The 52336-nt window shown below is 70.8% G+C and carries 44 protein-coding genes; 15 read left to right on the top strand and 29 right to left on the bottom strand.

The features are described 5' to 3' along the window. Positions 1-125 precede the first annotated feature (125 nt). From ABT004_RS10020 to ABT004_RS10005, 4 genes are all read right to left on the bottom strand, one after another. Positions 126-1214, bottom strand: a complete 1089-nt coding sequence (locus tag ABT004_RS10020; RefSeq protein ID WP_351333583.1) for a YlbL family protein — start codon at positions 1212-1214, stop codon at positions 126-128. A 51-nt stretch (positions 1215-1265) separates the two neighbouring features. Beyond that, positions 1266-1430 (bottom strand): hypothetical protein, encoded by a 165-nt coding sequence (locus tag ABT004_RS10015; protein WP_351333580.1) that lies wholly within the window; start codon positions 1428-1430, stop codon positions 1266-1268. Between the two features lie 103 nt (positions 1431-1533). After that, positions 1534-1998 (bottom strand): molybdenum cofactor biosynthesis protein MoaE, encoded by a 465-nt coding sequence (locus tag ABT004_RS10010; RefSeq protein WP_351333577.1) that lies wholly within the window; start codon positions 1996-1998, stop codon positions 1534-1536. A gap of 97 nt (positions 1999-2095) precedes the next feature. Further along, entirely contained in the window at positions 2096-3208 is a 1113-nt protein-coding gene (locus tag ABT004_RS10005) for an SDR family oxidoreductase (protein ID WP_351333575.1), read from the bottom strand. Between the two features lie 192 nt (positions 3209-3400). Between ABT004_RS10005 and ABT004_RS10000 the strand changes: the two genes are divergently transcribed. Both ABT004_RS10000 and ABT004_RS09995 read left to right on the top strand, forming a co-directional pair. Then, positions 3401-4873, top strand: coding sequence for a zinc-dependent metalloprotease (locus ABT004_RS10000; protein WP_351333572.1), 1473 nt, complete (start codon positions 3401-3403; stop codon positions 4871-4873). Then, a complete protein-coding gene (locus ABT004_RS09995; RefSeq protein WP_351333569.1) occupies positions 4870-5394 on the top strand; it encodes an NUDIX hydrolase in 525 nt (174 codons plus the stop codon). Before ABT004_RS10000 ends, ABT004_RS09995 begins: the two co-directional genes overlap by 4 nt. Before the next feature lie 54 nt (positions 5395-5448). Here the strand turns inward: ABT004_RS09995 and ABT004_RS09990 are convergent, their stop codons facing one another. From ABT004_RS09990 to ABT004_RS09975, 4 genes are all read right to left on the bottom strand, one after another. After that, positions 5449-6204 carry an AIM24 family protein gene (locus ABT004_RS09990; RefSeq protein WP_351333567.1) on the bottom strand — a complete coding sequence of 252 codons (756 nt, stop codon included), beginning with the start codon at positions 6202-6204 and terminating at the stop codon, positions 5449-5451. A 17-nt stretch (positions 6205-6221) separates the two neighbouring features. Further along, entirely contained in the window at positions 6222-6902 is a 681-nt protein-coding gene (locus ABT004_RS09985; protein WP_351333564.1) for an AIM24 family protein, read from the bottom strand. 11 nt (positions 6903-6913) lie between these two features. Further along, a complete protein-coding gene (locus ABT004_RS09980) occupies positions 6914-8611 on the bottom strand; it encodes a TerD family protein (RefSeq protein ID WP_351333561.1) in 1698 nt (565 codons plus the stop codon). A gap of 114 nt (positions 8612-8725) precedes the next feature. Next, complete coding sequence (locus tag ABT004_RS09975; RefSeq protein WP_351333559.1) at positions 8726-9322, bottom strand: M48 metallopeptidase family protein; 597 nt, start codon at positions 9320-9322, stop codon at positions 8726-8728. Positions 9323-9517: 195 nt separating this feature from the next. Between ABT004_RS09975 and ABT004_RS09970 the strand changes: the two genes are divergently transcribed. After that, positions 9518-10684 (top strand): ThiF family adenylyltransferase, encoded by a 1167-nt coding sequence (locus ABT004_RS09970; protein ID WP_351333556.1) that lies wholly within the window; start codon positions 9518-9520, stop codon positions 10682-10684. A gap of 67 nt (positions 10685-10751) precedes the next feature. Continuing rightward, positions 10752-12116 (top strand): ABC1 kinase family protein, encoded by a 1365-nt coding sequence (locus ABT004_RS09965; RefSeq protein ID WP_351333554.1) that lies wholly within the window; start codon positions 10752-10754, stop codon positions 12114-12116. Here the strand turns inward: ABT004_RS09965 and ABT004_RS09960 are convergent, their stop codons facing one another. The 5 genes from ABT004_RS09960 to ABT004_RS09940 all read right to left on the bottom strand — a co-directional run bounded on the left by ABT004_RS09960 (position 12117) and on the right by ABT004_RS09940 (position 16073). Next, positions 12117-12320 carry a hypothetical protein gene (locus ABT004_RS09960; RefSeq protein WP_351333551.1) on the bottom strand — a complete coding sequence of 68 codons (204 nt, stop codon included), beginning with the start codon at positions 12318-12320 and terminating at the stop codon, positions 12117-12119. 147 nt (positions 12321-12467) lie between these two features. Further along, entirely contained in the window at positions 12468-12791 is a 324-nt protein-coding gene (locus ABT004_RS09955) for a putative WhiB-interacting protein (RefSeq protein WP_351333548.1), read from the bottom strand. Beyond that, on the bottom strand, positions 12788-13156 hold the full coding sequence (locus ABT004_RS09950; protein ID WP_351333546.1) for a WhiB family transcriptional regulator: 369 nt from the start codon (positions 13154-13156) through the stop codon (positions 12788-12790). The genes ABT004_RS09955 and ABT004_RS09950 overlap by 4 nt, the downstream gene beginning before the upstream one ends. A gap of 186 nt (positions 13157-13342) precedes the next feature. After that, on the bottom strand, positions 13343-13666 hold the full coding sequence (locus tag ABT004_RS09945) for a hypothetical protein (RefSeq protein ID WP_351333543.1): 324 nt from the start codon (positions 13664-13666) through the stop codon (positions 13343-13345). A 163-nt stretch (positions 13667-13829) separates the two neighbouring features. After that, complete coding sequence (locus ABT004_RS09940; protein ID WP_351333541.1) at positions 13830-16073, bottom strand: ATP-dependent DNA helicase UvrD2; 2244 nt, start codon at positions 16071-16073, stop codon at positions 13830-13832. A 163-nt stretch (positions 16074-16236) separates the two neighbouring features. Here ABT004_RS09940 and ABT004_RS09935 point away from each other — a divergent pair, with 163 nt between their 5' ends. After that, positions 16237-16491 (top strand): glutaredoxin domain-containing protein, encoded by a 255-nt coding sequence (locus ABT004_RS09935; RefSeq protein ID WP_351333538.1) that lies wholly within the window; start codon positions 16237-16239, stop codon positions 16489-16491. Between the two features lie 75 nt (positions 16492-16566). Here ABT004_RS09935 and nudC read toward each other — a convergent pair whose 3' ends face one another. The 5 genes from nudC to ABT004_RS09910 form a co-directional block, all read right to left on the bottom strand. Beyond that, complete coding sequence (gene nudC / locus ABT004_RS09930) at positions 16567-17526, bottom strand: NAD(+) diphosphatase (protein ID WP_351333536.1); 960 nt, start codon at positions 17524-17526, stop codon at positions 16567-16569. A 74-nt stretch (positions 17527-17600) separates the two neighbouring features. Then, a complete protein-coding gene (locus tag ABT004_RS09925) occupies positions 17601-19013 on the bottom strand; it encodes a dipeptidase (protein WP_351333533.1) in 1413 nt (470 codons plus the stop codon). A 10-nt stretch (positions 19014-19023) separates the two neighbouring features. Beyond that, positions 19024-22515 carry an ATP-dependent DNA helicase gene (locus ABT004_RS09920; protein WP_351333530.1) on the bottom strand — a complete coding sequence of 1164 codons (3492 nt, stop codon included), beginning with the start codon at positions 22513-22515 and terminating at the stop codon, positions 19024-19026. Between the two features lie 63 nt (positions 22516-22578). Beyond that, positions 22579-25902: an ATP-dependent helicase gene (locus ABT004_RS09915; protein ID WP_351333527.1), complete on the bottom strand. Its 3324-nt coding sequence runs from the start codon at positions 25900-25902 to the stop codon at positions 22579-22581. Between the two features lie 278 nt (positions 25903-26180). Beyond that, the gene (locus ABT004_RS09910; protein WP_351333524.1) at positions 26181-26546 is read right to left on the bottom strand and encodes an MGMT family protein; all 366 of its coding nucleotides are present in this window, start codon (positions 26544-26546) and stop codon (positions 26181-26183) included. 164 nt (positions 26547-26710) lie between these two features. Between ABT004_RS09910 and ABT004_RS09905 the strand changes: the two genes are divergently transcribed. The 3 genes from ABT004_RS09905 to ABT004_RS09895 all read left to right on the top strand — a co-directional run bounded on the left by ABT004_RS09905 (position 26711) and on the right by ABT004_RS09895 (position 32839). Continuing rightward, positions 26711-29479 (top strand): lysylphosphatidylglycerol synthase domain-containing protein, encoded by a 2769-nt coding sequence (locus tag ABT004_RS09905; RefSeq protein ID WP_351333521.1) that lies wholly within the window; start codon positions 26711-26713, stop codon positions 29477-29479. A 96-nt stretch (positions 29480-29575) separates the two neighbouring features. Continuing rightward, positions 29576-31120, top strand: a complete 1545-nt coding sequence (locus ABT004_RS09900; protein WP_351333518.1) for an alpha/beta hydrolase — start codon at positions 29576-29578, stop codon at positions 31118-31120. A 96-nt stretch (positions 31121-31216) separates the two neighbouring features. Next, positions 31217-32839, top strand: a complete 1623-nt coding sequence (locus ABT004_RS09895) for an alpha/beta hydrolase (RefSeq protein ID WP_351333516.1) — start codon at positions 31217-31219, stop codon at positions 32837-32839. A gap of 88 nt (positions 32840-32927) precedes the next feature. On the opposite strand, the gene moeZ is transcribed toward ABT004_RS09895, so the two are convergent. The 7 genes from moeZ to ABT004_RS09860 form a co-directional block, all read right to left on the bottom strand. Beyond that, positions 32928-34106: an adenylyltransferase/sulfurtransferase MoeZ gene (moeZ, locus tag ABT004_RS09890; protein ID WP_351333514.1), complete on the bottom strand. Its 1179-nt coding sequence runs from the start codon at positions 34104-34106 to the stop codon at positions 32928-32930. Between the two features lie 63 nt (positions 34107-34169). Continuing rightward, positions 34170-34919, bottom strand: a complete 750-nt coding sequence (locus ABT004_RS09885; protein ID WP_351333511.1) for a spherulation-specific family 4 protein — start codon at positions 34917-34919, stop codon at positions 34170-34172. Then, positions 34907-35875 carry an NAD-dependent epimerase/dehydratase family protein gene (locus tag ABT004_RS09880; protein WP_351333509.1) on the bottom strand — a complete coding sequence of 323 codons (969 nt, stop codon included), beginning with the start codon at positions 35873-35875 and terminating at the stop codon, positions 34907-34909. The genes ABT004_RS09885 and ABT004_RS09880 overlap by 13 nt, the downstream gene beginning before the upstream one ends. A 310-nt stretch (positions 35876-36185) precedes the next feature. Continuing rightward, positions 36186-37838, bottom strand: a complete 1653-nt coding sequence (locus ABT004_RS09875; RefSeq protein WP_351333506.1) for a hypothetical protein — start codon at positions 37836-37838, stop codon at positions 36186-36188. Then, positions 37835-39943 carry a DUF3492 domain-containing protein gene (locus tag ABT004_RS09870; RefSeq protein WP_351333503.1) on the bottom strand — a complete coding sequence of 703 codons (2109 nt, stop codon included), beginning with the start codon at positions 39941-39943 and terminating at the stop codon, positions 37835-37837. Before ABT004_RS09870 ends, ABT004_RS09875 begins: the two co-directional genes overlap by 4 nt. A 200-nt stretch (positions 39944-40143) precedes the next feature. After that, a complete protein-coding gene (locus ABT004_RS09865; RefSeq protein WP_451190554.1) occupies positions 40144-41478 on the bottom strand; it encodes a DUF3152 domain-containing protein in 1335 nt (444 codons plus the stop codon). Positions 41479-41702: 224 nt separating this feature from the next. After that, a complete protein-coding gene (locus tag ABT004_RS09860; RefSeq protein WP_351333497.1) occupies positions 41703-42752 on the bottom strand; it encodes an alpha/beta fold hydrolase in 1050 nt (349 codons plus the stop codon). Positions 42753-42959: 207 nt separating this feature from the next. Between ABT004_RS09860 and ABT004_RS09855 the strand changes: the two genes are divergently transcribed. From ABT004_RS09855 to ABT004_RS09840, 4 genes are all read left to right on the top strand, one after another. Beyond that, positions 42960-43178, top strand: a complete 219-nt coding sequence (locus ABT004_RS09855; RefSeq protein WP_351333494.1) for an Rv3202a family protein — start codon at positions 42960-42962, stop codon at positions 43176-43178. Between the two features lie 177 nt (positions 43179-43355). Further along, on the top strand, positions 43356-43997 hold the full coding sequence (locus ABT004_RS09850; protein WP_351333492.1) for a TetR/AcrR family transcriptional regulator: 642 nt from the start codon (positions 43356-43358) through the stop codon (positions 43995-43997). A 164-nt stretch (positions 43998-44161) separates the two neighbouring features. Next, positions 44162-44389, top strand: a complete 228-nt coding sequence (locus ABT004_RS09845) for a DUF3107 domain-containing protein (RefSeq protein ID WP_327661699.1) — start codon at positions 44162-44164, stop codon at positions 44387-44389. 185 nt (positions 44390-44574) lie between these two features. Next, on the top strand, positions 44575-44856 hold the full coding sequence (locus ABT004_RS09840) for a hypothetical protein (protein ID WP_351333489.1): 282 nt from the start codon (positions 44575-44577) through the stop codon (positions 44854-44856). Positions 44857-44899: 43 nt separating this feature from the next. Here the strand turns inward: ABT004_RS09840 and ABT004_RS09835 are convergent, their stop codons facing one another. Beyond that, positions 44900-45655, bottom strand: a complete 756-nt coding sequence (locus ABT004_RS09835; protein WP_351333487.1) for a ferritin-like fold-containing protein — start codon at positions 45653-45655, stop codon at positions 44900-44902. 514 nt (positions 45656-46169) lie between these two features. Between ABT004_RS09835 and ABT004_RS09830 the strand changes: the two genes are divergently transcribed. The 3 genes from ABT004_RS09830 to ABT004_RS09820 all read left to right on the top strand — a co-directional run bounded on the left by ABT004_RS09830 (position 46170) and on the right by ABT004_RS09820 (position 49914). After that, on the top strand, positions 46170-48545 hold the full coding sequence (locus ABT004_RS09830) for a DEAD/DEAH box helicase (RefSeq protein ID WP_351333484.1): 2376 nt from the start codon (positions 46170-46172) through the stop codon (positions 48543-48545). Between the two features lie 81 nt (positions 48546-48626). Then, the gene (locus tag ABT004_RS09825) at positions 48627-49502 is read left to right on the top strand and encodes an alpha/beta fold hydrolase (protein ID WP_351333482.1); all 876 of its coding nucleotides are present in this window, start codon (positions 48627-48629) and stop codon (positions 49500-49502) included. A gap of 259 nt (positions 49503-49761) precedes the next feature. Continuing rightward, the gene (locus tag ABT004_RS09820; protein ID WP_306317966.1) at positions 49762-49914 is read left to right on the top strand and encodes a DUF8834 family protein; all 153 of its coding nucleotides are present in this window, start codon (positions 49762-49764) and stop codon (positions 49912-49914) included. Positions 49915-50005: 91 nt separating this feature from the next. Here ABT004_RS09820 and ABT004_RS09815 read toward each other — a convergent pair whose 3' ends face one another. From ABT004_RS09815 to ABT004_RS09805, 3 genes are all read right to left on the bottom strand, one after another. Next, the gene (locus ABT004_RS09815) at positions 50006-50611 is read right to left on the bottom strand and encodes a MarC family protein (protein ID WP_351333479.1); all 606 of its coding nucleotides are present in this window, start codon (positions 50609-50611) and stop codon (positions 50006-50008) included. Positions 50612-50693: 82 nt separating this feature from the next. After that, positions 50694-51557 carry a PHP domain-containing protein gene (locus tag ABT004_RS09810; RefSeq protein WP_351333476.1) on the bottom strand — a complete coding sequence of 288 codons (864 nt, stop codon included), beginning with the start codon at positions 51555-51557 and terminating at the stop codon, positions 50694-50696. Positions 51558-51680: 123 nt separating this feature from the next. After that, on the bottom strand, positions 51681-52319 hold the full coding sequence (locus tag ABT004_RS09805; RefSeq protein ID WP_351333473.1) for a DUF6758 family protein: 639 nt from the start codon (positions 52317-52319) through the stop codon (positions 51681-51683). Between the last annotated feature and the right edge of the window lie 17 nt (positions 52320-52336).

The raw sequence follows: 52336 nt of genomic DNA, 5'->3' as shown, positions 1-52336 counted from the left end.
TCCGCGCTCCCCCGCCTCGCCGGGGGGTTTCGTTCCGCCCTCAACCCACACCCTCTAACTCGTAGGGGGGCCCCACTTTTTAATCGGGGGCCCGCCCCTCTACGTAGTGCGGTGTTTGCGCCTGTTCAGCCCTTGGCCGTGCACGTGGACAGGTCCGCCGTGTCGCCGCTGCGGATGTCCTTCAGGGCGTCCATCGCGTCGTCCATGGTGCCCACCTTGACGAGCGTCAGTCCGTCCGGGGTGTCCTTGGCCGCGGTGGCGCAGTTGTCCTTCGGCGTCAGGAAGTACTGGGCGCCCTTGTCGCGCGCCGCGACGGTCTTCATACCGATGCCGCCGATCGGGCCGACCTTGCCGTCGTCATCGATGGTGCCGGTGCCGGCCACGAACTTGCCGCCGGTCAGATCGTCCGTGGTGAGCTTGTCGACGATGCCGAGGGAGAACATCAGGCCAGCGCTCGGGCCGCCCACGTCGGCCAGCTTGATGTCGATCTCGAACGGGAAGGTGTGGTCGGTCCCCGCCTGGATGCCGACGATCGCGCGGTCGTCCTCGGCCTTCTCCGTCTTGATCGTCACGTTCTCCGTACGGGTCGCCTCCTTGCCGGCCTTCTCGGCGGCGGCCGCCTCCTTGACGGGCACGACCTTGAAGACGACGTTCTCGCCCGGCTTGTGCTTGGTGACGAGCTTGGCGACGTCGGTGGGCTTGGTGACCTTGGTGCCGTCGACGGACTTGATGACGTCTCCGGCGTGCAGCCTGCCCTGGGCGGGGCTGCCCTTGACGACACTGGAGACGATCACCCAGGACTTCACGGGGATGCCCAACTCGTTCAGCGCCGACACCTTGGCGCTCTCCTGGGACTGGCTGAACTCCTCGGCGTTCTGCTGCGAGGACTGCTGCTCGGTCTGCCCGTCCGGGTAGAGCGTCTCGTGCGGCACCACGATGCTGTCGTGGGCGAGCCACCCGTAGACGGCCGAAGCCAGGTTCATGTTGTAGTCGGCGCTGGTGACGCGGACCGTCGTCATGTTCAGGTGGCCGGACGCGTCGTACGTCTTGTGGCCGGAGATCTGGATCACGGGTTCGCCGCCGTGGTCCCCGAGCGTGTTCACCGTCGGTCCCGGCGACATCTCCGCGTAGGGCACTTTGATGAGCACCCCCGCGCACAAGAGCGCGATCAGCATCAGGGTCGAGGCGAGCATCGTCGCAGTGCGGCGTGGCATGGAACGACAGTACGGGACGACTCTGTCGACGCACCTGTGGGGCCGGGCCCGTCAGGTGCCTTGGTGCGACTTCTCCATCGCCTCACGGAAACGCGCGTAACCACTGAGTTCCGTGACGTCCCCGGTCTTGTGCCGCTGCCGACCGGCCCAGGTGCCCCAGAGCCCGGCGGCCACCGCGGCGACAACGGGAATGAGCAGCCACAGGAGCGCTGCCATGCCGACCTCCCGACCCCATGAGCGACTGCCACTGACGTATCAGCAGATTAACCATCCGCAGTCCCAACGCTCGCCGCAGGGGGGCGGTTACGCAACCGGAGCCTCAGCAGGCCCCAACCCACTCCTCTGTCCCATCGGAGAACGTCTGGTGCTTCCAGATCGGCACTTCGTGCTTCAGGTCGTCGATGAGCTTGCGGCAGGCTTCGAAGGCCTCGCCCCGGTGCGGGCAGGAGACGGCGACGACGACCGCGAGATCGCCCACCGTCAGATCGCCGACTCGGTGCACCGCCGCCAGGGCCCGCACGGGGTACTCGGCGACGACCTTCTCGGCGACGCGCCGCATCTCCGCCTCTGCGGTCGGGTGGCAGGAGTAGCCCAGCTTGTCCACGTCGGCCCCGCCGTCGTGATTGCGCACGGTCCCCACGAAGAGCGCGGTGCCGCCCGCCGCGTCGTCGCCGACGGCCCGGAAGACCTCGTCGACGGTGAGCGGCGTCTCTCGGACGGCGAGCAGCTTGATCGGGTCCTGTGCCCTCAGCTCACCGGGGTGGTCGTGCTCAGTGGGTGCCATGCCCTCATCGTGCCGCACGCCGCCGACAACCGTGAATAGCGTTTTCGACCGGCACGCACGCGTACCGGCTTGGAGCCTCCTACAGGTCGGGCGGTGGTCAGATGCGCCGTCGCGCCTTGCGGACCCGCCGCACCACGGCCGCCGTGCCCAGAAGGGCGACGGTCGCGCCCGCGGCACCGGCCGCCGTCGCGTCCTTGCGGCCCAGGCGTCGGCCCGCGACCGTGCGCCGGCCCGCGACCTCCTCGAGCAGTTCCGCGAGGACCTCCTCGTTGGTCCACTGGGGTCGCCATCCGGAATCGTGCAGCCGGCTCCCACTGACCACCCACGGGTACATCGTGTAGGCGAGGTCGCCCGCCGGGGACGGCGTCAGGCCGATCCGGTGCAGCCGGGCCGCCGCGCCCAGAGCGACGGCGGAGGGCAGCTCCATGCGCCGGATGCCGCTGAGCTCCTCGACCTCCTCCTGCTCCAGCCAGCCGTCGCAGCCGACCGCGAGCTCTCCGTCGACCTTTTCCAGGGCCGCGTGCTCCAGAGCGCTGCACAGGTCGTCCACGTGACAGAACTGCCAGGCGGGCCGCGAACCGGCCACTACAAGGAGGCGCGGCGACTCGAAGTACCGGGTGAGCGCCGTGTCCATGCCGCCGACGAGCACCGCCGGGCGCACCACCGTGACGTTCAGGCCGGGATGCGCGCGCGGGGCGCGGCGGGCGAGCCGCTCGACCTCCAGGAGGTCGCCGACTCCGGTCGCCTCGGCGGTGGCGCGCAGCTCCGCGTCCTCGGCGAGCGGAAGCTCGTTGTCCTCGAGGGCTCCGTAGACCATCGTCGAGGTGCACAGCACGACGCGGTGCACTCCTGCCGCGGCCGCGGCGGTGAGCACCGTCTGGGTGCCCCGCACGTTGTACGCGGTGCGGGCCGCGGGGTCGGACTCCAGGTCGAGGTCGAGGGCCAGGTGCACGACGACATCGGCGCCGCGCAGCTTCTCGGCGATGGCCGGGTCCCGCACATCCAGGACGTGCCAGGTCGCGGACGTGCACTCGCCGCGCCGCTCGTCGATGGCAAGGACCTGCTTGATCTCGTCCGACGCGGCGAGCCGCTCGGTGAGCAGGGCGCCGATGCCGGACGCGGCACCGGTGACCGCGACGACGGGGCCGCGGACGGCTGGACGGGGTGCAGGGTTTCGCGCTGCGCGAACCTGCGGATCTGGGGAACTCACCGGGCGTCTCCAGCGGTTGTCTTCAGTACGTACCCGTATGACACGTACGTACCAGGAGGCATCCATCCTGCCGCAGGCCATTCGTCGGCGAAGCACTGAGGCCCGATCCGGTCATGGTGTCTACGCTGGGTGTGTAGTCGGGCAGTCGCCGCCGGGCCCAGAAACCGGCGGCCCAACCAGCCGAGGAATCCCGTGAGTGACACCCCATTCGGTTTCGGCCTTCCGCCGGAGGAGCCGGAAGACGGCGACGAGGGCAAGAAGAAGGACCAGCAGGGCGGTGGCGGTCAGGGACCGGCCGGCCCGTTCGGATTCGGGTTCCCGGGCCTGCCCGGCGCGGGCGGCCCGGGAGGCGAGGGCGGGGACAACCCGTTCGCAGCCATGTTCGGCTCGATGAATCCGAACGATCTGGGAGCGGCCTTCCAGCAGCTCGGTCAGATGCTCTCCTACGAGGGCGGGCCGGTGAACTGGGACATGGCCAAGGACATCGCCCGCCAGACCGTCTCGCAGGGCACACAGGACGGCGTCAAGGACGCCAGCGTGGGTCCCGCCGAGCGCACCGCGGTCGAGGAGGCCGTGCGCCTGGCCGACCTGTGGCTGGACGACGCGACGTCGCTGCCTTCGGGCGCGCACTCGGCAGTGGCCTGGAGCCGCGCCGAGTGGGTCGAGGCGACCCTCCCGGTGTGGAAGGAGCTCGTCGATCCGGTCGCCGAGCGCGTCGGCATGGCCATGGGCGATGTGCTGCCCGAGGAGATGCAGGCCATGGCGGGCCCGCTGATCGGCATGATGCGCTCCATGGGCGGCGCCATGTTCGGCCAGCAGATCGGGCAGGCCATCGGCGTGCTCGCGGGCGAGGTCGTCGGTTCCACGGACATCGGCCTGCCGCTGGCCCCGGCCGGCAAGGCCGCACTGCTGCCGCTGAACGTCGAGGCCTTCGGCAAGGACCTCGGGGTCACGCAGGAGGAGGTCCGCCTCTACCTGGCGCTGCGCGAGGCCGCTCACCAGCGGCTGTTCTCGCACGTGCCGTGGCTGCGCTCGCACCTGTTCGGTGCGGTCGAGGGGTACGCGCGCGGGATCAAGGTCGACACCTCGAAGCTGGAGGACGTGGTCGGCCAGTTCGACCCGCAGAACCCCGAGCAAATCCAGGAAGCACTCCAGCAGGGCATGTTCCAGCCGGAGGACTCCCCGGAGCAGAAGGCCGCTCTGGCTCGCCTGGAGACGGCTCTCGCGCTCGTCGAGGGCTGGGTCGACGCGGTGGTCCACGCGGCCGCGAAGCCGCGCCTGTCGTCCGCCGACGCGCTGCGCGAGACGCTGCGCCGCCGCCGTGCGACCGGTGGCCCGGCGGAGCAGACGTTCGCGACGCTGATCGGTCTGGAGCTGCGTCCGCGGCGCCTGCGTGACGCCTCGCGCCTGTGGGCCTCGCTCACGGACGCGCGCGGTGTGGACGGGCGGGACGGCCTGTGGGCGCACCCGGACATGCTGCCGACGGCGTCCGACCTGGACGATCCGGACGGCTTCGTGCACCGCGACGAGCAGCTGGACTTCTCCGAGATCGACAAGATGCTCGGCGAGGCGGCGAGCGGCGGCTCCACCGAGAAGCCTGACCTGAAGAAGGGCGAGGACGACAAGGGCGAAGGCGACCAGGGCGAGGGCGACTCCGACAAGTGAGCCTGTACGACGACACGGTCCTCGTGCTCAAGAGCTACGAGGACCAGCCAGAACTGCGCCAGGTCTACCTGGACCATCTGTCGGAGCACGGCGCCGAAGGCCTGTGGAAGCCCTGCATCGCAGGGCACATCACGGCGAGCGCGCTTGTCGTCGACCCCACGCGCGGGCGCGTGCTGCTCACACTCCACAAGAAGCTGCAGATGTGGCTTCAGATGGGGGGACACTGCGAGCAGGGCGACCCGACCCTGCGGGCCGCGGCCCTGCGCGAGGCGACGGAGGAGTCGGGCATCCCCGGCCTCACGTTCCTCGGGGGCGGGCCGGTCCGCCTGGACCGGCACCCGATTCCGGGGCCGTGCACCCAGCACCTGGACGTGCAGTACGCGGCGCTCGCCCCGGCGGACGCCACGGAAGCCATCAGCGACGAGTCCCTGGACCTGCGCTGGTTCCCGTACTCCGAGGTCGCAGAGGTCGCCGACACCTCTGTCGTCCGTCTGGTGGAAGCCACCCGAGCACGGCTCTAGAAGGACATGGGTAAGGGGCGGCCACCATGGTGGCCGCCCCTTACCCATACCTGCCTAGCTCCAGACGTTCCCCTGGTTCTGGCCGCGGGCGCCCTGCTGCCCCATCCCGTACTGCGCGGCGAGGCCTCCGCCGGTCGCCGCGTGCTGCGGCGGCAGCAGCTCGCTGGGCTGGACCAGCGCGTAACCGCTGCCCATGAAGCTGAGCTCCCAGCCCTCGCCGGTGTTGCCCCGACGCCGCCAGACGCCGGAGGAATGCGTCTGCGCCTGCATCTGCACCCGGAGCCCGGTGGACCAGGCGACGATGGCGTCCGCGTCGGCGTTGACGTACCGGTCGGGCGTGACCTGGAGCATCAGCGGCTGACCGGATGTCATCAGCGCGACCTTGCCGTGCCCCGTGATGTTGAGCTGATACTTGCCGGAGCCGGAGATGCCGAACTGGCTGTCCACGGCGACGACTTCGTGGTGCAGCGAGGAGTCCATCGCCAGCACGTAGCTGCTGTCGACGGTCAGGCCGTCCTGTTCGACATCCACGACGTGGATGTACTGGGCGAGGTTCGCCAGGTAGACGGTGCCCTGCCCGTGGCAGCGCATCAGGCTGAGACCCTCGCCGGTGTGCGCGCGGGCGCGCTGCTGTCCGGACGTCTGGTACTCGCCGTCGAACTCCATCAGCCCCTGGTAGGCGACCATCGCGCCCTTACGGGCGAGGATGTCGTCGTGACCTTCCAGGGCAACCCGCAGCATCTGCGGGTTCTGCACCGTGTAGCGCTCCTGGGTCTGCTGCTCGGTGTACGCGAAAAGCGGGCTCTGCATGGTGTTTTCGCTCCCCCTCAGCCCCGGGCTCGGAGGCGGTCGGTGCTGTCTTCACTGGGCTGTACGACGACGATGCCTTCCCCGGAGAAGCCCATCTGGTAGGCCTCGCCGCTGCCGCGCCCGATGAGCGAGCCGGCCCTGAAGCTGCGCTTGCCCTTCACCTTCAGGCTCGGCGACCAGGCGATGAGCGCGTCGGGGTCCACGTAGGTCTCGTCCTCGCCGCGGCCGCAGTCGACCACGATGGGGGTGCCACGGGAGGTCAGCGCGACGTGCCCCTGGCCGCCGACCGTGATGTTCCACAGGCCCTGACCAGTGAACTTGGCGAGGCCCTTGACGCGCTCGACGCCCCACTGGAGGTGCGCGTCGAAGGCCAGGAGGTTGGTGCCGTTGACGGAGATCGACTCGCCACCGAGGTTGATGACGACGACGTCGGCGCCGTAGTCGGCGAGGTAGAGCAGGCCGTCACCGGAGCACTTCATGAGAGGTGCGCCCTCGCCGGTGATCCAGTCACGGGCGATCTGACGGACGGCGGGCGGGTTGGGCTCGTACTGGACGAAGCCTTCGTAGGCGACCATCGAGCCCACGCGCGCGAAGAGGTCGTTTCCGGTCTGCATGGCGACCTTCAGCATGTTGCTGCCGTGGTTCTCCATGCGGGCGGCTACCGGGGTCGGGGCGAAGCCCGCGAGCGGTTGGTTCATGACGGGCTCCCTCAGACCTCGTACGGCTGGACGACGATGAAGTTGCCGGGAGCGCCCCGGAACTGCAGGTTGACGCCTTCGCCGCTGTCGCCCGGATAGGCGTTGCGGCGCATGCGCACCTGGTTGGAGACGATCGCCTGCGCGGCCGCGGACCAGGCCACGACGGCGTTGGAGTCGGCGAACGTGGTGGGCGTGACCGGCAGCACGACGGGCGTGCCGTGGGTCTTCACGACGACCGTTCCGGTGCCCTGGAACTGCATCACGAACAGGGCGCCTCCAGGGATGCCGTGCCCTTCGATCCTGCGCACTTCGTGCTGCAGGCTCTCGTCGAACGCGAGGACGTTCTCCGCGGAGACGCAGATCGCGTCGCCCTGGAGCTCGATGGGGTGCACGTGGGTGGCCTCTTCCGCGAAGAAGACCTGGCCGCGGCCGGTGCAGCGCATCAGCTGCATCTCCTGACCGGTGGCGTTGCCCACGATGCGGCCCGCGAACCCGGCGCCCTTGTAGCTGAACTCGACCTTGCCCTGGTAGAGCACCATGCTGCCCTGGCGGGCGAGGACGGGCTGGTCGCCGCCGGCCCCGAGGTCGACCCGGATCAGCTTCTTGTTCTGGAGCGTCCAGCGCTGCCCCGTGGGAGCCTCGCGGAACTTCTCCAGGGCTGCGGCCACGCCCGGCGCGGCTGCCTGCTGCGGGATGCCCTGCGGCGCCCCCTGCGGGGAGGGGGCGGCCGGGGGCTGGCCGAAGACGTGCTGGGCCGGAGGCGTCTGGGGCTGCTGACCGAAGCCCTGCGGAGCGGGCGGCGCCGGCGGTTGCTGGTCGTAGCCGGGAGGCAGTGATGCGCCGCCCTGGCCGGGGACCTGGCCGAACTGCGGCTGCTGCTGGCCGTACGGGTTCGGAGCGCTCGGCGCCGGGGGCGGCGGCGGGACCGTGCCGGGCGGCGTGGCGAGCGGCGCGGCGATGGTGGGCGCCGCGTGCACCGAAGGCGCGGGGGGCGGCGGGGGCGTGGGGGCCTGCGCCGGTGCGACGTTCTGCGGCATCGGCTCGGGCGCCGGGGCGGGCGGGGCAGGCGCGGGTGCTGGAGCAGGCGCTGCCGGGGCCGCGAAGGACGGCGGCGCGGTGGCCTGGGCGGGAGGCGCGAAGCTTGGTGCCGCGGACTGCTGTGGCGCGGCGGCGGGCTCCTCCTCTGCGACCTCACCACCGAAGTTCTTCAGCAGCGCGTCCAGGCCCCCGTCGAAGCCCTGCCCGACGGCGGCGAACCGCCACACGTCCTTCAGATAGAAATCGCCGAGCATTACGGCACGCTCGGTGGAGAACTCACCACCTTGGAAGGAATACCGCGCGACTTCCTCACCACCGGCGACGATCCGGATGTACCCGGGAGCGACCTGCGACATCTGCCCCGCACCGTCGATGGTCGCGGTGAAAGAAAGCTTCTGGATGTTCGCGGGGATCTGCTCGAGTGTGACGCGGAAGGACTCCGTGTCACCGGCCTGCGCGCCGAGCAGCTGGACGGATTCCTCGGGCGTTTTCGGCTGGTTGAAGAAGACGAAGTACCGGTCGTCGGACAACCGCTCCTCGGCGTCGAGGCCGAAGCAGCTGATGTCGAAGCTCAGTCCGGGGCCGGTGATCTGTACACCCACGTACAGATCCGTGCCTGCGGTGAGGTCACTGATCTTGGCCTTGTGGCCGCGTTGGAATTCCCTGGCCATGCGTAACGACCGTCCCCCATCCCGATGGTGATTGCGTCGCGCCAGGCTATCCGCAAAGACCGACAGCGGGAGATGTCGGTACACCCCTGGTACAGAACTCGCGTTGAGGGGTGATCAGTCGCCGCGCGCGGGGGGCAGATGCGGGAGCCGGTCGGCCGCGACCACTCCTTCGAGGTACCCGCGCGCCCGCTCCGTGCGCGGGTACGCGTCCAGGAGACTCCAGAACCGCGGTCCGTGACCGGGGACCAGCAGGTGCGCGAGTTCATGGATGAGTACGTAGTCGACGACGTACTCGGGCATGCCCTGCAGTCGGTGGGAGAGCCGGATGCTGCCTTCCGCCGGAGTGCACGAACCCCACCGGGTGTTCTGGTTCGTGACCCACCGCACCGAAGCGGGGCGGGCCTTCCCCTCGAGGTACTGGTCCGACAGACGCTCGGCGCGGTCCGCCAGCTCGGTGTCGCCGAGCACCCGCTTGCTCTCCTGCGCGGCGAGCTTGTCGAGCATGACGCCCACCCAACGCTTCTCCTCGGCCTCCGACATGCGCGCCGGGATGAGCACCACGGTGCGATCGCCCTCGCGATACGCGGAGACAGTCCTGCGACGCCGGGAGCTTCTGCGCACCTCGACCGCGCTCGCCCCCAGGCCGCCTGAGGGCGGGCTGGTCATGCTGCGCTGCGTGTTCGTGGCACGGTGCAGTGGGTCGGCGGACACGCCCCGACGTTACCCGCTGGAGCGGGCGGAAGTCCCGCCTCCGGAAGTCTTCGGTGCGGCCCCGCAACCCGCCCCTCGATTAGTACGACTATCACCCACAGCCTGTGGACAACTTTCCGCACGGCTCCGGCCGTGCGGGCATGCTGGCGGTCGATCGACGGGAACGACACCGTCGGCACAGTACGGGGGACAGTCATGCATCCGATCCTGAAGCCGGCCCTGCGGCGCGGCTGGCACGACCTGAGCACGGTGCAGTTCGGGCTCACACCGGCGCACGCGGTGGTACTCGGCCCGGTCGACACGGCCACCGGCAGCTTTCTGACACTGCTCGACGGCACCCGCGGGGTCCCGCTCCTGCGCGAAGAGGCCCAGAAGATGGGCCTTCCGGACGGTCATGTGGACGCGCTCCTGGAGCGGCTGAGCGGAGCGGGACTCCTCGACGACGCGACCGGCGGCGGCAGAACCGGCGCTGAACTGCGCAAACAGAAGCGCGCAATGGATCGGCTCCGCCCCGACCACGCCGCCTTGACAGTCACGACATCGGAACCGGCCGAAGCGATAATGAAGTTGACTGCCCGGCGCGCGATGCGGGTCCAGGTGAGAGGCGTCGGGCGGGTGGGCGCGGTCATCGCCTCGGTGCTCGCCTCCGCGGGTGTCGGCCATGTCGACGTGCGGGACGGCGGGTGCGTCGAGCCTTGGGACGTGGCACCGGGCGGGCATCCGATGGAGGCGACGGGCGAGCGCAGGGACGTGTCCGCACGCCGGGTGGTGCGTTCGATGGCACCGGCCAGACCTCCGCGCCCCGATCGGCGCAGGTCGGCCCCCGAGCGCCTTGCGGAGCCGGATCCCGAAGAGCCCCCGCTCTCCCTCGTGATCATTGCTCCGCGTGACGGACTCGCGGTCCACTCCCCGGACCCGGCCGCGGTCGAGGACCTGCTGGAGACCGGCATTCCACACCTGTATGCGGGCGTCGTCGAGGCCACCGGAGTGGTCGGGCCGCTGGTACTGCCCGGCGGGACGGGCTGCGCGCACTGCCTGCTCCTCGGGCGCACGGACCGTGATCCGACCTGGCCCCGGCTGCTCGTCCAGTGGAGTTCGGGGCCGACCGGCCGTCAGGTGCAGGCCTGTGACCTCGGCCTTGCCACCGCTGTCGCGGGCCTCGCGGCGGCCCATGGACTGGCCTTCCTCGACGGGGAGTTGCCGTCGAGCACAGGGGCACGCTGGGAGGCTGCCGCGCCGGGCCTGGACTGGCACGCCCGACCGGTGTGGCCACATCCGCAGTGCCCATGCGGTGCGGGTGAGAGAGGTAACGGGCAGGAGGTCTCCGTGGACCCCGTGCCGCACGACACAATGGCGGGGTAGGCAATGGCTGTCGGCACCACGGCACCCGGGCATGCACGGCATGACTGTTCGGCACTTGGAGGGGTGTATGTCTGATCTTCCCCGGAAGGCGGTTACCCGTACCGCCAAGCTGGCAGCGCTGCCGATCGGCTTCGCGGGGCGCGCGACCTGGGGCATCGGCAGACGCATCGGTGGTAAGTCCGCCGAGCTGGTCGGGCGGGAACTGCAGCAGCGCACGGCGGAGCAGCTGTTCAAGGTGCTCGGTGAGCTCAAGGGTGGGGCCATGAAGGTCGGGCAGGCGCTGTCCGTCTTCGAGTCCGCGCTTCCGGAGGACGTCGCCGGCCCGTACCGGGCCGCCCTGACCAAGCTCCAGGAAGCCGCACCTCCGATGCCTACCCGGACCGTGCACGCGGTTCTCGGTGAGCGGCTCGGCGAGCAATGGCGCGAACTGTTCATCGAGTTCGAGGACAAGCCCTCGGCCGCCGCGTCGATCGGACAGGTGCATCGCGCTGTGTGGCACGACGGGCGCGAGGTCGCCGTGAAGGTGCAGTACCCGGGCGCGGGTGAGGCACTGCTGTCGGACCTCGGACAACTGAGCCGCTTCGCACGCTTGTTGGGCCCGCTGGTCCCGGGCATGGACATCAAGCCACTCATCGCCGAGCTGCGCGACCGGGTCTCCGAGGAGCTGGACTACGCGCTGGAGGCGCAGGCCCAGGAGACGCACGCGGAAGAGTTCGACGACGACGCCGATGTCGTGGTGCCGCACGTGGTGCACCAGTGCGATCAGGTGCTGGTGACGGAGTGGATCGACGGGACACCGCTCGCCGAGATCATCGACAAGGGCAGTGCGGACGAGCGCGACCGCGCGGGTCAGCTACTGGCCCACTTCCTGTTCTCGGGGCCCGCGCGCACAGGCCTGCTGCACGCGGATCCCCACCCGGGCAATTTCCGGCTGCTGCCGGACGAGAAGGGAGGCTGGCGCCTCGGAGTCCTCGACTTCGGCACGGTCGACCGACTGCCCGGCGGCCTGCCCGAGCCGATCGGCGCCTCTCTGCGCAGGACGCTCGACGGCGAGGCGGAGGCGGTCTACGAGCTGCTCTGCGAGGAGGGCTTCGTCAAGGAGTCGATCGCGCTCGAACCGGACGCGGTGCTCGACTACTTGCTGCCGATCATCGAGCCGGCCCGCGTCGAGGCCTTCACGTTCACCCGCTCCTGGATGCGCAATCAGGCGGCCCGGATAGCCGATCCCCGCTCCCCCGCCCATCAGCTGGGCAAGCAGCTCAACCTGCCGCCGTCGTACCTGCTGATACATCGGGTGACGCTCAGCACGATCGGGGTGCTGTGCCAGCTCGGGGCCACCGTGCGGCTGCGGGACGAACTGGAGGCCTGGGTGCCGGGCTTTGCCGCCGGGGATGCGGCGGACGTCGAGGACTGGCCGGCGGCGGAGGCCTGATCACCACCAGTCGGAGTCGAGCCGTCCCTCGATGGCCCTGATGTTCTCGCGGGCGCATCCGTCGCAGAAGTACCGCCGGGTGCCGCCCTCGACGGAACACGTCCAGGTCAACGGCAGTTCCGGGACTGTCATGCCGCACCGCGCGCACGCGAGGGCCTGGTGGTCGGGCTGTGTCGCGGAGTCCCCGCCAGGAAGAGACGTCACCCGGCGACGATAACTCGATGAGCCGATGAATGCCGGGCGCCACACGCCTTGGGGGCCGGTCCGAAGCGGACCGGCCCCCAAGGAAGCAGCCGCACGCAGCGGCGTATATCGACGAGCCCCGTCGACGGTTCGGTTACTGCATGACGGTTACTGCATGACGGCCATGGCGAGCGCACGCCGGGCGCGCAGCGACGCGCGCTCGGCACGGCGCTGCATCCGGCGGGCGGTGGCCAGGCGCATGGCCCGGCGTTCGCTCTCGGCCTCCCGCAGCTGCTCGTGCATATGCGCACGAGCCAGGGCTTCTGGGATGAGTTGCATCTGATGGGTCCTGTTCTGGCGCGACTCGTTCGCGCCGGCGGTGGTGAAGTCTGGGATCGCGGAACCTGCGGGCTCGCTCGGGGACGTCTTCATCGGGGCCTGCTTCTTGGGGTCGTGCGTCAGAGGGCGGTCGATCGTTCCGGGGGTGTTCATGCCACGACCGGGTTCTTGCGCGGGCGGCCACGCGGCCGCTTCCGGGCGACGACAACGCCCTGGACGAACAGCTCGCCACCCCAGACGCCCCAGGGCTCACGCCGCTCCTTGGCGCCGGCGAGGCAGGCCTCCATCAGCGGGCAGGTACGGCAGAGGGACTTGGCGTACTCGACATCCGCCGGCGACTCCGCGAAGAAGAACTCGGGGTCGTAGGCGCGGCAGGGGACGGGCACGTCGAGGTTCTCGATGGCGTCATCGAGCGCGGTGAGCGCGGTCAGCGGGTTCAAGGTGGAGTCCTCCGTGGACACGGGCTGGGAAAGAGGGTCTGAAGGCGGTACGGACGGGGCGTGCGCTTCGAGTTGCACGGTGTCTTCTTCCTCGTCTGGTCGTCCGGCCGGTGGGCCGGGTGGCGGTGGTACCGGGTTCTTTTCTTGTCCCGAGGCCCCTTCGCTCTGGTTCCTCGGAAGATCGCTGGGTCTTCCGGGAAAACAGAAGGGCCGCGGATCCCGGGTGGGGTTCCGCGGCCCTGAAGGCGCCGGCCTGATCGTTGATCAGGCTGGATCGCTCCAGGGGTCAGGCCCACGGAAGGCCCACATCGTGTGGTGCTGCTTCGTCTGCTTCCGGAATCCGGCACCGGCCGCTGCAAAGGCATAGGCCTGAGCCTGTGCCGTCGCTACTGCTTCCGGTGCCTTGGTCGGTCGCTCATTGCGCTCGCGAATGGGAAGACCCGCGAGGGACATGCCGGACTCCGGACGCGTGGCGGAGACGCCAGACAGGCCGGTGCCCAGGTTCGAGAAGCCGAGCAGGCAGGAAGCGACGACCGAGCGATCGGTCATTTTGACGGTGCTGATGGAGCTGGCGTTGATGCTGATCACTGGAATCGCCTCCTCTCGGCGTATCGGGGACCGGTGCGAACCGGTCCGACGGCATTCAAGTACAACACGGAACCAGGGCCTCCGAGAAGGCCGCTGTTTTCGTGCTTATGAACCTATGGGGATTGTCGGGGCATGCGCAAACTATTTTTTCGACGAGTTTGCATCAGGCGTCCCCCGCCTCCCCGTCGGGCTGATCACCAATCGTCTGACCTGCACAAATGGCGAGAACATCGGATCCGTACGTCCGAAACTTCCGGCGGCCGACACCCGGGATGCGGGACAGTTCGGCCGCGTCCTCGGGGGCGGTCTCGGCGATGGCGATCAAGGTCTTGTCGGTGAAGACGCAGAACGCGGGCTGACCGAGGCCCGCCGCCGTGCGACCGCGCCACTCGATCAGTCGCTCGTACAGCCCCTCGTCCATGTCCGACGGGCAGTCCTCACAGCGCATCAGCTTCATCTCTGCGGCTTCGAGGGTGCGCCCGCACACATGGCACCGGGCCACCTTCCTGTCGCCCCTGCGGGGTGTGGGGCCGAGCGGCTCGCGGGTGCCCGCACGGGTGCCGAACTCGATGCCTCCACGCCCCGCACTCGCGCCGCGCCCCGCCGATCCCGTCGACCCCGGCCGCAGCCCGTCGAGGAACCGGCTCGGCCTGCGGTTCGGGCGGCCGCCCGGCGAGCGGGACAGCGCCCAGGAAAGACCGAGATGGCGACGCGCGCGGGTCACGCCGACGTACAGGAGCCGCCGCTCCTCCTCGATCTGCGCGTCGGTCTTGGCGTAGGTGATCGGCATCATGCCCTCCGCGAGGCCGACCAGGAACACCGCGTCCCACTCGAGGCCCTTCGCCGCGTGCAGCGAGGCGAGGGTGACGCCTTCCACGGTCGGGGCGTGCTGTGCGCTCGCCCGCGCGTCGAGTTCCGCCACGAACGCGCTCAGCGTCGCGGTGGGCTCGGCTCTCGCGAAGTCCCCCGCGAGCCGGGCGATGGCGGCGAGCGACTCCCAGCGGTCGCGTACGGCCCCCGAACCCGCCGGCGGCTCGGTGGTCCAGCCCGCGCCGGACAGCACGGCTCTGACCTGGGAAGGCAGATCGACGGCCTCGTCGAGCCCCGCGTCGTTGTCACCGAAGCGGGCCGCCGCTCGCAGCTCATGGTGTGCCTTGCGCACCTCGGCCCGCTCGAAGAAGCGCTCGGCGCCACGCAGCTGGTAGGGCACGCCCGCGTCGGCGAGTGCCTGTTCGTAGATCTCCGACTGCCCGTTCGTCCGGAACAGGATCGCGACCTCGCCGGCCGACACCCCGGAGTCGATCAGCTCCCGGATGCGGCCCGCGGCGCCTTCGGCCTCGGCGGGCTCGTCGGCGTACTCGACGTAGGCCGGCTCGGGGCCCGCCTCGCGCTGCGAGATCAGTTCCAGGCGGTGCTCGGCGGCGCGACCGCTCGCTCGGGTCAGCACCCCGTTGGCAAGGTGCACGACCTGGGGCGTGGAGCGGTAGTCGCGGACCAGCTTGACGACGGTGGCACTGGGGTGGCGCGTGCGGAAGCCCAGCAGGTGGTCAGGGGTGGCCCCGGTGAAGGAGTAGATCGTCTGGCTGGCGTCCCCGACGACGCAGAGGCTGTCGCGCTCGCCGAGCCACAGGTCGAGCAGGCGCTGCTGGAGCGGGCTGACGTCCTGGTACTCGTCGACGACGAAGTGCTGGTACTGGGCGCGGACCTGCTCGGCGATGTCCTGCCGGTCCTGAAGGATGCCCACGGTGAGCAGCAGGACGTCCTCGAAGTCGATGACGGAGCGGTCCCGCTTGAGGGTTTCGTACGCGGAGTAGATCTGGGCGATCTCCGCGGGCTGCCGGGGCGCTTCACGTCCCGCCTTGTGCACCGCCGCGGCGTAGTCACCGGGGACGGTCTGTGTGACCTTGCACCACTCGATCTCCGCGGTCACGTCGCGCAGCTCACCGCGGTCCAGGCGCAGGCGCGAGGCGGCCGCGGCGTCGGCGACCAGCTGGATCTTGCGGTCGACGATCCGGGGCAGCTCGCCGCCGACCGCCTTGGGCCAGAAGAACTGGAGCTGGCGCAGGGCGGCGGAGTGGAAGGTGCGGGCCTGCACCCCTTCGGCGCCGAGCTGCCTGAGCCGGCCGCGCATCTCACCGGCGGCACGGTTGGTGAAGGTGACGGCGAGGACGGTATTGGGCTGGAGGATCCCCGCGTGGATGCCGTATGCGATGCGATGGGTAATCGCTCGTGTCTTGCCCGTGCCCGCGCCCGCGAGCACACACACCGGACCGTGCAGGGCCGTCGCCACGGCGCGCTGCTCGGGGTCGAGCCCCTCGAGCACCGCGTCGGCGCCGCTCGGCGGAGCCGAGTACTGGGCGCGGTCGGGGTCCTGCGGGAACAGGGTGGAGTGCGTTGCTGCTGTCACCCCGCCATGCTGCCAGGTCCGCGGGGACGGATGCGTCGCGTTGTCCACAGGTACCGACCGTTAGTCGTACCAATGCGTTCGACGTGCGGGAATGGTCGCCGCTCCGCGTACGTTCGACTCATTGCGAACACGCACCCCCCAGCCACCGAAGGAGCACGAGGAAATGCCGGGCACTGTGACGATGTACAGCACCACGTGGTGCGGCTACTGCCAGCGGCTGAAGAAGCAGATGGACCGTGAGGGCATCGGGTACAACGAGGTCAACATCGAGCACGACCCGGATTCCGCGGCCTTCGTCCAGAAGGCGAACGGCGGGAACCAGACGGTCCCCACGCTCCTCGTGGTGTCCGACAGCGGCACCGAGTCGGTCATGACGAACCCCTCGCTGGCCCAGGTCAAGCAGGCCATGGCCGCCTGAGCCGCCCGGATCTGAGCGAAAGGCCCCCGCCCGAACCCGGGTACGGGGGCTTTCCGCTGTCCACGACCGGAGCACTCACAGTGCGTCGCTGGGCTTCGGCAGGGGCTTGCCGTACCACAGCTCGATCAGCCGGGCCGCGATCGAGATCCCGTAGGGAGGCATGACCTCACCGGAGTCGAAGGCGGTCCGCAGGTCCTCGCGGGAGAACCAGCGCGCCTCGTGAATCTCGTCACCGTCCACGTTGATCTCGAAGGACGTGGCGTGCGCCATGAAGCCGAGCATCAGGCTGGACGGGAACGGCCAGGGCTGGCTGGCGACGTACTCGACGTCACCGACGACGACACCCGCCTCCTCGAAGACCTCGCGCCGCACCGACTGTTCGATGGACTCGCCGGGCTCGACGAAACCGGCGAGTGTCGAGAAACGCCCTTCGGGCCAGTGCACCTGGCGGCCGAGCAGGATGCGGTCCTGATCGTCCGTGACGGCCATGATCACGGCCGGGTCGGTGCGCGGGTAGTGCTCGGCTCCGCAGGCCTGGCAGCGGCGGATGTGGCCCGCGGCGGCGATGACGGTGCGCTCGCCGCAGCGGGAGCAGAAACGGTGCAGGCGCTGCCAGTTCTCCAGGGCGACGGCGTGCACCATGAGGCCCGCGTCCCGCTGCGAGAGGAGCATCCCCGCCTCGCGCAGTCCGGCCGGGCGGGCGGACTGGTCCATGCGTCCGGGAAGCGTGTCCTTCTGGAGCGCGAAGTAGCTCACGCCGTCCTCGTCGGTGCCCAGGAAGTAGCGATGCGCCTCCGTGAGAGGCGCTTCAAAGGCCGGGGTCATGACCAGTTCCGTCGTGCCGTCCGAGGTCTCGTCGATGAGCGCCTGACCACCCGAGACCACGAAGACGCGGGTCGTGGGGTGGCTCCACGCGGCGGCGAGCCACGCCTCGTCGAGACGGTGGTGGGCAGCGCGGTCGATTCCGCTCGGCGCGGAGAGCGAGAGGGGTCGCGTTGCGGCGAGGTCGGCGGTTCGGTCGGTCCAGGTGGTCACGAGTGCTTCCAACTCCCCCGGTGGATTGGGTGGTTCGGCGGGCGGTTCGGCGAGGTGGGTGCGCGGGGCCTCAATCAGTGTGCATCTGCCCAGCTCTCCGCGAGATCGCCCCACAGGTGGGCGGTTGTTTCGACACCCTTCATAAGGAGGTCGAGTTCGACCTTCTCGTTGGGGGCGTGCCAGCCGTCGGAGGGCACGGAGATGCCCAGGAAGAGCACCGGGGCGTCGAGGACGTCCTGGAGGTCGGCCGCGGGACCCGAGCCACCCTCTCGGGTGAAGCGGATCTTCTTCTCGAAGGCCATTCCCATGGCGCGTACGACGGACTTCAACGCCGGGTGGTCGAGGGGTGTGAGGCAGGGGCGGGTGGCGGCCCCGAACGTGATCGTGTGGCGAATCCCCGCGGGCAGTTGCTCGGCGACCCAGTCGGTGACGGCCTTCTCGATGTGGTCCGGGTCCTGCCCGGCGACCAGCCGGAAGGAGAGCTTGAGCATCGCGGAGGACGGCACGATCGTCTTGCCGCCGGGGCCCTGATAGCCACCGCCGATGCCGTTGACCTCGGCGGTGGGGCGGGCCCAGATGCGCTCCAGGGTGCTGTGCCCGGCCTCTCCGTAGGCGGCCCGGGACTTCGCCGTGCGCAGCCACTGCTCCTCGTCGAACGGGAGCTCCGCGAACAGCTCGCGCTCCCGGTCGGTGAGTTCCACGATGCCGTCGTAGAAGCCGGGGACGGCCACGCGCGCGTGCTCGTCGTGCAGCGCGGACACGAGGCGGGCGGCCGCGGTCGCCGGGTTCGGGACGGCGCCGCCGAACGAACCGGAGTGGATGTCCTGGTCGGGGCCGTACAGCTCGATCTCGCAGTCGGCGAGGCCGCGCATGCCGGTGCACACCGTGGGGGTGTCCTCGGACCACATACCGGTGTCGGAGACGATCACGGCGTCCGCCGCCAGGCGCTCCTTGCGCTCTTCCACGAGGGCACGGAAGTGCGGGGAGCCCGATTCCTCCTCGCCTTCGATGAGGAACTTGAGGTTGACCGCGGGTGCGGTGCGGCCGGTCGCGGTCAGGTGGGCACGCACGCCAAGGGTGTGGAAGAACACCTGTCCCTTGTCGTCGGCCGCCCCGCGCGCGTGGAGGCGGTTTCCGACGACGACCGGCTCGAAGGGGTCGGTCTCCCAGCCGTCCTCGCGCGCCGCGGGCTGCACGTCGTGATGCCCGTAGACGAGGATCGTGGGGGCCCCGGGGTCGCCCGAGGGCCACTCGGCGAACACGGCGGGGGCGCCGGGCGTCTCCCACACCTCCGATGTCGGGAAGCCCGTCCCGGCAAGTTTCGCGGCAAGCCAGTCGGCGCTGCGCCGCACGTCCGGTGCGTGGTCGGGCTGGGCGGACACGGAGGGGATCCGCAGCCAGGCGGCGAGGTCGTCGAGGAACGCCTCGCGGTGGTTCTCGACATACGCACGGACTGTGCTGACGGCAGTGTCAACGGGCTTGCTCATGGTCACGAGCCTATCCGCCCGCCCGAACGTGTTCGTCCGGCGGTTCCTCCACGGGCTCCGCCGGCTGCTGCGGGTCCTCCAGGAGGAGCCGCTCCAGCTCCTCCCGGCCGGGCAGCCGTCGCGGCCGGACCGTCTCCCCGGTGCGTACGTACAGGAAGGCGGCGCTCACCGCTTCCAGGGGAACGCCCTGCTGCTCGGCCCAGGCAAGCCGGTAGACAGCCAGCTGGAGGGGGTCGGCGGACTTCCGGTGGGCCGTCTTCCAGTCCACGATCTCGTACGTCGCCTCGTCGCCGTCGCCCTCCTTGTAGACGGCGTCGATACGGCCCCGGACGATACGTCCCGCGATGGCCAGCTGGAACGACGTCTCGACCCGGTAGGGAGAGCGATGGGCGTACGGGGTGCGCTCGAAGGCCTCCTTGAGTGCCTCCAGGTCGCGCTCGTCCGCGATCTCGGCATCGCTGCCGGGAAGCTCCTCGGGGTCGAGCATGGGCAGCCGCAGCTCTTCGAACCGTGCCTCGATCCAGGCGTGGAACCGGGTGCCCCTGCGGGCCGCCGGCTGCGGTGGCTGGGGCATGGGGCGGGCGAGTTCCTGGGCGAAGGCGTCCGGGTCGGCGGCCATCCGCAGCAGCTGGGACGCGGTGAGCGTGTGCGGGACGGGGACATCGCGCACGGCGGCGCGGGCGCGCAACAGCTCGCCTGTCAGCGAGTCGAGGTCGCGGTCCCAGGAGGCGATGGTGCGTGCCTCCTCCGGGGTGAGCTCCGCCTCCGGCGCGGGAGCGGGATGCGGTACGACCGGGGCCGCTCGCTCGTGCTCGGCCACGCGCGCGTAGGTGTCGGCCGGGGGTGCGGCGTCCTCGTACGGGTCGTGGTCGTCCTCGTAGGGGTCGTAGGGCGGTTCGTCATCCTCGGGCGGGGGCGGCCAGTCGGGGTCCTCGAAGGGCGGCTCGTCGAGGGTGGCGGGGTGCGACTCCGTGTGGGCGTACGCGGCCTCGGGTCCCGCGGCGCGCTCCAAGTGGGCGAGGACAGTGTGGGCGGCGGCCCGGCGGCGCGCCCGCGCCTCCTCGTCCAGCGGCAGCGGCCAGGCGTGCTCGGCCGAGTTCTCTTGGAGGGCCGGGTTCTCCTCGTCCTCCGCCGGTTCGTCCGCCCACACCTCGATCTCGCCGTAACCGGCCGCGCAGTGCTCGTACAGCGTCTGGAGGAAGTCCGACGGGCCGCGCCTGCGCTTCTGGGACGGCCCCCACCAGTGCCCTGAGCCGAGCAGCAGAGAGCGCGGACGCGTGAACGTGACGTATCCCAGGCGCAGTTCTTCCGTGTGCTGGTGGTCCTTCATATCGGCGTGGAAGGCCTTCATGCCCTTGGAGTCCCACGTCTCGATCTCGGGCAACGTGGCGCCGTCACCGCGCAGTTCGTGGGGCAGGACCTTGGCCTGCGCCGTCCACTTCTCACGGCCTTGGGTGCTCGGGAACGTGCCGTTGACGAGGCCGGGAACGGCGACGACGTCCCATTCGAGGCCCTTGGACTTGTGAGCGGTGAGCACCTTCACGGTGTCCTCGCCACCGGGCAGCGCATTGTCGAGGCCCTTCTCGTACTGCGCCGCGGTGCGCAGGAATCCGAGGAAGGCGAGCAGCGTCGCGGAGCCGTCGTTGGCCGCGAAGGAGGCGGCGATGTCGAGAAAGTTCGACAGCGTCTCGCGCCGCCGGGCCGCCAACGCGTGCGGGGACGCGGAGAGTTCGACCTCCAGGCCGGTGACCGCCAGGACACGGTGCAGCACGTCCATGAGGGGGTCGGACAACGAGCGGCGCAGCTCGCGCAGTTCGGTGGCGAGCCGGGCGAAGCGCACGCGCGCGTCCGGCGAGAACGGCAGCCCGTCGTCGTCCTCTTCGGTGCCGGTCGAGGTCTCCAGGAACGTGTCGAGCGCGTCCGCCAGCGATATCACCTCGGAGGGGTCTACCCCCTCGACGGCCGCGGCCAGGCGCCGGTCCGGGTCGTCGTCCTCACCCCCGCGCGCGTGGGAGACCAAAAAGCGGGCCCTGCGCCCGAGGAGGGCGAGGTCGCGCGGGCCGATGCGCCAGCGCGGGCCGGTCAGCAGTCGCACGAGGGAGGCGTTCGCACCGGGGTCCTGGAGGACCTCGCACATGGCGACCAGGTCGGCGATCTCCGGGAGGTGCAACAGGCCGGAGAGGCCGACGACTTCGACCGGGATGTCGCGGGCGACCAGCGCGCCCTGGATCTCGGCGAAGTCGGTCGCGGTGCGGCACAGGACGGCGATCTCTCCGGGTGCCGTTCCCGTAGCGACGAGGTGGCCGATGGAGTCGGCGAGCCAGTCGATCTCCTCGCTGTGCGTGCTCAGCAGGGCGCAGCGCACGACTCCGTCCCCCTCGGCCCCGGGGGCGGGCCGCAGGGCCTCCACGCCCGCGTGCATCGCCCGGAGCGGCTCGGCGAGCCCGTTGGCCAGGTCGAGCAGGCGGCCGCCGCTGCGCCGGTTCTCCCTGAGCGCGAAGCGGGTGGCCGGGCGCCCGTCCCCGTACGCGAAGTGGCGCGGGAAGTCGTCGAGGTTGGCGACGGAAGCGCCGCGCCACCCGTAGATCGCCTGGCAGGGGTCGCCGACCGCGGTCACCGCGTGGCCCGTCCCCCCGCCGAAGAGGCCTGCGAGCAGGATCCGCTGGGCCACGGACGTGTCCTGGTACTCGTCGAGCAGGACGACGCGGAATTCGTCGCGCAGGATCTCGCCCACCTCGGGCCGGGTGTCGGCCAGCGTCGCCGACAGGGCGATCTGGTCGCCGAAGTCGAGGAGGTCGCGCGTGCGCTTGGCCTCCCTGTAGTGCCCCACCAGCTCGGCCAGCTCCAGGCGCGCGGTGGCCGCCTCGGGCACCTTCCGCAGGTCTGCGTTGCTGAGTTTGACGCCTTCGAGGGCGCGCAGCAGCTCATGGTCGTACGCACGCAGCTTGCCGGGCTGTACGAGGTGTTCCGCCAGCTCGCCGTCCAACGTGAGCAGGTCGCTGACCAGGTCGGCGAAGGAGCGCGTGAGGGCGGGGTAGGGGCCGGGCGCTTCGCGCAGCACGCGCGCGGCGAGCTGGAAGCGCGTGGCGTCGGCGAGCAGTCGCGTCGTGGGTTCGAGCCCGATGCGCAGGCCGTGGTCGGTCAGGAGCCGGCCCGCGAAGGAGTGGTAGGTGGAGATCACGGGCTCGCCCGGGGGGTTGTCCGGATCGATGGCATCGGGGTCGGTGACGCCCGCCTTGATCAATGCCTTGCGGACACGCTCGGTCAGTTCCCCGGCCGCCTTGTTGGTGAACGTGAGGCCCAGGACCTGCTCGGGGGCGACCTGACCGGTGCCGACCAGCCAGACCACGCGGGCGGCCATCACCGTCGTCTTTCCGGAGCCCGCTCCGGCCACGATCACCTGCGGGGCGGGCGGCGCGGTGATGCAGGCCGTCTGCTCCGGGGTGAACGGGATGCCGAGCAGCTCTTTGAGCTGCTCGGGGTCGGTGAGGCGCGTGGTCACCTCATCGAGGCTAACCGGCACCACTGACAGCGCCGTCCTGTTCCTGCCCAGTGGAGGCGCACGTCACTCGACCACGTGTTTGCCCTCCGGGCGCGCGCTGCACGAGGCACGGAAGGCGCAGTGCGTGCAGTGCTGCCCGGTGGTCGGTACGAAGCGCTCGTCGAGGACCTTGCCGGCCGCGGTGGCGAGGAGGTCGCCGACCCACTCCCCTTCGAGGGGCTCTTGCGCCTGCACCTTCGGCAGGGTCTCGCCGCCGTCCTTCTTGGCGGCGCCCTGCCGAAGCTGCACGAGTTCCGCTCCCCCGGAGTGCGGACGAACTCCTTCGAAGATCTCGTCGACCACGCCTTCGTTCACGGCGAGCTGGTACACGGCGAGCTGTGGATGGTGGGCGACGTCCGCGGCGCTCGGTGTCTGCTTGCCGGTTTTGAAGTCGACCACGTAGGCGCGGCCCTCGGCGTCCCGCTCCACACGGTCCATGGAGCCGCGAATGCGCACTTCGTAGGGACCCGTTTCGAGCGTCACGTCGAAGTCGTGCTCGCTGGCGACGGGGGTGCGGCCCGTACGGTCCATGACGTGCCACTGAAGGAATCGTTCGAGCGCGGCGCGGGCGTTCTCCTTCTCCTGGGCCGACTTCCAGGGCGCGTCGAAGGCGAGGGAGTCCCACACGGAATCCAGGCGCTCCATGAGGACGGCGAGGTCGGCGGGTGTCCGCCCGGAGGCGACCTCGTCGGCCAGGACGTGCACGACGTTGCCGAAGCCCTGGGCCGCGGTGGCTGGGGCGTCGGCCTTCACCTCGCGGCCGAGGAACCACTGCAGGGCACAGGTGTTGGCCAGCTGGTCGAGGGCGCTTCCGGAGAGGACGACGGGCTTGTCCCGGTCGCGCAGCGGGACCTTGCTCTCGGTCGGCTCGTACATGCCCCACCAGCGGTACGGGTGGGCGGACGGCACGAGCGGTCTTCCGTCGTCGCTGAGCGCCGCGAGCTGGGCGAGGCGGCGTGCGGCGGCCTCGCGCAGCCCTTCGGAGACGCGCGGGTCGACCGTCGTGGCGCGCAGTTCGGCGACGAGGGCGGCCACTGCCAGGGGGCGGCGTGGGCGCCCGCTGACGTCCTTGGGTTCCACGCCCAACTCGGTCAGGAACCGGGACGGCTGGTCGCCGTCGTCGGCGGGCGCCTTCACGGCGGTGACGACGAGCCGCTCCCGCGCGCGCGTGGCGGCGACGTAGAACAGACGTCGTTCCTCTGTGAGCAGCGCCCCGGGGGTGAGGGGTTCGGCGAGGCCGTCGCGTCCGATGCGGTCGGCCTCCAGGAGCGAACCGCGGCGCCGCAGGTCGGGCCAGAGTCCTTCCTGGACGCCGGCGACGACGACGAGCCGCCACTCCAGGCCCTTGGAGCGGTGCGCGGTCATCAGGCGGACGGCGTCCGGGCGCACGGCCCGTCCCGCGAGGGTGTCGGCCGCGATGTCCTGGGCCTCGAGCTCCTCGAGGAAGTTGCGGGCGCCACGGCCTCCGGTGCGCTCCTCCGCGCGCGCGGCGACGGCGAACAGGGCGCAGACGGCGTCCAGGTCACGGTCCGCGTTGCGCCCGGCCGCGCCGCCTCGGCGGGCGGCACGTTCGAGCCGGCTCGGCCAGGGGGTGCCGTTCCACAGCTCCCAGAGGGCCTCTTCGGCGGTGCCGCCGTCGGCGAGCTTCTGGCGGGCGGTCGCGAGGAGCGCGCCGAGACGCTGCGCACCTCGGGCGTACGCCGGGTCGTGCAGCGCGAGCCGTTCGGGCTCGACGAGGGCACGCGCGAGCAACTCGTCCGAGGGCGGCGGCAGCGCGTTCCCTGACGCGCGCTCCTCCTCGCGCAGCGCACGCCCCAGGCGGCGCAGATCGGCCGTGTCCATCCCGGCGAGCGGCGAGGCCAGGAGTTCCAGGGCGGTCTCGGTGTCGAGCCGGTACGCGCCTTCCGAGGCGTCCGGGGCCTCCGAGGAGTCGGGCGCGTCCGGGGTGTCCGGGGTGTCCGCGCGTGCCACCACCTTCAGAGCCGTCAGCAGCGGCGTGACCGCCGGTTCGTGGCGCAGCGGCAGATCGTCACCGTCGATGTCGAGAGGGACGCCTGCCGCCGTGAGGGCGCGCCGCACTCCCGGAATGCCGCGCGAGCCGGCGCGCACCAGGACGGCCATGTCGCTCCACGGAATGCCGTCCTCCAGGTGGGCACGCCGCAGGATGTCCGCGATGTTGTCGAGCTCCGTACCGGACGTCGGATACGTGTAGACCTCGGCCCTGCCTCCGTCTCGCACGGCTGACAGCTCGCGGTGGGCACGCACCTTGTGCGCGGGCAGCCGGGTCAGGGGCATCCGCTGGGTGATGCGGCGCGTCGCCTCCAGGAGACCGGCGCCGGAACGCCGGGATGTGGTGAGCACCTCGACCGGGGCGGGGGCGCCGTCCGCCTGCGGGAAGTCACCGGGGAACTCCAGGATGCCGTTCACGTCCGCGCCCCGGAACGCGTAGATCGACTGGTCCGGATCGCCGAAGGCGACGAGCGTGCGCCCCCCGCCCGCGAGCGCGTGCAGCAGCCGCACCTGGGCGGGGTCGGTGTCCTGGTACTCGTCGACGAACACGGCGTCGTACTGCGTGGCGAGCCGGTCCGCGACCTCCGTGCGGCGCGCGAGGAGCACGGCGCGATGCACCAGTTCCGCGTAGTCGAGCACGCCCTGTGCGTCGAGGACGTCCAGGTACTCGGCGAGGAAGGTGGCGGCCGCCCGCCAGTCAGGGCGGCCGATGCGGCGCGCGAAGGCGTCCAGGGCGGCCGGCCCGAGACCCAGCTCCCGGCTTCGGGCGAGGACCGCGCGCACCTCGTCGGCGAAGCCCCGCGTGGTCAGGCACGCGCGCAGGTCGTCCGGCCAGCGCACATGCGCGAGCCCCGCCTTCTCCAGGCCGATCTGCCCCGCGAGCAGCTCCCGTACGGCGACGTCCTGCTCGGGCCCCGACAACAGCCGCAAGGGATCCACGAAGAGGTCCGCGTCCTGGTGGGCGCGGACCAGGGCGTAGCAGAACGAGTGGAATGTCGTCGCTTGTGGGGCGTGCGCGGCACCGATGCGCTGCGCCATGCGGTCGCGCAGTTCGACCGCGGCCTTCCGGCTGAACGTGAGCACCAGGATGCGTTCGGGGTCGGTGCCCTTGGCGATACGCGCCGAGACGGCTTCCACGAGCGTCGTGGACTTGCCCGTTCCAGGACCGGCCAGGACGAGGAGCGGCCCGTGGGCATGGTCAACCACCGCACGCTGATGTGCGTCCAGACGAGGGGGGCCCACCTGAATCGGCGGGGTACGCACCAGCCGGTACGCACCGGGGGTCCCCTGTCGAACCTGGTGCTGCGACAGGTGCCGGGTGGACGAGGAAGAGCTCACGTGGATCGCTGGTCCTGGTGGGTGTGCTGGTGGTCGAAGAGGCTTCCGCGCGAAGCGGTGGCCATGGGGTGAAGGAGGTGTCTGCCATCGACGGTGCCGTCGACGCTACGCCGTCGAGTGTGGCGGAAGCCGGGCTTCCGGCGCCTCTCCCGCACTCCTCCGGGCGCGGATGTGCCCGGTCTCACCAACGGACACAGGGCCGCCGAAGTGCCCCGCATGCCCCGTTTCCCCCATACGGGCCACCGGCACCCCACCCGCGCGCGGGATGGCCGAAGCTGTCAATTGTGAGCTTCCGTACCCGCCCGGCCGTCCCACCGCGCGCGCTTCATGTCGAGGCGTGGCAGGTGCCCTTCGGCGGCCCGGGATGCCTGACGCAAGGGCGTGCTCTCCTCTCTGTAGTGGTCGAGCGCGCGCAGCTCGTTCCCGGGCAGGAACTGCCCGTCCGCTCGCACCACGCGCCACCACGGAACCGCGCCTCCGTAGAGAGCCATCACCCGCCCCACCTGACGGGGCCCGCCCTCCTCGAGCCATTCGGCCACGTCCCCGTACGTCATGACCCGACCGCTCGGGATCAGCTCCGCGACGTCCAGGACGCGCTCCGCGTACGCGGGAAGCTCTCCCGCCGGTTCGCTCTCCTTGCTCATCCGACCCATCCTGCCGCACGGCACCGACAGCGCGGAGGGATGTACGAGAGGCGGCCGGCACAGACGCGGACGGCCAAGCCTGTCGAGTACTGCCGCTTTCTCGAATGCACCCTGATGCCCCCCTATGGCGGTGCGGCATGCCACCATCGTGCGGACGGTGACTGGTGATACGAGATCAAGAAGAGACCACGGAGCAGCAGAGCGTGCACCCCGACAAGGCGGAGGGCACCTCTGTGGCACCGGCGCGCCCTGACGAAGCGGCCGACCAGGCCCCCGAAACGAAGCACGAGCAACCGTTGCACGACCCCGACTGTGCGGAGGGCGGCGCACACGCCGAGCAGGTCGACGGGGACGAACCACTGCTCCCCGCGCGCGTGCACCGCCCCTCCGATCTCATGCGGCTCCTCGTCGGCCTGCTCGCCGTCGTCGTGATCCTGGCGATCGCGGCGTTCGCGCACGGCACGACCTCGGGCTTCGCCCAGGACATCGACAAGGGCACAGGACAGGCACCCGACCTGCTGACCAAGTTCGCGGGTCTCGCGTCGAGCATCGCCATCCTGTTGGTACCGGTCGCGTTCGCCATCGAGCGGCTCATCAAGCGCGACGGCCTACGGATCGCCGACGGAGTGCTCGCCGCGGTCCTCGCGCACGGGGTGACGCTCGCTACGGACCTCTGGGTCGCCAAGGCCGCCCCGCGGTCCATCCAGGAAGCGCTCACCACGGTGTCGCCCGGCGACATCCACGCGCTGACCGACCCGGTGCACGGTTACTTGGCGCCCGTCATCGCCTACATGACGGCCGTCGGCATGTCCCGGCGACCACGGTGGCGCGTCGTGCTGTGGGTGGTGCTGCTGCTCGACGCCTTCGCGATGCTCGTCACCGGCTACACGACACCGTTCTCGATCATCCTGACGGTCCTCATCGGCTGGACCGTCGCCTACGGAACGCTGTACGCCGTCGGCTCCCCGAACGTGCGCCCCACAGGGCAGACGCTCCTCGCCGGACTGCGCCACGTCGGCTTCCACCCGGTCAGCGCCTCCCGCGAGGAAGCCCATGAGGGCGCCACGGAGAACGGCGACCGGGGGCGGCGCTACTTCGTCACCCTGGAGGACGGCCCACCGCTCGACGTCACCGTGGTGGACCGGGAGCAGCAGGCGCAGGGCTTCTTCTACCGCGTGTGGCGACGACTGACGCTGCGCGGCATCACGCAGCGCCGCAGCCTCCAATCGCTGCGCCAGGCCCTGGAGCAGGAGGCGCTGCTCGCCTATGCGGCGATCGCCGCCGGGGCGAACGCGCCGAAGCTGATCGCGACGTCCGAGCTCGGCCCCGATGCGGTCATGCTCGTCTACGAGCACGTCGGCGGCCGGTCCTTGGACTCGCTGCCGGACGAGGAGATCACCGATGAGCTGATGCGCGACACGTGGCATCAGGTCCAGGCGCTCCAGTCACGGCGGATCGCGCATCGCCGACTGGCCGGCGACGCCATTCTGGTGGATCGTTCCGGCACCGTCGTCCTGACGGACCTGCGCGGTGGCGAGATCGCCGCTGGCGACCTGGTGCTCCGCATGGACATCGCCCAGCTTCTGACGACGCTCGGACTTCGGGCGGGCGCCGAGCGCACCGTCGCGTCCGCCGTAGGAGTCCTCGGCCCGGACACCATCGCCGACTGTCTGCCGCTGCTGCAGCCGATCGCGCTCACCCGCTCCACCAGGGCGACGCTGCGCAAGCTCGGACGTGAGCGTGCCCAGCGTGAGCGTGAGGCCGTCCTGGAGGCGTCCAGCAAGGCCAAGCAGGCGCGCATCGAGGAGACCACCCCCAGCGACGCCGCCAAGGTGTCCGTACGCGACGAGAAGAAGTCCGAGAAGGCGGAGCGACAGGCCGAGAAGCGGGCCCTCGACGAGGCCCTGGAAGAGGCCCGCGAGGAGGATCTGCTGACCCAGATCCGCCACCAGGTGCTGCGCATCCGGCCCCAGGCTCCCGTCGAACCGGCGCGCCTGGAGCGCATCAGGCCGCGCACGCTGATCAGTTTCATCGCCGGTGCGATCGGCGCGTACTTCCTGCTGTCACAGCTCACCCACATCGACTTCAGCGCGATCGTGCGCGAGGCCGAGTGGGGCTGGGTCGGCCTCGCGGTGCTGTTCTCCGCGCTCAGCTACGTAGCCGCCGCGATGAGCCTGCTCGGCTTCGTGCCGGAACGCGTCCCCTTCATGCGAGCCGTCGCGGCCCAGGTCGCCGGTTCCTTCGTGAAGATCGTGGCGCCGGCGGCAGTCGGTGGAGTGGCGCTCAACACGCGTTTCCTGCAGCGCTCCGGGGTGCGTCCGGGGCTCGCCGTGGCGAGTGTGGGCGCCTCGCAGCTGTTCGGCATGGGCAGCCACATCCTGCTGCTGCTGACCTTCGGTTACCTGACGGGGACGGAGAAGACGCCCTCCTTGTCGCCGTCCCGCACGGTCATCGCGGGCCTGTTGACCGTCGCGGTGCTCGTCCTTGTCATGACGTCGATCCCGTTCCTGCGGAAATTCGTGTCCACGCGCGTGCGCTCACTTTTCGCCGGGGTCGTGCCACGCATGCTCGACGTGTTGCAGCGGCCGCGGAAGCTGCTCACGGGCATCGGCGGCATGCTGCTGCTGACCGCCTGCTTCGTGATGTGCCTCGACGCCTCGATCCGTGCCTTCGGGGACGAGACCCAGACCACGATCAGCCTGGCCAGCGTCGCGGTGGTCTTCCTCGCCGGTAACGCGCTCGGCTCGGCTGCCCCGACACCGGGTGGCGTGGGCGCCGTCGAGGCGACCCTGACGGTGGGTCTGATCGCGGTCGGCCTCCCCAAGGAGGTGGCGGCGCCCGCGGTGCTGCTGTACCGGCTGCTCACCTTGTGGCTCCCCGTGCTGCCCGGATGGCTGTTCTTCAACCACCTCACAAGGAAGGGCGCCCTCTAGGCGACTTGGGCGACTTGGGCCTCCCGGGCGGCGAGAACCTCACTCGCACAGCCCGCAGCCCGAGCGCCCCGCACCCTGCCGCCGCAGGATGGACGCATGCCCAATCCGTCCTGGTCCCGTACCGCTGCCCTGACCGCCGCCACCCTGCTGTCCGTATCGCTCGCGGCGTGCAGCAGCGACACAAAGGACGACGTGGATCTTCCTTCCCAGTCGTTGAGCTGGAAGGACTGCCCCGCACCCGCGGAATCCCAGGGAGGTGGCGACGCGCCTTCTCCGCTTCCCGGTGGCGCCGAGTGGCAGTGCGCCACCATGAAGGCGCCACTCGACTGGGACAAGCCCAAGGGCGAGACGATCGACCTGGCGTTGATCCGCGCCAAGGCGAGCGGGGACAAGGACAAGCGGATCGGCTCGCTGATCTTCAACTTCGGCGGCCCCGGCGGCTCTGGTGTCACCACTCTGCCGGCCTTCGGATCCGAGTACGCGAAGCTGCGCACCCGCTACGACCTCGTCAGCTTCGACCCGCGTGGGGTGGGTCGCAGCGCGGGCGTCAGGTGCGAGGACGACAAACAGCTCGACGACTACTTCCAACAGGACTCGACGCCGGACGACACCGCGGAACAGAAGAAGCTCGTCGACAGCATCAAGACGTTCAACGACACGTGCGAGAAGAACTCCGACGACGTCCTCCCCCACGTACGCACCACGGACGCGGCTCGCGACATGAATCTCATGCGCCAGGTCCTGGGCGACGACAAACTGCACTACTTCGGCATCTCCTACGGCACCGAACTGGGCGGCGTCTATGCCCACTTGTTCCCCAAGAAGATGGGCCGTGCCGTGTTCGACGGCGTCGTCGACCCCACCCAGGACCCGGAGGAGGGGGCGCTCGGCCAGGCAAAGGGTTTCCAGCTCGCCCTCGACAACTACGCGAAGCACTGCACGTCCCAGGCCGAGGACTGTCCGGTCGGTGACACTCCGCAAGACGTCAAGACCAAGATCACAAAGCTGCTCGACGAGCTCGAGGAGAAGCCGATCCCGGGCGTCTTCCCGCGCGATCTCACACAGACCGCGGCGACCAACGGGGTCGCGCAGGCCCTGTACTCACAGGACTTCTGGGAGTACCTGACCGAGGGTCTCCAGCAGGCGTACAACGGTGACGGCAAGATCCTTATGGCGTTGTCCGACTCGATGAACGGACGCAACGAGGACGGCAAGTACAGCAATATCCAGGCCGCGAACATCGCCATCAACTGCGCCGACGACAAGCCCCGCTACACGTCGAAGGACGTCGAGGCGAAGCTGCCGGAGTTCCGCAAGGCGTCCCCGATGTTCGGCGACTACCTGGCCCGGGGGAAGCTCAACTGCTCCGGCTGGTCCGTCGAAGGGGCCGCCGAGCACCCGGACGTCAGCGCGCCCGGCTCCGCCCCGATCCTCGTGGTCGGCAACACCGGCGACCCGGCCACCCCGTACGAGGGGGCGAAGAAGATGGTCGATGCGCTCGGCGAGGACGTGGGCGTCGAGTTGACGTACGACGGCCAGGGGCACGGGGCCTACGACAGCGGAAACAAGTGCGTGCACGGCGCCGTGAACACCTACCTCCTCAGCGGGAAGCCCCCGAACGAGCGAACGGTCTGCAAGTGATCTAGGAGTTGTCCACAGGCCGAGTCGGATGTCCGTGGACGCTCCTACGATGGCTTGACTGTCTTTCGAACGGGGGCAGTTGAGGGGGGAGGTGCCATGACGGCACAGGATTCGTGTGCGCCCGCGGGCGCACGCCCACGCTGGGGAAAAGGCGTCCGCTCGCTCGCCGTGGCCGCGGCCGTCGTCCTGACGGCCGGGCCGGTCGCGGGCTGCAGCGGCTCGGGCGAGCGTGCCGACAGAGGCGATCCGAAGCCGCCGTCGGTATCCGCCTCACGCCCCACCGACGCGGCGCCGGGCGACGGCGACACCCCCGCCCTCCCGTCATCACTCACCGACCAGCAGCTCGACTGGGGCCGTTGTCGTGCGCACGCGGACTCGCCCGCGCCCGGCTCCGACTGGCAGTGCGCGACGCTCAAGGCGCCACTCGACCATGCCGAGCCGGCCGGGCCCACCATCGACCTCGCCCTCATCCGCACCAAGGCTCGGGGCGATCGGGGTCAGCGGATCGGGTCCCTGCTGTTCAACTTCGGCGGCCCCGGCGGCTCCGGAGTGGATCTACTGCCGGCCCTCGCCCCGCAATACGCGAAGCTGCGTGAGCGCTACGACCTGGTGAGCTTCGATCCGCGCGGCGTCTCGGAAAGCCGCGGACTCCGCTGCCGAAGCGACAAGGAGACGCAGGCGGCCGAGTCCATCGACCTCACCCCGGACACCAAAGCGGAGGAGACGGCGTATCTCCAGGATGCCGTCGCGTTCGGCAAGGGTTGCAGCAAACAGGCCGGCACACTGCTCGCCCATGTGTCGACCACCGAGGCCGCGCGCGACATGGATCTGATGCGTCAGGTCCTCGGTGACAAGAAGCTGCACTACATGGGCGTCTCCTACGGCACCGAACTGGGCGGCGTCTACGCCCACTTGTTCCCCGGCAACGTCGGCCGGCTCACCTTGGATGCCGTGGTCGATCCGACCGCGGGACGCGTCGGGCAGGCCGAGAATCAGGCTCGCGGATTCCAGCGGGCCCTCGACAACTACTTCAGGTCACGCGGCAAGGATCCACGGCAGGGCGCGCGTGAGATCACCGCGCTCCTCAAGAGGCTCGACGCGAACCCCCTACCCGCTCCGGGCGGACGTGAGTTGAACGAGTCACTCGCGACGACCGGCATCGCGGTCACCCTGTACAGCAAGAACAGCTGGCCCGCACTGACGCGAGGCCTGCGGGACGCGGAGCAGGGTGCCGGCACCGCCCTGCTCTCGCTCGCCGATTCGTACAACGACCGTGCGGCGAGCGGGCGTTACGGCACGGCGAGCCACTCCCAGCGGGCGATCTCCTGCCTCGACGACAAGGTGCGTCCCACGGCGCGGGAGACGAAGAAGCGGCTCGGGAAATTCCGGGAGCTCTCGCCCGTGTTCGGGCCGTACATGGGCTGGGACACGGCGGGTTGGTGCCACGGCTGGCCGGTCCCGGGCCAGTGGGACGATCCGGATGTGAGCGCGCGGGGCGCGGCGCCGATTCTCGTCGTGGGCAACACCGGCGATCCGGCGACTCTTTACGAAGGGGCGCGCCGCATGGCCGACGAGTTGGGCGCGGGCGTCGGCGTCGAGCTGACGTGGAAGGGCGAGGGGCACGGGGCGTACGGCTCGGGCAGCACCTGCGTGGACGGAGCGGTCGACGCGTATCTCCTGGAGGGGCGAATACCGCACGACGGCAAGGTGTGCTCCTGACCGCGAGCGTCCGCCCGGATACGACGGACGGGCCTCGCGCACAGTGCGCGAGGCCCGTCCGATCAGCTCACAGCGACCGAGCCGAGGCTCAGTAGACCGGCTTGTCCGGCTCGATCTGGTTGACCCAGCCGATGACGCCGCCGCCGACGTGCACGGCGTCCGAGAAGCCCGCGGACTTCAGCACCGCGAGAACTTCCGCACTGCGGACACCCGTCTTGCAATGCAAGACGATTTTCTTGTCCTGCGGCATGCTCTCCAGGGCCGTGCCCATGAGGAACTCGTTCTTCGGAATCAGCTTGGCGCCCGGGATGGAGACGATCTCGTACTCGTTCGGCTCGCGAACGTCGATGATCTCGATCTTCTCGTCGCCGTCGATCCACTCCTTGAGCTGCTTGGGAGTGATCGTGGAACCGGCGGCAGCCTCCTGCGCCTCATCGGACACGACGCCGCAGAAGGCCTCATAGTCGATGAGCTCGGTGACCGTCGCGTTCGGGCCGCAGACCGCGCAGTCGGGGTCCTTGCGGACCTTGACCTGGCGGTACTGCATCTCGAGGGCGTCGTAGATCATCAGGCGGCCGACCAGCGGGTCGCCCACGCCGGCCAGGACCTTGATCGCCTCGGTGACCTGGATGGAGCCGATGGACGCGCACAGCACGCCCAGGACACCGCCCTCGGCGCAGGAGGGGACCATGCCGGGGGGCGGGGGCTCCGGGTACAGGCAGCGGTAGCACGGCCCGTGCTCGGACCAGAAGACCGAGGCCTGGCCGTCGAAGCGGTAGATGGAACCCCACACGTAGGGCTTGTTGAGCAGCACGCACGCGTCGTTGACGAGGTAGCGCGTCGCGAAGTTGTCGGTGCCGTCGACGATCAGGTCGTACTGGCTGAAGATGTCCATCACGTTCTCGGCTTCGAGCCGCTCTTCGTGAAGGATCACGTTCACGTACGGGTTGATGCCGAGGACCGAGTCCTTCGCGGACTCCGCCTTGGACCGACCGATGTCGGCCTGGCTGTGGATGATCTGGCGCTGCAGGTTCGACTCGTCGACCTCGTCGAACTCCACGATGCCGAGCGTGCCCACGCCCGCAGCGGCCAGGTACATGAGGGCCGGCGAGCCAAGGCCACCGGCGCCCACACAGAGCACCTTGGCGTTCTTCAGCCGCTTCTGCCCGTCCATCCCGACATCGGGGATGATCAGGTGGCGGGAGTACCTGCGGACCTCGTCTACGGTGAGCTCAGCAGCTGGCTCGACCAGGGGTGGCAGCGACACGGGGACTCCGTTGGTCGGTATCTACGTACGGTTGTTCCGTCTGCAACACTGCCACGCCCTCCTTCATTCCGAGACACCGCGTCCGATGCGCGAGACGATTTCGTCCCAGTAGCCGGGCATCCCCTCCCAGGGGTCGGTGGAGCCGTCCCGGTCGGTGTGATCGGTGAAGTAGATCGTGCCCGCGCCTTGCCAGCGCGCGATGCGCAGCGCCTCTTCGAGGTGGCCGAGGGGCATGCCGTGGACGAAGTGGCAGAACCGCTCAGGCGGATAGTCGGCGGTCCACTCGGCGACCTGGGACCAGCGGTAGTCGCTCCAGGGGCCGGAGAAGGTCACCAACTGGTCGGCGCTCTCGGCGTATCCGGGGTACGGGTGGGTGCCGTGGTTGAACACGAGGTGCGCGTCGTCGACGAGGGCGCGCAGGGTCGTGGCGGCGCGCCGGACCTCGGGGAGCGCGGCCCGCTCGGTGGGGCAGCGGTCGAAGGAGAAGCCGTCCACCTGGTACCAGTCGAGGAAGCGGTGGGCGTCGGAGACGAGTTCACCGAAGGCGCGGGCGCCATGGATCAAGTCCAAGTGACCAAGGACACGCACCCCGGCCTGCCGGAGCCGCCCCGCCGCCTCCAGGCAGTGCTGGTCGGGACGGGCTCCCGGACCATTGGCGACATTAAGAACAACCCAGTGCAAAGGCGTTGCGGGACGGGTGAGTTCGGCCCATTCCGCGGGTGCGACGAGGGGGTGCGCGAAACCGGGGATGCCAAAGCCGAGTCGTACGTCGGTGCTCGACAGGCCGGTCGCGGTCGGAGTCAGATACGGCATGCCGCCTCCATCCAGATGTCGGCGAGGGACTCTTCGAGGTTGATGCGGGGACGCCAGCCGAGCCGGTCGCGGGCCGTGCGCACGTCGGCCTGCTGCCAACTGCCGCAGCCGTCGGGGTACGGGTACGCGCTCGGCCCGGGGGGCATCCCGTGGTCCGATTCGGTGCGGGGGTGGCCTACGGATGTCCGCATCCCGACAGCGGGGCCGTCGAGTTCATGGAGAGATCCGCCGAAACCGGCGACGCGGGCGAGCACGGCGGCGGCGTCACGCAGTCGCACGGCGCGGCCCGAGCCGATGTTGATGACGCCCTGCGCGGCGGAGAGCGATGCGGCGTGCACGGCGCGCGCCACGTCTCGTACGTCGATGAAGTCGCGCTGTGCGCCGAGACCGCCCAGCTTCAGTTCGCCGTCGCCGGCCTGCATCGCGCGGCGCATCGCCTCGGCGAGCCGGCCGAGCGGGGATCCGGCCGGGGTGCCGGGCCCTGCGGGCGAGAAGACGCGCAGGACGACGGCGTCGAGGCCGGATCCGAGGACGAGTTCGGTGGCGGCGAGCTTGCTGACGCCGTACGGGCCGCCGGGGCGGGGCACCGCGTCCTCCGCGGTGGACGAGCCGGGCTGCGAGGGCCCGTACTCGGCGCCGCAGCCGATCTGCACGAGGCGGGCGCCGCAGCCGCTGCGCCGAAGGGCCTCGCAGACGGTGGCGACGGCGACGGTGTTGTGCCGGGTGAGTTCGCGGGCGCCGCCGCGGGTGGCGCCGGCGCAGTTGATGACCACTCCGGGGTGGACGGCGTCCAGGAAGCGGGTGAGTGCGCCGGGGCTGCCGGTGGCGAGGTCGAAGCGGACGTCGGCGTCGTCGCCCCGGCCGAGCGTGGTCAGCTGCACGGCGGGGTCGGCCAACAGGCGGTCGGTGACGAAGCGGCCCAGATACCCGTTGGCTCCGATCAGCAGAACCCTCATCGGGTGCCTCCCAGGGATCGCGCTCCGGTCCCTCGGAGCGCTCCGAGGGCGCCGCGCACTCCGCGCGCCGCGCGCGGGGCGCACCGGTCGTGGATTCCGCGCTGCCCGTGAGGTCCGGAGTATCCGGCGTATCCGGCGCCTCCGGGAGGAGGGGTGGTCATCTGGCGTTCTCCTTATGAGGGTTGCCCTGGGTCTTCGGGTGGGCCCGCGGTGTCGGCCCCGCGGGAAAGGGGTGGTCCTGGTCATCCGGCGAGCGCCGGCCGCGGTGGCACGGCGTGCTCTACGGAGGCGGCGATGCCGCGGATGGCGGTCATGGCGCCCAGCCGATCGGGGCCCCCGCGTTCGCGTGGGCGGAGGCCCGGGTCAGGGTGCGGGTGGCGTGCACGAGGAGGACGAGGGCGGCGACGGCGCAGGCGACCGTCGGCACGACGCCCGCGCCGACCACGTCGACCGCGGTCTCGACGGGCACGCCCAGGACGTCGCAGCCGGGCAGTCGTGCGGCGAAGACCGTGGCGACGGACAGGACTTCGACGGCGACGGCGGCGCCCAGCGCGACAGCAGGGGCGTGCGTACGGCGGTGCGCGGCGAGGAGGCGGGCGAGCAGCAGCAGAACGCCCAGGGCGCCCGTTCCGGCGTAGTCCACCTTCTCGTCGAGTACGGCACCGGCCGGCACGAGGAGCGCGACGAGGGCGAGGGCGAACAGGGCCACGGCCCCGAGGAGCAACGGGCGCGCGGATGCGGCGAATTCGGCGAGCCCGCGGCTCGCGGCGAGGCGGCGCCGCGCTCCGCCCGAGAAGAGCTGGGCGCACCAGGTGGCCGGTGCCACGGCGACGGCGAGCGCGACCAGTGGCGCGGTCGCGGGGGCCCAGGGCTCGTCGGGACCGCCCGCGAGCGCGGCGTCGAGGAGGCCGTCGCCGAGGAGGGCGTACGCGAGCAGCCAGCAGGACCACAGTCGGGCCGAGGGGGCGGAGGGGCCGTCGATCGCACGCAGCGGCCCGTGGCGCAGTGTCGCGCGCAGGGCGGCGAGGGTGGCGAGCACGCCGATGAGGGCGATGACCAGGCGTGCGGTGCCCGCAGTGGCGTGCACGCCGAACAACGTGAGCGCGCAGACGGTGCCCGGCAGCAGCGCGAGCCCGGCCCACAGGCCGCGCACGCCGGCGGCGGGACGGGCGGCCTCGACGACGGGTTCGTGCGGGTCGCCGTCCCTCGACGCGCGGGCGTACATCTCCTCGGCGAGCGAGAACACGTCCTTGTGGCGGAAACGGGCGGCGGTCCTGTCGGTGACGCCGTGGGCCTCGAGCCCCGCGGCGATCTCCAGCGGGTCGACGGCCCGCTCGCACAGTTCACGGTGCCGGTGCATCAGCCCCTTGACCGGATCGGCACCGGACCGGCGGTGGCCGGAGCGGAAGGCGGCGCCGCGGGAATCGGCGTCACGGGGGCCGGTGCCGCGCGGACCGACGATCCGGGCGACATCGGCACGGTGGGCGGCCTCCGTACGGGATTCGTCGTCACGGAAGTCGGCGCCACCGGAAGCCCCGTCACCGGGTTCGACATCACTCCGCGCCACGTCGCGCGACTCCGCATCGCGGGGCCCGGTACCGAAGAACTCATCGACACCAGCGTCGGCACCAGCAACGGCTCCGTCGCCACCCGCATCGCCCACGCCGCCCCCGGCTTCGAGGGCTGGCGACCGCCACGCAGTGGGATCACGCAGCAATCCCACGTCCAGGTCCTCCAAATCCTCCACGTCCACGTCGGCCTGGTCCGTGGCAGCCGGGTCACCGTCCACCTCGCCGTCGGTACCGACACCGGCACCGCCGCCACGCGCGCCCAGCGCCTCCGCCGACCCGGAGCCCCACGCTCCGGCGCTCACCGGTACTCGGGGCGCATCGGCGTCGCCCCCGGTATCGGTGTCGCCGAACGCGGCGCGCTCACTCGTGCGTTCGCTGATACGCCCGGTCATCCGTCCGCCTCCCCGCAGCCCTGCGTCATCCCTGCCAACTGCTCCCGCGCACCGCCATCGGCTCCCCAACTGGTCCCGGCTGCGCCGCCCCGGTCACCCGTGCTCTGCGTGGTCCAGCGGCCCGGCACATGGGCCTCCGGCGGGTAGGCGAACGGCAAGGGGGCGCCCGCGTCGTCGACAACGTCCCGGCGTACCGGGCAACGCGAGACGATCTCCAGGTAAATGCTGTGAAATGCCGTGATGTTCTGTTCGGCGGTGAACAGCTCCAGGGCGCGCGCCCGCGCCGCCGCACCGAGCCGTTCGCGCCGTGCGGGGTCGCGCAGCAGCGCCACGCAGGCCTCGGCGAGCGCGCGGGGGTTGCGCGGCGGTACCACGAGCCCCGTGCCACCGATCACCTCGACGACGGCACCCGCGTCCGTGGACACCGTCGCGCGCCCGCAGAACATGGCTTCGACCAGACTGACCGGGAAGCCTTCGACGACGCTGGACAGGACGACGACGCCACAGGAGCCGTAGACATCGGCGAGGTCGGGGGCCTCAGGGGCGCCCAACTCCTCGAAGGAGACGGGGTTCTCGCCCACGGCGTGGATGCCGTCCGCCTCGTCCGGGAAGAGCTGTGCGGCGAGCGCCTTGCAGTGCCCGAGATACAGCGCGGCCTCACGGTCGGCCGCGAGATCCGAGGCGTCCGCCCCGCCACCGCTGCCGCCGTGCCCACCGCTGCCACCGTGCCCACCGAGGGCCCTGCCGGAGACGAACCCGTCGGCCGGCCAACCGCCGCCACCCACAAGACCCGCGCCCGCGGCAGCGCCCGCTCCGGCCCCCGGAACCGACCCCGCCTCCGGCACCCCCACGATGCGCAACCGGGCCTTCGGCTCTTCCTTGCGGATCTCGGCGAACGCGTGCAGCAGGGAGATGAGGTCCTTGGAGGGGTCGACGCGCCCGACCCAGACGACGGTGTCCGGATCGCCCGGCCCTTCCCGCTCGCCCACCTCGGCGAAGTGGCCGGACTCCATGCCGGGGTGAATGGTGCGCAGCTTGGCGCGGTCGGCACCGCACCGCTCCTGCCAGCGCCGCGCGTGCGCGTTTCCGGGGGTGATCACGGCGGCCTGCCGGTAGACCTCGGCTGCGAGCCGGCCGTGGAAGGCGGCGAGGAGCGCGCGCACCGGCGCACTCAACTCGGCGTCACCCGCGGCGATGTACCGGGCCCTGAGCTGCACCCCGTACTCCGTGACGAGCAGCGGCACCCCGTAGAAGTGTTTGGCGATCAGGCCGGGCAGGGCGGCCGCGCCGCCGGAGGCCGCGTGGCAGAGATCGACGGACGCGAGCCCGCCCCCTCCGGACAGCCCCGTGGAGAACCTCGAAGACGAAGAGGACGAGGAAGAGGAAGAGGACGACGAAGAAGCCGCAGAAGACGAAGCCGCAGAAGAACCCGAGGACATCCCCGACGGGGAAGCCGAAGCCCCCGACGCCTCCTCCGACACCGAACCCGCCGAGCGACCCGAGGCATCGAACCCGGACCCGTCCTCGTACCAGTCCAGCGACAGCGGCCGCAGTTCACGCTCCACGTGCGCGGCGAAGGAGAGCAGGTCGGGCACGCGGGCCGCGCGCACGGCTCGGAGCGCGCCGGGCGCACGGCAGGCGCGCTCCAGGATGCGTACAGCGGCCTCGGAACGCAGGGAGATACCAAGGCCGCCTTCGTCGCGGGCGAGTTCGGCAAGCCCGTACAGCGCGTTGGCGAAACGGTCCGCCTCGCTCGACCCCGTGTCGTCGGACCCCGTGTCGTCCGACGTCGCGTCGGCCGACACCACGGCCTCGACCAGCTCCCGGTACAACGTGGCGAACCGGCGCCGGGCCCGCCGCCCGAACGCGCCGTCGCGCGCGCCGTTCTCGCTCCAGGCCCCCGCCGCCCACATCGGCGCTGTCCGCACGCGCATGACCTGGGGCGGCAGTTCGAGCCACCCCGCGTCCTCCTGCTCCTGGCTGGTGGCGAGCGCGTAGATGTCGAAATCGTGCTGCCCGAGCCCGCGCACGAGCCGGTCGCACCAGAGTCTGGCCTCACCGTTCACATACGGATAACCACCCTCGGTAAGCAGTCCGATGCGCACGCATACACCCCCGATCTCCCGTACAGGGAGCCACCGTTGGGTTGGCGGCTCGCAGCGGGACGAACGTATGCGGACATGCCGGTGGCGTGATGGACGGTTGTCCATCACGCCACCAAAAGGGGTGAACGGGCGTAACTTTCCCGCACGCGCGACGTTCAGTCGCGCTAAGAGATCAAACGGCTACGTTTAGCTACGTAGCGTCAACCCTTGGGATAGACCCACGGGTTGGGCTTGCACGTGATCCCGTCGGCTGTCAGGAACTTGGTCTGCTGCTGCATGACCGGCGCGAGCGAGCCGGCCCGCGAGCAGCTCACGTGGTTGTAGCCGAGCCGGTGTCCGACCTCGTGGTTGATCAGCATCTGCCGGTACGGGTGGATGGCGGTGTCGCCGAGCACGTCGTCGTACGTCTTCGAGCCCTGGGCCCACCGGTACGCGTTGATCATCACGCGGTCGGTGGCGGCGGAGTCGCACGACACGTTGTCCTCCGTGGTGTCGAGGCCGGATTTGGCGCACCAGTCGGCCGTCGTGCCCGGGCTCGCGAGCGTGATCACGAAGTCCGGCTTCCCGGAGGAGACCCGTTCGAAGGTGCGGGCGTTGTCGTGGGCCCAACTCCGCTTGTCGTTCAGGGTCTTCTGCACCGCCTGCGAGAACAGCGTCCCGTCGAGCCCGAGCCCCTTCTCCACGTCGACGCGGTAGCGGAACTTCTGCCCGCTGCCCGGCGCCTTGTCGGTTCCGGGGATCGTCGCGAACGCACCGGATGCCTTCAGATCCGTCGCGAGCGGGTACTTCTTGGCCATCTTCTGCCCGTACGTCGCCGGGGCGGGCTTCGCGGTCTCCTTCGGGACGGCCCGCTGGTCCGTGCGCGAGGCGGAGCCGCCGCCCGGGCGACCGCCCTCGGCGGCCTGCGCCTGCGCGTCACTCGCGGAGCCGCCGTCCTTGTCGGCGACCTGCCCCGCGACGACGACGGCGAGCACGGTGGTGACGGCCGCGGCAGCGATGCCCGTGAAGGTCATGCCCCTGCCGCGCTTCTCGCGCCCGCCGCCGGACTCGACCGGCGCCCGGTCCTCCGGCGGCACGGGCGGCTCGGCGTCCCACTCGGCCACGCGCGCGTACGGGTCCGCATCCGCGGGGGTGTTGGAACCCACAGGGGCATCGGAGCCCACAGGGGCGCCGAAACCAGCGGAGGCACCAACACCCGCCGGAACGTCGAAACCAGCAGAGGCATTGCCACCCGCAGGCGCATCGAACGCGTCGATGTAGTCCTGCCTCGGGCGCCTGCGCCCCGGCGCACCCTGACCCGACGCGCCCTGGCCTGGCGCGCCTTGCCCCGGCGCACCCCGGTCTGGCGCACCCCGGTCTGGCGCCCCCGGCTCCGCCCGCTCCCGCCGCGGCCGCAGCCCCGGTAGGGCCGAGTCCTCGGGGGCCGACGGACCGTGCTCGGGGCCGCGTGCCGACGCGACGGGGCCCGCGACCGGCGGCACGGACGCGCCCCAGCCGCCGCCCGACTCGCGCGACTCGGGGTGGCCGCCACGCACCGGCCCGGCCCCCGGACGCGCGGAAGTGTGCCCCGAGAAGGGGGGACGCCCGGCCGCCGACGGCGGGGTCGGCGCGGGCGGCGCCTCGGCCGGCCCCCTTCGCCTGCGCCCGGTGCCTACGCCCCGCCCCGACGGGGCGTGCGTCTCGGCCTCCACCTGCACGTTGACGGCATCCTCCGCACCGTCTGCCGATCCTCGGCGGCTATGCCGTCCCACAGGCCGCCTCAGCTCCCCAATGTCGTGTGGTCGTCGGTGCCGGACCCGTCACTCGCGGCGTCACCGACACTACTGGCGCTCCCGCGCCTCTTGTCCAACGCTTCGGTGTCGGCGAGGAGTTCCCTGAACGCCGTCGCGACCGTCCGCGGGTACTCCATCATCGCGACATGCCCCGCGTCCGGGAGCGTGAGCAGCCTCGAGTCCCGGAACGCACGTGCCGCGCGGGCCGCCATCCGGTACGAGACCAGCAGGTCACGCCCTCCGTAAATGAGCTGCGTCGGTGCGAGCACGCGCTCAGCCTGCCGCCAGAGGCTGTGCTGCCCGCCGAGCGTGTACGCGTTCACGACACCGCGCGCGGAGCGGGCCATCGCATCCCAGAAGTACGGCAGTTGGAGCCGCCGCTCCATTTCCTCGACGGCGACCCTGAAGCCCTCGGGCGTGACCCGGTTCGGGTCTCCGTAGCAGAGGGCCATGACGCCGCGCACCCGCTGCTCCGGTGTCCACTCCTTCGTCAGGCGCGTGAAGAGCGGGGCGACGCCGGGCACCGCGAGCAGGCCGGTCGGCAGGGCGGTGCGCTGCACCCGGATCTCCGGCAGCGCGGGCGACACCAGGGTCAGCGTGCGGACGAGATCGGGACGCGCGGCGGCCACGCGCGTGGCGACGGCCCCGCCCAGCGAGTTCCCGAAAAGGTGCACAGGGACGCGACCCTGTGCGTCGAGATAACGGATGACCCCGCGCGCGTGCCCGGTCACCGAGTAGTCACTGTCGTCCGGTGGCGGCGAGTCGCCGAAACCCGGCAGGTCGACCGCCTCCCCGTCGACGACGTCCTCGAGCAGCGGCATCAGCGCCGACCAGTTCTGCGAGGAGCCGCCGAGCCCGTGCACGTACAGCGCGGGCGGCAGCCCCTCGCGCGCTCCGGGACGGGACCGGACCGACAACGTCAGCCCGGGGAGCCCGACGGATCGCACGTGCTCCCCCTCCGCGACTTCGACGGCGCCCGGCGTGGGCGTCGCGGCGGCGATGACGGCAGGCACGCGCGGCGACTCGGTCGAAGACATGCGACATATGTTACGAGACGATCACACAGTGGATCGCGTGTTCGCCGTCACAGTCCAAAACGCGGCCTGGCCGGGCGGGTTCGCCCAGGAGGCCCCGCGCCACTCAAGAGATCGCCAAAAGATCGCATAGCGCCCCGATCGGGTGTCTCCTACGCTCGATATCAGGGCACCCGTCCACGCACGGACAGGTGAGGAAGGGAGCCACCGATGACGGTCGACCCGAGCGACCCCGAGGCCTTCGCCGATCACAGCCCCGCCGAGGCGGGCGTGGAGACCCCCGAGGCCGACACCGTGGAGCAGCACACGGACCTCGCGCCCGAGCAGGACGACGAGCCCGACACGCAGGCCGACCCGGACACCGCGAACGAGGCGGACCGGGCGGAGCAGGCCCGCGTCGTCGCGATCGACGAGGACGACTACCGATGAGCGGTGCGCCACGATCCACCCATTTGTGACCACAGATGTGACATCGGGCTCACTACATGCGGTTTTCACAGCAGTCCGGTCCGTGAAATTCTGCGCTCGTACCGCGCACATCAGGGTTACTCAAAAGTACGATGGCGTCGCGGCGCACACCGCACACGGACAATCTTGGGAGGCGGCGTGACAGCCATCGAGCAGACGGAGGCAGCGCGCCCCAAGGGCACACGCCTACCGCGCCGTGCCCGTCGCAATCAGCTTCTGGGTGCGGCCCAGGAGGTTTTCGTCGCACAGGGGTACCACGCGGCCGCGATGGACGACATCGCCGAGCGGGCCGGCGTCAGCAAGCCGGTGCTCTACCAGCACTTTCCCGGCAAGCTCGAGCTCTACCTGGCGCTGCTCGACCAGCACTGCGAGTCCCTGCTGCAGTCGGTCCGCACGGCGCTCGCCTCCACGACGGACAACAAGCAGCGCGTCGCGGCGACCATGGACGCCTACTTCGCGTACGTGGAGGACGAGGGCGGCGCGTTCCGGCTCGTCTTCGAGTCGGACCTGACGAACGAGCCGGCGGTGCGCGAGCGCGTCGACCGGGTCAGCCTGCAGTGCGCGGAGGCGATCTCGGACGTGATCGCGGAGGACACGGGCCTGTCCAAGGACGAGTCGATGCTTCTCGCGACGGGCCTCGGCGGCGTCTCGCAGGTCGTCGCGCGCTACTGGCTGTCCAGTTCGAGCCCGGTCGAGCGCGACACGGCGGTGCAACTCCTCACCTCGCTCGCCTGGCGCGGCATCGCGGGCTTCCCGCTGCACGGCGCGGAGCAGAACTGAGCACGCGCGCACGCGGCACGGCCACACGGCTCACTTTGTTCCCGTCTGGCTGTTCGCTCTTGGCGTGCAGCCGTGGCGTCGGGACTCTCGCCCGGCAGGGCTAATCTTTGCTGGGTACAGCGCGGTCATCCGCGCACATCACGGATCGTCGGAGGGACAAGGCCGTGGAGGTCAAGATCGGCGTGCTGCACACGCCCCGCGAGATCGTTCTGGAGAGCGACCAGTCCGCCGAGGAGGTCGAGAGCGCGGTGTCCGCGGCGCTGTCCGGCAAGTCCCAACTCCTCTCCCTGAAGGATGAGAAGGGCCGGAAGGTCCTGGTCCCCGCCGAGCGCCTCGCCTATGTCGAGCTCGGCGAACCGTCGACGCGGAAGGTGGGCTTCGGCCCGCTGTAGAGCCTCCCGGAGGGGACGGGCGGACAGTACGTGAAAGGCCTGATGGCGCAGCTGCCATCAGGCCTTTTGCATGTTCACAGCGAGCGCACAGCCGATCCTCGCGCGGAGGGTTGCGTCCGGGAGGCCAGGGGTAGACCGGCTACGTCCGAAGTGCACCCACCGGCCGCGCGGGAGGTATCCGCACCATGCTTCTCGAAGCTCTCGGCTCCGTACTGCTCGGCATGGCACTCGCCCTCGGGGCGGGCCACCGACTGCCGCACAGGCTGCCGTCACGCACGCTCGTGCTGCCGACCGGCGTCGCGGGCGCCCTCGTCGGGGCGTTCGTCACCCACAGCGCGCTGGGTCCTGACCATGCGATCGCCACGCTCGTGGGCGCGGTCGTGATGTCCGTGGCCCTGCTCTCGCTGCTGCTGCGCCCCACCCGGGGCAGAGCGCAGCAGCTGACTCCGTATGCGTGGACGAAGTAGCGGCAGAAGAACCGAACGACCAGAAGAAGTCGTCAGCGCGTCGTCAGGCGGCGAGCCCGAGCGCCGCCATGCGCTTGGTGTGCGCCTCGGTGATCCGCGAGAACATCTTGCCGACCTCGGCGAGGTCGAACCCGTCGGCCACGCCCCCGACCAGCATCGTCGACAGCGCGTCCCGGTCCGCGACCACCCGCTGCGACTGCGAGAGCGCCTCCCCCATGAGCCGCCGCGCCCACAGGGCGAGCCGGCCGCCCACGCGCGGGTCGGCCTCGATCGCGGCGCGCACCTTCTCCACGGCGAACGACGCGTGGCCGGTGTCGTCGAGTACGGCGAGGACGAGCGAGCGGGTCTCCGAGTCGAGGCGGGCCGCGACCTCACGGTAGAAGTCCGACGCGATCGCGTCGCCTACGTATGCCTTGACCAGACCCTCCAGCCAGTCCGACGGGGCGGTCTGGCGGTGGAAGCCGTCGAGTGCCTCGACGAACGGGTCCATCGCGTCGGTCGGCTCGATGCCGACCGCCGAGAGCCGGTCGCGCAACTGCTCGAAGTGGTGGAACTCGGCGGACGCCATCTTGGCCAGCTCCGCCTTGTCTCCCAGCGTCGGCGCCAGCTTCGCGTCCTCGGCGAGCCGCTCGAACGCCGCCAGCTCTCCGTAGGCGAGCGCGCCCAGCAGGTCGACAACGGCGGCGCGGTAGTTCTCGTCCACGGCCGCGGTGGCCCAGTCCTGGGCGGCGATACCGGTGAGCACGGGGGTTTCTTCGGCGGTCGGCGTGGCGTTGTCAGGCGTCTCCATGAAGCGCACAATAGCCCGCTCTCCCCGTCGCGGAAGGCCCTGGTCAATGAGTGTGACGACGGCTACGTGACCCATTCGGCCATCGCACATGCGCGATTCCGGGGTATGGTGGTAAAGAGCCCGCCGAGTGCAAGGCGCCTCCAAGGTGCTTATGCGCACTTTCGGACGGGCCTCATGAATGAGGATGCCCGGTCGGAGGCCCGATCGGCTCCGACCTGACAGCCCTCCGGGTCGTACGTCACAAGACGTACGGATCTGAGGAGGGGCCCTCAGCGGCACGAGCGCTCGAGCGTCGGCAGTGGTCCCGCGCCATCCGGTCCACCCGATCCCCGCAGACCGCGGCTCGAGTCCGGTGTACCGACCGGCACGGTCACGACCCCCGCGTTCGCCTCGCGCCGCACCTCACAGAGTAGGCAACACCCTGACTACGCAGACTTCGACGTTCCGCCAGCTCGGCATTCTCTCCGAGACGGCAGAGGCCCTTGAGGCCGTCGGCATCATCAACCCTTTCCCCATCCAGGAGATGACCCTCCCCGTCGCCCTCTCGGGCTCGGACGTCATCGGCCAGGCCAAGACCGGCACGGGCAAGACCCTCGGTTTCGGCCTCCCGATCCTGGAGCGCGTCACCGTCCCCGCGGACGTCGAGTCCGGCCGGGCCAAGCCCGAGCAGCTGACCGAAGCGCCGCAGGCCCTCGTCGTCGTCCCGACGCGCGAGCTGTGCCAGCAGGTGACCAACGACCTCCTGACCGCCGGCAAGGTGCGCAATGTGCGCGTCCTCGCCATATATGGCGGTCGTGCGTACGAGCCCCAGGTCGAGGCCCTCAAGAAGGGCGTCGACGTCGTCGTCGGTACGCCCGGCCGACTGCTCGACCTGGCCGGCCAGAAGAAGCTGGACCTCTCGCACGTGAAGGCGCTCGTCCTCGACGAGGCCGACGAGATGCTCGACCTGGGCTTCCTGCCCGACGTCGAGAAGATCATCAACCACCTTCCTGCGAAGCGCCAGACCATGCTGTTCTCGGCGACCATGCCGGGCGCCGTCATCGGCCTGGCCCGCCGCTACATGTCGCAGCCCACGCACATCAGTGCCACCTCGCCGGACGACGAGGGCGCGACCGTGCGCAACACCGCGCAGCACGTGTACCGCGCGCACAACATGGACAAGCCCGAGATGGTCTCGCGCATCCTTCAGGCCAACGGCCGCGGGCTGACGATGATCTTCTGCCGGACGAAGCGGACCGCCGCCGACATCGCTGAGCAGCTGCAGAAGCGCGGCTTCGCCTCCGGTGCCGTCCACGGTGACCTCGGGCAGGGCGCGCGCGAGCAGGCGCTGCGCGCGTTCCGCAACGGCAAGGTGGACGTCCTCGTCTGCACCGACGTCGCCGCGCGCGGCATCGACGTCGACGACGTGACGCACGTCATCAACTACCAGACGCCCGAGGACGAGAAGACGTATCTCCACCGCATCGGCCGCACCGGCCGCGCGGGCAAGAAGGGCATCGCGATCACGCTGGTCGACTGGGACGACATCCCGCGCTGGCAGCTGATCAACAAGGCTCTCGATCTGGACTTCAACGACCCGGTCGAGACCTACTCCTCCTCGCCGCACTTCTACGAGGAGATGAACATCCCGGCGGGCACCAAGGGTGTGCTTCCGCGCTCGGAGCGTACGCGCGCCGGGCTCGCCGCCGAGGAGGTCGAGGACCTGGGCGAGACCGGTGGCCGCGGGGCCTCGTCCCCGCGTGGCGGTCGTGGTGGCCGGGGCGACCGCGATCGTGACCGTGACCGTGGTCGGGACCGTGAGAAGCGCGAGCAGCGTGAAGAGCGCGAGCGCCCGGCGCGCACGCCGCGCCGCCGTCGCCGTATGCGCGGCGGCGAGCCGGTCGGCGCCGGTGAGGCCACGGCCGCACCCGCGTCGACCACCGTGTCCGCACCTGCTCCCGCTCCCGTGGAGGAGTCCGCCGAGCCGCGGACGCCGCGTCGTCGCCGCCGTACGCGCGGTGGCGCAGGCGCGCCGTCGGTCGCACAGGCGGCCCCCGCCGCCGAGGCAGTCGTGGAGACGGTCGAGGCGGAGATCCCCGCCCAGCCCCGTCGTCGTACGCGCAAGAAGGCCGAGCCCGTCGCCGAGACGGTGGTCGAGACGGTGGAAGCCGTGCCTGCGGCCGCAGAGCCGGAGCCGGCCGAGCCGAAGGCGAAGCCCGCGCGTACCCGCAAGAAGGCGGAAGCCGCGGTCGACACGGCCGAGGCCGCTGAGGCCACCAAGGTCGCTGAGACCAAGCCCGCCACGCGCACCCGTACGCGTAAGAAGGCCGAAGCCGCGGTCGACACGGCCGAGGCCGCCGAGGTCGCTGAGGCCAAGCCCGCCGCGCGGACCCGGACCCGTAAGAAGGCCGAGCCCGTCGTCGACACCGCCGCCGAGGCGGTTGAGACGGCGACCGAGGCCAAGCCGCGTCGCACGCGCAAGAAGGCGGAGGCCGTCGTCGACACCGTCGAGGCCACCGAGGCGAAGCCCGCGCGTACGCGCAAGAAGGCCGAGCCCGTCGCCGAGGCGGTGGACGCGAACGAGGCCAAGCCGGCACGCACGCGTACCCGCAAGAAGGCGGAGGCCGCGGTCGACACCGCGGAGGCCGCCGAGGCCAAGCCCGCCACGCGCACCCGTACGCGCAAGAAGGCCGAGCCCGTCGTCGACACCGCCGCCGAGGCGGTTGAGACGGCGACCGAGGCCAAGCCGCGTCGCACGCGCAAGAAGGCCGAAGTGGCCGTCGACACCGCGGAGGCCGCCGAGGCCAAGCCCGCCACGCGCACCCGGACCCGTAAGAAGGCCGAGCCCGTCGTCGACACCGCCGCCGCCGAGGCGAAGCCGCGTCGTACGCGGAAGAAGGTCGTGGCTCCCGAGGCCTGATCCGTCCACGGCGAAAGGCCCGGATCCCGCTGCTGCGGGGTCCGGGCCTTCGTTGTCAGTGGCTGCGCGTAATCTCGGCACATGAGCAGGCCCGCGACCTTCACCCCGCCGCCCGGCACTCGTGCGCACCGCCTCCGCACCGCCCGTGGCGACTTCGCCGCGCTCACCGGGGAGCCGACCGAGGGCCCGGTCCGTGGCACCGCTCTGCTGCTGCCCGGATTCACGGGGAGCAAGGAGGACTTCATCGAGCTGCACGCCCCGTTGAGCGCGGCCGGTTACCGGACCGTCGCCGTGGACGGCCGTGGGCAGTACGAGTCGGAGGGCCCGAAGGACGACGAACGGCCTTACAGGCAGGGCGAGTTGGCGCGCGACGTGCTCGCGCAGGCGGCAGCACTCCAGGCCGACGCCGGGACCGGCCGGGTGCATCTGCTGGGCCACTCGCTCGGCGGGCTCGTCGCGCGCGCGGCGGCCATCGAGGACCCCGCCCCGTTCGCCTCCCTCACGCTGATGTCCTCGGGCCCGGCCGCCGTCGCACCGCCCCAGCAGGAGCGCGCCAAGCTGCTCCAGGACGCCCTCGCCGCGCTGGACATGGCCCAGGTGTGGGAGGCCATCCAGGGCCTGGACGCCCCCGAGGACGCCGCCGATCTCCGCGGTGACGGCGAGGATCTGCGCCGCCGCTGGATGCGGAACAGCCCGGCCCAGCTCATCGCCACGGCGGGGCAGCTGCGCACGGAGCCGGACCGGGTCGACGAGCTCGCCGCGCTCGGCCTCGCGATACATGTGCTGTCGGGCGAGCGGGACGACACCTGGCCGGTGCCGGTCCTCGACGCCATGGCGGCCCGCCTCGGCGCGGAGCGCACCGTCGTGACCGGGGCCGAGCACTCCCCCAATACCGACCAGCCGCGGACCACGGCCGCCGCCCTCGCCGCGTTCTGGGACCGGCATCCGGCGGCGTAGAAACCGCAGCTCGGGCACATCCCGCGGCACTCCTGCGGCACTCCTGACGCACGGGTAATTAGCCGATCGAAAAATTTCCTTAGCGTAGGGAATGTTTGCAGCGGACAACTCGTTGTACCCCTTGGAACGCGCGGCACTGAGGCCGCGCAATTCACTCTTAACGGCCGGGCAACCGCCCGGCCGTACAGCGGGATCAAGCTGAGAAGCCCCGCACCAGTAGTTCTCCTTCAGGAGGATCACCAGACGAAGGGAGAAGCCCTTGCGCTTCGAAATCATGCGACTCGACGATGTCGACGGCACCGCCGTGGACAGCACCGTCGTGGACGCCGCCTCCGTCAACCGGATCGTTCAGCAGGCCGCCGCCATCGGGCAGCGCCTCTACATCCGCCCGGCAGAGTCGTCCGCCTCGTAACGGCGTAAGTGACTCGCACACTTCGAAGCCCCCGTACGCACGATGCGTACGGGGGCTTCGCTGTGGTCCGAGAGTTCGTGGTCCGGGGCCGTCAGGAGCCCTGGATCACCTGCGTCACGCCGTTGATGATCTGCTGCACCGCGATCGCGGAGAGCATCATGCCCGCGAGCCGGGTCACCAGGACCACACCGCCGTCCTTGATGACGCGGATGATCACCAGCGAGTACCGCATCACCAGCCACAGCACCACGTGGATCGCGACGATCGCGGACCAGACGGAGAGCTGACCGCCCACGCCGTCCGCGTGCTGCACGGCGAGGATCACGGAGACGATCGCGCCGGGCCCGGCGAGCAGCGGCATGCCGAGCGGCACGAGGGCGACGTTCACGTCCTTGGTCTGCTTCGGCTCATCCGTCTTGCCGGTCAGCAGGTCGAGCGCGATCAGGAGCAGCAGCAGACCGCCCGCGATCATCAGGGCCGGGACGGAGACGTGCAGATAGGCCAGGATCTGGTTGCCCAGGACGCCGAACACGGCGATGACGCCGAAGGCGACGCAGACCGCCTGGAAGGCCATGCGCTTCTGGACCTTGGCGGGGCGGCCCGCGGTGAGAGCGAGGAAGATCGGAGTGATTCCGGGGGGATCCATAATCACAAAAAGCGTGAGAAAGAGGGATCCGAAGACGGCAGCGTCGAACACGGTGGGGTGCCTTGCGAGAGTGGTGCGGAAGGGTGGGTCGAAGTGACGTCGAGTCGACGTCGAGGGGTGACTACGGGGCGCGTCAGGCGTCGCGTCCGCCGGCGCCCGGCACCGGGAAGGCGCCCGTGGCGCGCCGCGTGATCTCCCCGTAGACCTCGGGGTCGGTGGTGTACTCGCCGAGCACGCACGTCTTACGGCTGCCGTGGTAGTCCGAGGACCCGGTGACCAGCAGGCCGACGTCGGCGGCGAGGCCGCGCAGGCGCTCGCGGGTCGCGGCGTCGTGGTCCATGTGGTCGACCTCTACGCCGTCGAGCCCGGCCTCCGCCAGCTTCGCGATCGCCGCTTCGGGCACGGTGCGGCCGCGCCTGGCGGCACCGGGGTGTGCGAAAACGGTGACTCCGCCGGCGGCCTTGACGAGCCGGATCGCCTCGAAGGGGTCGGTCTCGTGCTTGTCGACGTACGCGCGCCCGTCGTTGGCCAGCCAGTCCTCGGTGAACGCGTCGGAGACGGTCGGTACGACGCCGAGCTCGACCAGCGCCGTGGCGATGTGCGGGCGGCCGACCGAACCGTCGCCCGCGATCCGGGCGACGTGCTCCCAGGTGACGGGGACGCCGAGCTCGTTGAGCTTGGCGATCATGCCCTTGGCGCGCGGCACCCGGTCGTCGCGGACCAGCTCGCGCTCGGCGAGCAGGGCCGGCTCCTCGGGGTCGAAGAGGTACGCCAGCATGTGCACGCCCACGCCGTCGAGGCGGCAGGAGAGCTCGGCGCCGGTGACGAGGGTGAGCCCCTCGGGCAGGGCCGCGAAGGCCTCTGCGTGCCCGCGCGTGGTGTCGTGATCGGTGAGCGCGACGACGTCCAGACCGGACGCGGCGGCGTTCCGTACGAGTTCGGCCGGGCTGTCCGTGCCGTCGGATGCAGTGGAGTGGGTGTGCAGATCGATGCGCACGGCTGCGTACTCCAAGCTCGACGGACTGACGGGGATCGCTCAAGGATAACGGGGATTCCAGCAGCTCCGACGCGGCGACCGACGCGGCGCCTCAACGCCTCAACGCCTCAACGCCTCAACGCCTCAACCGAGAATGCGCGGCGACAGCGCCCCGCACGGCAGCAGGTCCACCTCGGCCCCCGCGTCCCGCAGATCCGTGAGCACCAGCTCGTCGTACATCAGCATCCCCGTCTGCTCCGGCCAGACGACCGCCCACAGCCACAGGCCGCGCGCCTCGCCCGCGAAGACCGCCCGGTCGTCCGGGGCGCCGGAGACGTGCCACATCGGAGTGGGCCGGCCGGCGGCGAGCACCTTGGCCTGCGGGGGCCCCGAGACCTCCATGTACGGGCCGGGGTCGGGGCCGTCGATCCCCGCGTAGCGCGCGCCGAGTCCGACGCCCAGCTCCTCGGCGACGAGCACCAGTTCACCGGCGCCGCCGAGCGGTCCGGGGCCCGAGCAGGCGACGGCGGTGGCGCGGCCGCCGTGGCGTTCGTCCCCCGCGTTGGCCACGCCGGTGAACAGCCAGCCGACGGGCAGCGGCCAGGGCATCCAGACCGGCACCTGCGCGCGCCGCACCACGACGCTGAGCGCCTCGACGCTGGGCGGGATCACGGGCTGCATCGGATGCACGGTCCCGTGCACATCGCACTGCCAGGAGTCGGCAAAGAGTCCGGGAGCCCTGACCCGGCCACCACACTTCGGGCAACTGGGTTCGCCCCTCATAGAGCCCCACGGTCCTC

The sequence above is a fragment of the Streptomyces sp. NPDC002790 genome, from assembly GCF_040295505.1.
Taxonomy (GTDB): domain Bacteria; phylum Actinomycetota; class Actinomycetes; order Streptomycetales; family Streptomycetaceae; genus Streptomyces.
This window is presented reverse-complemented; position numbering and strand designations above follow the sequence as displayed.

Excerpts from the sequence above, each read along its gene's own strand:
- ABT004_RS09900 (WP_351333518.1), top strand. The coding sequence starts at position 29,576 with ATGCCCAATCCGTCCTGGTCCCGTACCGCTGCCCTGACCGCCGCCACC.
- ABT004_RS09860 (WP_351333497.1), bottom strand. The coding sequence starts at position 42,752 with ATGTCTTCGACCGAGTCGCCGCGCGTGCCTGCCGTCATCGCCGCCGCG.
- ABT004_RS09885 (WP_351333511.1), bottom strand. The coding sequence starts at position 34,919 with ATGCCGTATCTGACTCCGACCGCGACCGGCCTGTCGAGCACCGACGTA.
- ABT004_RS09825 (WP_351333482.1), top strand. The coding sequence starts at position 48,627 with ATGAGCAGGCCCGCGACCTTCACCCCGCCGCCCGGCACTCGTGCGCAC.
- ABT004_RS09895 (WP_351333516.1), top strand. The coding sequence starts at position 31,217 with ATGACGGCACAGGATTCGTGTGCGCCCGCGGGCGCACGCCCACGCTGG.
- ABT004_RS09910 (WP_351333524.1), bottom strand. The coding sequence starts at position 26,546 with ATGAGCAAGGAGAGCGAACCGGCGGGAGAGCTTCCCGCGTACGCGGAG.
- ABT004_RS09855 (WP_351333494.1), top strand. The coding sequence starts at position 42,960 with ATGACGGTCGACCCGAGCGACCCCGAGGCCTTCGCCGATCACAGCCCC.
- ABT004_RS09880 (WP_351333509.1), bottom strand. The coding sequence starts at position 35,875 with ATGAGGGTTCTGCTGATCGGAGCCAACGGGTATCTGGGCCGCTTCGTC.
- ABT004_RS09955 (WP_351333548.1), bottom strand. The coding sequence starts at position 12,791 with ATGAACACCCCCGGAACGATCGACCGCCCTCTGACGCACGACCCCAAG.
- ABT004_RS09965 (WP_351333554.1), top strand. The coding sequence starts at position 10,752 with ATGTCTGATCTTCCCCGGAAGGCGGTTACCCGTACCGCCAAGCTGGCA.
- ABT004_RS10020 (WP_351333583.1), bottom strand. The coding sequence starts at position 1,214 with ATGCCACGCCGCACTGCGACGATGCTCGCCTCGACCCTGATGCTGATC.
- ABT004_RS09840 (WP_351333489.1), top strand. The coding sequence starts at position 44,575 with ATGCTTCTCGAAGCTCTCGGCTCCGTACTGCTCGGCATGGCACTCGCC.
- ABT004_RS09990 (WP_351333567.1), bottom strand. The coding sequence starts at position 6,204 with ATGCAGAGCCCGCTTTTCGCGTACACCGAGCAGCAGACCCAGGAGCGC.
- ABT004_RS09935 (WP_351333538.1), top strand. The coding sequence starts at position 16,237 with ATGCCGGGCACTGTGACGATGTACAGCACCACGTGGTGCGGCTACTGC.
- ABT004_RS09830 (WP_351333484.1), top strand. The coding sequence starts at position 46,170 with ATGACCCTCCCCGTCGCCCTCTCGGGCTCGGACGTCATCGGCCAGGCC.
- ABT004_RS10010 (WP_351333577.1), bottom strand. The coding sequence starts at position 1,998 with ATGGCACCCACTGAGCACGACCACCCCGGTGAGCTGAGGGCACAGGAC.
- ABT004_RS09875 (WP_351333506.1), bottom strand. The coding sequence starts at position 37,838 with ATGACCGGGCGTATCAGCGAACGCACGAGTGAGCGCGCCGCGTTCGGC.
- ABT004_RS09970 (WP_351333556.1), top strand. The coding sequence starts at position 9,518 with ATGCATCCGATCCTGAAGCCGGCCCTGCGGCGCGGCTGGCACGACCTG.
- ABT004_RS10015 (WP_351333580.1), bottom strand. The coding sequence starts at position 1,430 with ATGGCAGCGCTCCTGTGGCTGCTCATTCCCGTTGTCGCCGCGGTGGCC.
- ABT004_RS09805 (WP_351333473.1), bottom strand. The coding sequence starts at position 52,319 with ATGAGGGGCGAACCCAGTTGCCCGAAGTGTGGTGGCCGGGTCAGGGCT.
- ABT004_RS09925 (WP_351333533.1), bottom strand. The coding sequence starts at position 19,013 with ATGAGCAAGCCCGTTGACACTGCCGTCAGCACAGTCCGTGCGTATGTC.
- ABT004_RS09985 (WP_351333564.1), bottom strand. The coding sequence starts at position 6,902 with ATGAACCAACCGCTCGCGGGCTTCGCCCCGACCCCGGTAGCCGCCCGC.
- ABT004_RS09980 (WP_351333561.1), bottom strand. The coding sequence starts at position 8,611 with ATGGCCAGGGAATTCCAACGCGGCCACAAGGCCAAGATCAGTGACCTC.